Source organism: Nocardia flavorosea NBRC 108225 (assembly GCF_001613385.1).
Lineage (GTDB): Bacteria > Actinomycetota > Actinomycetes > Mycobacteriales > Mycobacteriaceae > Nocardia > Nocardia flavorosea.
The window spans coordinates 56,085-111,486 of sequence record NZ_BDCG01000013.1 but is presented as its reverse complement, the minus strand read 5'-3'; the positions used below and the strand labels follow the sequence as shown (position 1 = coordinate 111,486).

The 55,402-nt window shown below is 67.5% G+C and carries 55 protein-coding genes, 1 other RNA gene and 1 pseudogene (1 of these 57 running past the window's edge); 25 read left to right on the top strand and 32 right to left on the bottom strand.

All coding sequences use genetic code 11. The features are described 5' to 3' along the window. A protein-coding gene (locus tag NFL01S_RS16310) for a cysteine dioxygenase family protein (protein ID WP_062976160.1) crosses the window boundary here: on the top strand, window positions 1-152 show its final stretch. Its footprint begins 445 nt before the window's first position; the window shows 152 of its 597 coding nt (coding positions 446-597); its start codon lies beyond the left edge, outside the window; its stop codon occupies window positions 150-152. 85 nt (window positions 153-237) lie between these two features. Here the strand turns inward: NFL01S_RS16310 and NFL01S_RS16305 are convergent, their stop codons facing one another. The 3 genes from NFL01S_RS16305 to NFL01S_RS16295 are packed head-to-tail and all read right to left on the bottom strand — an operon-like array spanning window position 238 to window position 3,124. Then, window positions 238-1,305 (bottom strand): zinc-binding dehydrogenase, encoded by a 1,068-nt coding sequence (locus tag NFL01S_RS16305; protein WP_062976158.1) that lies wholly within the window; start codon window positions 1,303-1,305, stop codon window positions 238-240. A gap of 11 nt (window positions 1,306-1,316) precedes the next feature. Continuing rightward, window positions 1,317-2,765, bottom strand: coding sequence for an aldehyde dehydrogenase family protein (locus NFL01S_RS16300; protein ID WP_062976156.1), 1,449 nt, complete (start codon window positions 2,763-2,765; stop codon window positions 1,317-1,319). 8 nt (window positions 2,766-2,773) lie between these two features. Continuing rightward, window positions 2,774-3,124, bottom strand: coding sequence for a carboxymuconolactone decarboxylase family protein (locus tag NFL01S_RS16295; protein ID WP_062976154.1), 351 nt, complete (start codon window positions 3,122-3,124; stop codon window positions 2,774-2,776). A 100-nt stretch (window positions 3,125-3,224) separates the two neighbouring features. Here NFL01S_RS16295 and NFL01S_RS16290 point away from each other — a divergent pair, with 100 nt between their 5' ends. Next, window positions 3,225-3,803 (top strand): TetR/AcrR family transcriptional regulator, encoded by a 579-nt coding sequence (locus tag NFL01S_RS16290; protein WP_157116592.1) that lies wholly within the window; start codon window positions 3,225-3,227, stop codon window positions 3,801-3,803. Between the two features lie 5 nt (window positions 3,804-3,808). Here the strand turns inward: NFL01S_RS16290 and NFL01S_RS16285 are convergent, their stop codons facing one another. Continuing rightward, on the bottom strand, window positions 3,809-4,777 hold the full coding sequence (locus tag NFL01S_RS16285; RefSeq protein ID WP_168433902.1) for a YeiH family protein: 969 nt from the start codon (window positions 4,775-4,777) through the stop codon (window positions 3,809-3,811). A 31-nt stretch (window positions 4,778-4,808) separates the two neighbouring features. Here NFL01S_RS16285 and NFL01S_RS16280 point away from each other — a divergent pair, with 31 nt between their 5' ends. From NFL01S_RS16280 to NFL01S_RS16265, 4 genes are all read left to right on the top strand, one after another. Further along, a complete protein-coding gene (locus NFL01S_RS16280; protein WP_063915977.1) occupies window positions 4,809-5,753 on the top strand; it encodes a LysR family transcriptional regulator in 945 nt (314 codons plus the stop codon). 204 nt (window positions 5,754-5,957) lie between these two features. Beyond that, on the top strand, window positions 5,958-7,079 hold the full coding sequence (locus NFL01S_RS16275; RefSeq protein WP_062976147.1) for a Nif3-like dinuclear metal center hexameric protein: 1,122 nt from the start codon (window positions 5,958-5,960) through the stop codon (window positions 7,077-7,079). 115 nt (window positions 7,080-7,194) lie between these two features. Next, a complete protein-coding gene (locus NFL01S_RS16270; protein WP_062976145.1) occupies window positions 7,195-7,932 on the top strand; it encodes a zinc ribbon domain-containing protein in 738 nt (245 codons plus the stop codon). Window positions 7,933-7,980: 48 nt separating this feature from the next. Beyond that, window positions 7,981-9,204 carry a bifunctional RNase H/acid phosphatase gene (locus NFL01S_RS16265; protein WP_062976143.1) on the top strand — a complete coding sequence of 408 codons (1,224 nt, stop codon included), beginning with the start codon at window positions 7,981-7,983 and terminating at the stop codon, window positions 9,202-9,204. Here the strand turns inward: NFL01S_RS16265 and NFL01S_RS16260 are convergent. Next, window positions 9,195-10,004, bottom strand: coding sequence for a helix-turn-helix domain-containing protein (locus NFL01S_RS16260; RefSeq protein WP_245670723.1), 810 nt, complete (start codon window positions 10,002-10,004; stop codon window positions 9,195-9,197). The two genes, NFL01S_RS16265 and NFL01S_RS16260, sit on opposite strands and share 10 nt — an antisense overlap. Before the next feature lie 116 nt (window positions 10,005-10,120). Between NFL01S_RS16260 and NFL01S_RS16255 the strand changes: the two genes are divergently transcribed. Beyond that, window positions 10,121-10,531, top strand: a complete 411-nt coding sequence (locus NFL01S_RS16255) for a hypothetical protein (RefSeq protein ID WP_062976141.1) — start codon at window positions 10,121-10,123, stop codon at window positions 10,529-10,531. Window positions 10,532-10,552: 21 nt separating this feature from the next. Here NFL01S_RS16255 and NFL01S_RS16250 read toward each other — a convergent pair whose 3' ends face one another. Next, window positions 10,553-11,122, bottom strand: coding sequence for a YceI family protein (locus NFL01S_RS16250; RefSeq protein WP_062976139.1), 570 nt, complete (start codon window positions 11,120-11,122; stop codon window positions 10,553-10,555). A gap of 92 nt (window positions 11,123-11,214) precedes the next feature. Here NFL01S_RS16250 and NFL01S_RS16245 point away from each other — a divergent pair, with 92 nt between their 5' ends. Further along, complete coding sequence (locus tag NFL01S_RS16245) at window positions 11,215-11,676, top strand: MarR family winged helix-turn-helix transcriptional regulator (RefSeq protein WP_062976137.1); 462 nt, start codon at window positions 11,215-11,217, stop codon at window positions 11,674-11,676. 210 nt (window positions 11,677-11,886) lie between these two features. Here NFL01S_RS16245 and NFL01S_RS16240 read toward each other — a convergent pair whose 3' ends face one another. From NFL01S_RS16240 to NFL01S_RS16215, 6 genes are all read right to left on the bottom strand, one after another. Continuing rightward, window positions 11,887-12,936 (bottom strand): ABC transporter ATP-binding protein, encoded by a 1,050-nt coding sequence (locus NFL01S_RS16240; RefSeq protein WP_084492734.1) that lies wholly within the window; start codon window positions 12,934-12,936, stop codon window positions 11,887-11,889. Next, window positions 12,933-13,679 (bottom strand): molybdate ABC transporter permease subunit, encoded by a 747-nt coding sequence (gene modB, locus NFL01S_RS16235; protein ID WP_084492805.1) that lies wholly within the window; start codon window positions 13,677-13,679, stop codon window positions 12,933-12,935. Before modB ends, NFL01S_RS16240 begins: the two co-directional genes overlap by 4 nt. A 149-nt stretch (window positions 13,680-13,828) precedes the next feature. Further along, on the bottom strand, window positions 13,829-14,629 hold the full coding sequence (gene modA / locus NFL01S_RS16230; protein WP_062976133.1) for a molybdate ABC transporter substrate-binding protein: 801 nt from the start codon (window positions 14,627-14,629) through the stop codon (window positions 13,829-13,831). Further along, the gene (locus tag NFL01S_RS16225) at window positions 14,629-15,027 is read right to left on the bottom strand and encodes a TOBE domain-containing protein (RefSeq protein ID WP_062976616.1); all 399 of its coding nucleotides are present in this window, start codon (window positions 15,025-15,027) and stop codon (window positions 14,629-14,631) included. Before NFL01S_RS16225 ends, modA begins: the two co-directional genes overlap by 1 nt. A gap of 101 nt (window positions 15,028-15,128) precedes the next feature. Next, window positions 15,129-15,617, bottom strand: a complete 489-nt coding sequence (locus tag NFL01S_RS16220) for a GNAT family N-acetyltransferase (protein WP_168433903.1) — start codon at window positions 15,615-15,617, stop codon at window positions 15,129-15,131. Between the two features lie 39 nt (window positions 15,618-15,656). After that, window positions 15,657-15,854 carry a hypothetical protein gene (locus NFL01S_RS16215; protein WP_062976129.1) on the bottom strand — a complete coding sequence of 66 codons (198 nt, stop codon included), beginning with the start codon at window positions 15,852-15,854 and terminating at the stop codon, window positions 15,657-15,659. A 207-nt stretch (window positions 15,855-16,061) separates the two neighbouring features. Here NFL01S_RS16215 and NFL01S_RS16210 point away from each other — a divergent pair, with 207 nt between their 5' ends. Together NFL01S_RS16210 and NFL01S_RS16200 are read left to right on the top strand one after the other, a co-directional pair. After that, the gene (locus NFL01S_RS16210; protein ID WP_062976127.1) at window positions 16,062-18,149 is read left to right on the top strand and encodes an alpha/beta hydrolase; all 2,088 of its coding nucleotides are present in this window, start codon (window positions 16,062-16,064) and stop codon (window positions 18,147-18,149) included. Between the two features lie 525 nt (window positions 18,150-18,674). After that, window positions 18,675-19,256 carry a DUF1707 SHOCT-like domain-containing protein gene (locus NFL01S_RS16200; RefSeq protein WP_062976123.1) on the top strand — a complete coding sequence of 194 codons (582 nt, stop codon included), beginning with the start codon at window positions 18,675-18,677 and terminating at the stop codon, window positions 19,254-19,256. Between the two features lie 17 nt (window positions 19,257-19,273). On the opposite strand, the gene NFL01S_RS16195 is transcribed toward NFL01S_RS16200, so the two are convergent. Continuing rightward, on the bottom strand, window positions 19,274-19,717 hold the full coding sequence (locus tag NFL01S_RS16195) for a DUF6670 family protein (RefSeq protein WP_062976121.1): 444 nt from the start codon (window positions 19,715-19,717) through the stop codon (window positions 19,274-19,276). A 265-nt stretch (window positions 19,718-19,982) separates the two neighbouring features. On the opposite strand from NFL01S_RS16195, the gene NFL01S_RS16190 reads away from it, so the two are divergent. Further along, window positions 19,983-20,951: an MsnO8 family LLM class oxidoreductase gene (locus tag NFL01S_RS16190; RefSeq protein ID WP_062976119.1), complete on the top strand. Its 969-nt coding sequence runs from the start codon at window positions 19,983-19,985 to the stop codon at window positions 20,949-20,951. A gap of 336 nt (window positions 20,952-21,287) precedes the next feature. Here the strand turns inward: NFL01S_RS16190 and fabG are convergent, their stop codons facing one another. Then, complete coding sequence (fabG, locus tag NFL01S_RS16185; RefSeq protein WP_062976117.1) at window positions 21,288-22,040, bottom strand: 3-oxoacyl-ACP reductase FabG; 753 nt, start codon at window positions 22,038-22,040, stop codon at window positions 21,288-21,290. A gap of 168 nt (window positions 22,041-22,208) precedes the next feature. Further along, entirely contained in the window at window positions 22,209-22,826 is a 618-nt protein-coding gene (locus tag NFL01S_RS16180; RefSeq protein ID WP_062976615.1) for a TetR/AcrR family transcriptional regulator, read from the bottom strand. A gap of 116 nt (window positions 22,827-22,942) precedes the next feature. Between NFL01S_RS16180 and NFL01S_RS16175 the strand changes: the two genes are divergently transcribed. Together NFL01S_RS16175 and NFL01S_RS36530 are read left to right on the top strand one after the other, a co-directional pair. Next, the gene (locus NFL01S_RS16175) at window positions 22,943-24,430 is read left to right on the top strand and encodes an MDR family MFS transporter (protein WP_084492731.1); all 1,488 of its coding nucleotides are present in this window, start codon (window positions 22,943-22,945) and stop codon (window positions 24,428-24,430) included. Window positions 24,431-24,620: 190 nt separating this feature from the next. After that, a complete protein-coding gene (locus NFL01S_RS36530; RefSeq protein WP_210744739.1) occupies window positions 24,621-25,274 on the top strand; it encodes a DUF4870 domain-containing protein in 654 nt (217 codons plus the stop codon). A gap of 81 nt (window positions 25,275-25,355) precedes the next feature. Here the strand turns inward: NFL01S_RS36530 and NFL01S_RS16160 are convergent, their stop codons facing one another. Next, window positions 25,356-26,243 carry an alpha/beta hydrolase gene (locus tag NFL01S_RS16160; RefSeq protein ID WP_062976109.1) on the bottom strand — a complete coding sequence of 296 codons (888 nt, stop codon included), beginning with the start codon at window positions 26,241-26,243 and terminating at the stop codon, window positions 25,356-25,358. A 39-nt stretch (window positions 26,244-26,282) separates the two neighbouring features. Continuing rightward, the gene (locus tag NFL01S_RS16155; RefSeq protein ID WP_062976107.1) at window positions 26,283-27,011 is read right to left on the bottom strand and encodes a hypothetical protein; all 729 of its coding nucleotides are present in this window, start codon (window positions 27,009-27,011) and stop codon (window positions 26,283-26,285) included. 37 nt (window positions 27,012-27,048) lie between these two features. Here NFL01S_RS16155 and NFL01S_RS16150 point away from each other — a divergent pair, with 37 nt between their 5' ends. Both NFL01S_RS16150 and rnpB read left to right on the top strand, forming a co-directional pair. After that, window positions 27,049-27,678 carry a TetR/AcrR family transcriptional regulator gene (locus NFL01S_RS16150; RefSeq protein WP_062976105.1) on the top strand — a complete coding sequence of 210 codons (630 nt, stop codon included), beginning with the start codon at window positions 27,049-27,051 and terminating at the stop codon, window positions 27,676-27,678. Between the two features lie 53 nt (window positions 27,679-27,731). Further along, window positions 27,732-28,146: RNase P RNA component class A (rnpB, locus tag NFL01S_RS16145), an RNA gene on the top strand. A gap of 222 nt (window positions 28,147-28,368) precedes the next feature. On the opposite strand, the gene NFL01S_RS16140 is transcribed toward rnpB, so the two are convergent. Next, a complete protein-coding gene (locus tag NFL01S_RS16140; RefSeq protein ID WP_062976103.1) occupies window positions 28,369-28,770 on the bottom strand; it encodes a hypothetical protein in 402 nt (133 codons plus the stop codon). A 266-nt stretch (window positions 28,771-29,036) separates the two neighbouring features. Between NFL01S_RS16140 and NFL01S_RS16135 the strand changes: the two genes are divergently transcribed. Next, a complete protein-coding gene (locus tag NFL01S_RS16135; protein WP_062976102.1) occupies window positions 29,037-29,867 on the top strand; it encodes an NAD(P)H-binding protein in 831 nt (276 codons plus the stop codon). Window positions 29,868-29,959: 92 nt separating this feature from the next. Here the strand turns inward: NFL01S_RS16135 and NFL01S_RS16130 are convergent, their stop codons facing one another. After that, window positions 29,960-30,343, bottom strand: a complete 384-nt coding sequence (locus tag NFL01S_RS16130; protein ID WP_062976100.1) for a hypothetical protein — start codon at window positions 30,341-30,343, stop codon at window positions 29,960-29,962. A 493-nt stretch (window positions 30,344-30,836) separates the two neighbouring features. On the opposite strand from NFL01S_RS16130, the gene NFL01S_RS16125 reads away from it, so the two are divergent. Then, window positions 30,837-31,070, top strand: a complete 234-nt coding sequence (locus NFL01S_RS16125) for a hypothetical protein (protein WP_245670722.1) — start codon at window positions 30,837-30,839, stop codon at window positions 31,068-31,070. Between the two features lie 92 nt (window positions 31,071-31,162). On the opposite strand, the gene NFL01S_RS16120 is transcribed toward NFL01S_RS16125, so the two are convergent. The 4 genes from NFL01S_RS16120 to panB form a co-directional block, all read right to left on the bottom strand. Then, window positions 31,163-32,044: a CHAD domain-containing protein gene (locus NFL01S_RS16120; protein WP_062976098.1), complete on the bottom strand. Its 882-nt coding sequence runs from the start codon at window positions 32,042-32,044 to the stop codon at window positions 31,163-31,165. After that, window positions 32,041-33,006, bottom strand: coding sequence for a prolyl aminopeptidase (pip, locus tag NFL01S_RS16115; protein WP_062976096.1), 966 nt, complete (start codon window positions 33,004-33,006; stop codon window positions 32,041-32,043). The genes NFL01S_RS16120 and pip overlap by 4 nt, the downstream gene beginning before the upstream one ends. Beyond that, window positions 33,006-33,467, bottom strand: coding sequence for a hypothetical protein (locus NFL01S_RS36360; protein WP_062976094.1), 462 nt, complete (start codon window positions 33,465-33,467; stop codon window positions 33,006-33,008). The genes pip and NFL01S_RS36360 overlap by 1 nt, the downstream gene beginning before the upstream one ends. 90 nt (window positions 33,468-33,557) lie before the next feature. Then, on the bottom strand, window positions 33,558-34,430 hold the full coding sequence (panB, locus tag NFL01S_RS16105) for a 3-methyl-2-oxobutanoate hydroxymethyltransferase (protein WP_062976092.1): 873 nt from the start codon (window positions 34,428-34,430) through the stop codon (window positions 33,558-33,560). Window positions 34,431-34,596: 166 nt separating this feature from the next. On the opposite strand from panB, the gene NFL01S_RS16100 reads away from it, so the two are divergent. The 3 genes from NFL01S_RS16100 to NFL01S_RS16090 all read left to right on the top strand — a co-directional run bounded on the left by NFL01S_RS16100 (window position 34,597) and on the right by NFL01S_RS16090 (window position 40,634). Then, the gene (locus tag NFL01S_RS16100) at window positions 34,597-36,141 is read left to right on the top strand and encodes an alpha/beta hydrolase (protein WP_062976090.1); all 1,545 of its coding nucleotides are present in this window, start codon (window positions 34,597-34,599) and stop codon (window positions 36,139-36,141) included. 87 nt (window positions 36,142-36,228) lie between these two features. Beyond that, window positions 36,229-37,566 carry a type I glutamate--ammonia ligase gene (gene glnA, locus NFL01S_RS16095; protein WP_062976088.1) on the top strand — a complete coding sequence of 446 codons (1,338 nt, stop codon included), beginning with the start codon at window positions 36,229-36,231 and terminating at the stop codon, window positions 37,564-37,566. A 56-nt stretch (window positions 37,567-37,622) separates the two neighbouring features. Continuing rightward, window positions 37,623-40,634, top strand: a complete 3,012-nt coding sequence (locus NFL01S_RS16090) for a bifunctional [glutamine synthetase] adenylyltransferase/[glutamine synthetase]-adenylyl-L-tyrosine phosphorylase (protein ID WP_062976087.1) — start codon at window positions 37,623-37,625, stop codon at window positions 40,632-40,634. A 35-nt stretch (window positions 40,635-40,669) separates the two neighbouring features. Here NFL01S_RS16090 and NFL01S_RS16085 read toward each other — a convergent pair whose 3' ends face one another. Further along, entirely contained in the window at window positions 40,670-41,086 is a 417-nt protein-coding gene (locus NFL01S_RS16085) for a PIN domain-containing protein (protein ID WP_062976085.1), read from the bottom strand. Next, window positions 41,083-41,373, bottom strand: coding sequence for a hypothetical protein (locus tag NFL01S_RS16080; protein ID WP_062976083.1), 291 nt, complete (start codon window positions 41,371-41,373; stop codon window positions 41,083-41,085). Before NFL01S_RS16080 ends, NFL01S_RS16085 begins: the two co-directional genes overlap by 4 nt. Before the next feature lie 108 nt (window positions 41,374-41,481). Here NFL01S_RS16080 and NFL01S_RS16075 point away from each other — a divergent pair, with 108 nt between their 5' ends. Beyond that, on the top strand, window positions 41,482-43,008 hold the full coding sequence (locus NFL01S_RS16075) for an MFS transporter (protein ID WP_062976081.1): 1,527 nt from the start codon (window positions 41,482-41,484) through the stop codon (window positions 43,006-43,008). Next, the gene (locus tag NFL01S_RS16070) at window positions 42,995-43,558 is read left to right on the top strand and encodes a TetR/AcrR family transcriptional regulator (RefSeq protein ID WP_062976079.1); all 564 of its coding nucleotides are present in this window, start codon (window positions 42,995-42,997) and stop codon (window positions 43,556-43,558) included. Before NFL01S_RS16075 ends, NFL01S_RS16070 begins: the two co-directional genes overlap by 14 nt. 110 nt (window positions 43,559-43,668) lie before the next feature. Here NFL01S_RS16070 and NFL01S_RS16065 read toward each other — a convergent pair whose 3' ends face one another. The 4 genes from NFL01S_RS16065 to NFL01S_RS16055 all read right to left on the bottom strand — a co-directional run bounded on the left by NFL01S_RS16065 (window position 43,669) and on the right by NFL01S_RS16055 (window position 48,687). Then, window positions 43,669-44,553, bottom strand: a complete 885-nt coding sequence (locus NFL01S_RS16065) for an alpha/beta hydrolase (protein WP_245670721.1) — start codon at window positions 44,551-44,553, stop codon at window positions 43,669-43,671. Window positions 44,554-44,795: 242 nt separating this feature from the next. Continuing rightward, on the bottom strand, window positions 44,796-44,924 hold the full coding sequence (locus tag NFL01S_RS36525) for a putative transporter small subunit (RefSeq protein ID WP_033244978.1): 129 nt from the start codon (window positions 44,922-44,924) through the stop codon (window positions 44,796-44,798). Then, on the bottom strand, window positions 44,921-46,606 hold the full coding sequence (locus NFL01S_RS16060; protein ID WP_062976077.1) for a sodium:solute symporter family protein: 1,686 nt from the start codon (window positions 46,604-46,606) through the stop codon (window positions 44,921-44,923). Before NFL01S_RS16060 ends, NFL01S_RS36525 begins: the two co-directional genes overlap by 4 nt. A gap of 662 nt (window positions 46,607-47,268) precedes the next feature. Then, complete coding sequence (locus NFL01S_RS16055; RefSeq protein WP_062976075.1) at window positions 47,269-48,687, bottom strand: M20/M25/M40 family metallo-hydrolase; 1,419 nt, start codon at window positions 48,685-48,687, stop codon at window positions 47,269-47,271. A gap of 270 nt (window positions 48,688-48,957) precedes the next feature. Between NFL01S_RS16055 and NFL01S_RS16050 the strand changes: the two genes are divergently transcribed. Beyond that, window positions 48,958-49,692 carry a DUF4191 domain-containing protein gene (locus NFL01S_RS16050; protein WP_062976611.1) on the top strand — a complete coding sequence of 245 codons (735 nt, stop codon included), beginning with the start codon at window positions 48,958-48,960 and terminating at the stop codon, window positions 49,690-49,692. Between the two features lie 307 nt (window positions 49,693-49,999). Here NFL01S_RS16050 and NFL01S_RS16045 read toward each other — a convergent pair whose 3' ends face one another. Beyond that, window positions 50,000-50,530: an RDD family protein gene (locus NFL01S_RS16045; protein ID WP_062976073.1), complete on the bottom strand. Its 531-nt coding sequence runs from the start codon at window positions 50,528-50,530 to the stop codon at window positions 50,000-50,002. Between the two features lie 258 nt (window positions 50,531-50,788). On the opposite strand from NFL01S_RS16045, the gene glnA (NFL01S_RS16040) reads away from it, so the two are divergent. After that, the gene (gene glnA / locus NFL01S_RS16040) at window positions 50,789-52,225 is read left to right on the top strand and encodes a type I glutamate--ammonia ligase (RefSeq protein ID WP_062976071.1); all 1,437 of its coding nucleotides are present in this window, start codon (window positions 50,789-50,791) and stop codon (window positions 52,223-52,225) included. A 315-nt stretch (window positions 52,226-52,540) separates the two neighbouring features. Continuing rightward, window positions 52,541-52,681: pseudogene (locus tag NFL01S_RS34520) on the top strand (DUF899 family protein); the annotation flags it as partial. 284 nt (window positions 52,682-52,965) lie between these two features. Here the strand turns inward: NFL01S_RS34520 and NFL01S_RS16030 are convergent. Next, window positions 52,966-53,757, bottom strand: coding sequence for an amino acid ABC transporter ATP-binding protein (locus NFL01S_RS16030; protein ID WP_062976067.1), 792 nt, complete (start codon window positions 53,755-53,757; stop codon window positions 52,966-52,968). Beyond that, the gene (locus tag NFL01S_RS34515) at window positions 53,754-55,232 is read right to left on the bottom strand and encodes an ABC transporter substrate-binding protein/permease (RefSeq protein WP_084492729.1); all 1,479 of its coding nucleotides are present in this window, start codon (window positions 55,230-55,232) and stop codon (window positions 53,754-53,756) included. The genes NFL01S_RS16030 and NFL01S_RS34515 overlap by 4 nt, the downstream gene beginning before the upstream one ends. Window positions 55,233-55,402: the final 170 nt, after the last annotated feature.

Below are 55,402 nucleotides of genomic sequence, written 5' to 3'. Positions count from 1 at the left end.
AGGATGTGCACGCGGTGGCCGCGGCGTCGGATGTACCGTGTGTCGGTATCCACGTCTACGGCGCGGATATCGGTACCTTGCCGCGCCGCAGTTACAACACGGCCGACGGTTCGGTCAAGACCTTCGTCTCGGCCTGGGCGGTGCCGCGGTAGCCGCACTCCTACGGGCTCGGGTCACGAAGAGGCCGGGTACCCCCTCATCCGGGGTACCCGGCCTTTTCGGTCGGCGTACGGTGGGCTACATCGTCACGAGCGCGCGGCCGAGGATCTTCCCGGCACGCAACGCCTCGACCGCCTTCGGCAGATCGTCGAAGCCGTAACGGTCGGTGACCAGACGGCCCAGGTCCAGCCGCCCGTCCAGACTCCACCGGCACAGTTCGTTCAACTGTTCGTGCGTACAACTGCCACCGAGCGTGCCCAGCAGCGACTTCTCCTGTGTCAGAAGCTGAATCGCGTCGATTGGGACATCACCTTTCGGCACCCCGACGACGACGACAACTCCGCCGCGATGCAATGACACCCGGCCCGCGTGCACTGCTGCGATCGACTGATTGATGGTCGCGGTACTGCCGACACAATCGATCACCTTGTCGAACCCGGGCAATCCGGTCCGGCTGACCACGCTGGTGTGCGCGATCTGGGCCAGATCGGTGGTCGTGGAATCGACAGTATGCGAGGCACCGAAGTGGCGTGCGAACTCCAGCTTGTCGCCGGCGATATCGACCGCGTAGACGACCGCGGCATCGCGGGCCGCGGCGGCGACAACCGCCGACAGGCCCACACCGCCGAGCCCGATCACGGCCACCGCGTCCCCGGCCCGCACATCGGCGGCATTGATCACCGCACCGGCTCCGGTGGGCACCGCGCAGCCGACCAGCCCGATGGCAGGATCGGTGATCTCCGCGGGTAACCGGATCAGGTATTCCTCGTCGACCACCGTGTGCTCGGCCCAGGTGTTGACATTGCTCCAGAAAGCCGTAGATCCGTCGGCGAGAACGGCTTCGGTGCGTTCCGGCGCGCGTGTGGCGCTACGCTCGCCGGGCAGCCAGGTGACCAGCACCGAGTCCCCGGCCGCGACGCGGGTGACCGCCGAACCGACCTCCTCGACGATCCCGTGCCCCTCGTGCCCGAACAACAGCGGTTCGGGACGGGGTTGGCTCATCCAGTAGATCTGGCTCTGGCATACGCCTGTCGCGGTGATACGTACCCGCACCGAATGCGGTTTCGGATCGCCGAGCGTTACGGTATCCAGCTCGAGAGCACCGTTCGGTTCCCGCTGGAAATAGGCCCGTGTTGTCGTGGGCATCGGCTATCTCCTCACACCCCGGGCCACGGGCTGGGCAAGGGTCCGGCCCCGGTTCGCACAGTGACGCGTTTAACCTGGGTACAGGCTTCGATGGCCTCGTTCCCGAACGCGTTGCTCACGCCGCTGTTCTTGAAACCCCCGAAGGGAAGCTGCACATCCATCACCAGATAGGTGTTGCCGTGGACGACTCCCGACTCGATACGTTCGGCCATCCGGTGCAAGCGGGCACCGTCTGTTGTCCAGACATAGGAGGACAGACCGAATTCGCTGTCGTTGGCCAGCTCTATCGCCTCCTCTTCGGTGGCGAAGGTCGATACGCCCAGTACCGGGCCGAAGACTTCCTCACGACTGACACGCATATCCGGACGCACATTCGTGATGATGGTGGGCGCGATGAACAGCCCGCGGTCTTCGCTCAGGTGCAGAGGCCGTCCGCCGCCCACCGCGATGGTCGCGCCTTCCGCCTCGGCCGAGGCGATGAAGTCCATGACCTTGTCGTATTGGCGCCGGCACACCACCGGACCGACCTGGGTCCGCGGATCGAGCGGATCACCGACCTCGACTCGCTGTGCGCGTTCCAGCAGTTTGGCGGTGAACTCCTCGGCGACGCTCTCGTGCACCAGCAGGCGGCTGTTGGCTGCGCAGATCTGCCCGGCGTTCATGAGAATGCCGATCAGCACCCCGAGGGCCGCCTCGTCGAGATCGGCGTCGGGGAAGACGATCACCGGGCTCTTCCCGCCGAGTTCGAGTGTGGTGCGCTTGAACGTCGCGGCGGCAGCGATATTGACCTTGCGGCCGGTCTCCACCGAACCCGTGAACGAAATTCCGTCGACGCCCGGGTGGGCCGCCAAGTGTGCTCCGATATCACCGGCACCGACGACCACCTGGTACAGGTGCTCGGGCATCCCGGCTTCCCGGGCCAGTTCGGCATTGCGCAAGGCCGACAGCGGTGAGAACTCCGAGGGCTTCACGATGACCGCGTTACCGCACCCCAACGGCGGGAGGGTACGGGAAACGGAGCCGAGGCAGGGTGCGTTCCACGGAATGATCACGCCGAACACACCGAGTGGTTCACGCAGCGTGTACGAGAGCCGGCCCGGTACATCGTTGAGCTGGTCACCGAAGAGCTTGTCCGTCTGCCCGGCCCAGTAGCGGGCATACCGGGCCGCGGTACGCACCTCGGACAGACCGTCACGGATGACCTTGCCCGTACAGCGGGCATCCAGCGTGGCGAGTTCCTCGGCGTGTTCGTCGAGCAGTTCCGACCAGCGCCACAGCACCTTGCTCCGGGCGTCGGACGTCATACCCCACCATTCGCGCTGTGCGCCGCGGGCGCGGGCGATTGCGGCATCCACCTCGGCGGTCGTGGCCGACGGCAGCGTGGCGACGGTATCCCCGGAAGTCGGGCTGACGACGATGATATCGGCGGGCGTGGCAGCCGGTTCGAGAGTCCTGGTCATAAGTCCTCCTACGCCCGTTCACCGGCCGTGGCCGCGGCTTCGTGGGCGGTTTTCATGACCTGGAACCCGTGCGTGACGGCACCACCCGCGCGCAGGGCCGCAGCGACCATCACGGCCTCCGCCAGCTCTTCCGCGGTGGCGCCGGCCTCGGCCGCGGCCTTGGTATGCGAGTCGATGCAGAACGGGCACTGCGTGGTTGTGGCGACGCCGATCGCGATGAGCTCCCGGTATTTCTGCGGAATCTGCCCGTCGCCCTTGAACACCGCCTCCCCGAGGCCGGCATACGCCTTCATCATCTCGGGCGCACCGCGGCGCAGATGGGCGGCGTACTTGCGATCTGACGGGTCGTGAAAGCACATATGAGTTTCCTGATCGTCCAGTGGTAGCGGTCACATATCGACCTCGTTAACTAGACCACTCGATCTAGTTAAAGTCAATCATTCGCCGTACACTCCTTCCGTGACCAGGACTCCACAACGCCGCAGACGTCCCGGACTGGAACGCCTGATGGATACGGCCGACAGACTTCTCTACACCGAAGGCATCACCCGTACCGGAGTGCAGCGGATTCTGGACGAAGCCGATGTCGCGCGCGGCACCCTCTACGGAAACTTCGAGGGTAAGGACGATCTGGTCGAGGCATACCTGGCCAAACGTCATCGCGACACCATGTCCGCGATCACCGATCAGATCGGGCAGCAGACGTCCACTACCGCGGTGTTCGACGCCTTCCTCGCTGTCGCCGAACGCCGGTCGCAGGCGCCCGGCTTCCGTGGTTGTGCTTTCGCGCTCGCCGTCGCCGAGATGCCGGAACAGGACAGCGCGGCACGCCGGTGGGCGGCCCGGCACAAGGCCGCCCTCAAAGACCGGCTGTTGGAAACAATGACAGGCCAGGAAAATGCCGACGAACTCGCCGAGCAGTTGATGGTCATCTACGACGGAGCGCTACTTTCGACCGCCCTGCGGCCCGGGGCCGCTTCGTTCGTCGCGGCACGTCTGGCGAGCCAGGCCGTCCTCGCGGTCCGGGAGGTCTCGTGACGTACTCAGCCGACCAGGAACACCACCAGGAACAAGGGGACACCCGCGGCAACAGCGGTGGACGCGGCAGCCAGACCCAACGCCGCCGGCGGAACCGGCCACAGCTCTTTGAACCGGATGGCCAGACCCAGTCCGAACATCCCGGCCGCGAGCAGCACGGTGGTCAGGCCCTCGGCTGCGCCGATCGCCGCGGCCGGAAGTACGCCGGTCGACCGGAGCGCCACGGCGAGGACGAATCCGACGACGAACCACGGAACAGCCCGCGCCGCACTGGGCCGGCCCCGGCCGCGCGAGGCCGCGAGGAACACCGGGGCCAGCAGTACCACGCGGCCGAGTTTGATCGTCATGGCCAGCGCCAGCACACCACCACCGGCCAGCGACGCGGCCGCGGCGACCTGAGCGACCTCATGGATACTCGCTCCCGACCACACCGCGGTCTGTGCCGTCGTGAGCCCCAGCACGCTCGCGGCGCCCGGAACCGCCACCATCATGACAGTGCCGAAAACCGTGACGAGCGCCACCGCGACCGCCACATTCCGTTCTCGCCCCCGCACCGTATCGTTCACGGCGGCGATTGCGGCCGCACCGCAGATCGAGAAGCCGGCCGCGACCAGAGTGACCAGATCACGATCGAGTCCGAGCCGGCGCCCGAGCCATTCCGTGGCCGTGTACGTGCACAGCACCGTCAGGACGACAACGGCGATCCCGGCCGCACCGACCGCGAGGATATCGGCCCCGGAAATACGCAGCCCCAGAACGACGACCCCGGCACGCAGCAGTGTCCGGCCGGCCGCATGGGCGGCCCGCATGGTTTCGCCGCCGCTCAGCGGTGTATTGGCGACGACGATTCCGGCCACCAGCGACAGCATCAGCGGGCCGGGCAACGGCATCTGCGTACTGACTGCCAGCGCCGCAGCGGCAACGGACAATGCCGCCATATACGCGGTGATCGTTGTCGACTTCGTTTGTGTCACAGTCACCCATCCACACTCCAGCGGGGCGGATATGCGCGGTAGAGAGCAAAACGACGGCGGGGTATCACCGAGGCCGATAGGCCCGGATCTGGATCTGCTGACCATGCGGCTACTCGTCGCCGTCGAAGAGACCGGAAGCGTAAAGGCCGGCGGAGCGGTGCTGGGGCTCGGCCAACCGGCCGCCAGCGCTCGGATCAGGGAGTTCGAGGCACGCTGGAAACTGACCCTGCTCACCCGCTCCCCCCGGGGATCCTCCTTCACCGACGACGGGAGGGCAGTTGTGCTGTGGGCGCGCTCCACCTTGTGCTCGGTGGACGTCATGCGCTCCGCCGTCGCGGCGCTCAGTTCGCAACGCCGGTCCGAACTCTGCATCGCGGCGAGCTTGACGGTCGCCGACTACCTGCTGCCGTCGTGGCTCGGGAATCTTCACACGCAGATGCCCCATATCCAGCCGACCCTGCAGGTCGTCAACAGCACCGCCGTTCTCGACCTCGTCCGATCACAGCGCGTCGACATCGGTTTCATCGAATCCGGAGAGACACCCGACTCGCTCGCCATCCGCACAGTGGGAACGGACCGGGTGATCGTCGCCGTCCGCCCGGATCACCGATGGGCCCGGCAGGCAGGACCCGTGAGTGCCGAACAACTGGCGGCCGAGCACTGGGTACTCCGCGAGGCGGGCAGCGGGACCCGGCGCACCTTCGAACTGGCACTCGGCCGCAGTGTGACCACCTCGCTGGAAGTGAGTTCCACGGCTGCGCTGGTCGGTGCAGCACTCGCGGGCATGGGACCGGCGGTGGTCTCCGAGCGCGCCGTCGGCAGGGAGTTGCGGCTGGGGAAACTGGTCGAGATCCCCACCACGCTCCTACTCACACGAAAGCTGACCGCGGCGTGGCACCCCGAACGCCGCCTCACCGATGCCGCCGCGTGCCTGATCTCGCTGTCGGCGCGAGCCCCTGCTGTTCACGCGCTCTGACTCGTCATCGCCTGTACCGGGGTCGGGTCTGCATATCCACCGGACCCGATTACGGTTGCCGGATATAGGCGATGCCCCTTCCTGACGGGAGGCCGAGGCCGCGCTCAGTCGTCGGAAGGTGTGCTTGCCGCGCGGGCGGCGTGAGAATCGAATACGCCCGGACGGCCCCGCCCACCGGGCGGAAACAGACGAAAGGTGTGGTGTGTGGCGACGCTCGCAGAGCTGATCGAGACGCTGGAGACGGCCTATCCGCCCCGGCTGGCCGAATCGTGGGATTCGGTCGGGCTGGTGTGCGGAGACCCGGGGGAGGAGGTGCGGCGGGTACTGTTCGCCGTCGATGTCACCGAGGCCGTGGTCGAGGAGGCCGTCACCTGGGGAGCCCAGGCGCTGGTCGCCCACCACCCGCTATTGCTGCGGGGAGTGGACAGCGTGGCGGCCGACCGGCCGAAAGGTGCGCTGATCCACCGGCTCGTCCGTGCGGGCTGTGCCTTGTTCACCGCGCACACCAACGCTGATTCCGCCGACCCCGGAGTCTCCGACGCGCTGGCAGCGGCACTCGGCCTGACCGTCACCGGACCGCTCGACCCCAAGCCGGTTCCTGCCGTGGACAAGTGGAGCATCCAGGTACCGGCCGACCACGCCGAGGTGGTGCTGACGGCGTTGTTCACCGCCGGGGCGGGCGGCTCCGGAGAGTACCGGGAGGCGGCGTGGCGGGTCACCGGGACCGGTCAGTTCCGGCCGCTGGACGGCGCGAACCCGGCCGTCGGCACGGTGGGCGAGCTGACCAGGGTGGGTGAGGACCGGATCGAAGTCGTCGCCCCACCCCGCGACCGCGGCGCGATCCTGGCGGCCCTGCGCGCCGCGCATCCCTACGAACAACCCGCCTACCACGTGACCGAACGTGCCCAGCTACCCGGCAACCTCGGCCTGGGCCGCGTCGGAACACTGGCCGAACCACTGACTCTGCGGGAATTCACCGCCCGCGCGGCCGCCGCCCTACCGGAAACCACCTGGGGTGTGCGCTCCGCCGGCGACCCCGACCGCGTCCTGCGCCGGGTCGCGGTCTGCGGCGGAGCGGGAGATTCGCTGCTCGACGCAGTCACCGGGCTCGGTGTCGACGCCTACCTCACCGCCGACCTGCGGCACCATCCCGTCGACGAACATCTGCGCCGTTCGGGGCCGGCACTGATCGATGCCGCGCACTGGGCCACCGAGTTCCCGTGGTGCGCGCAGGCCGCGGGGGTGGTCCGGGCCGGTCTGCCGGAGCTGGAAACGCGGGTGTCGCGGGTGCGGACCGACCCGTGGACCGTCGGCTGCGGCGGCTGAGCCGCCGGGGCCGGATCGGGTCGCCGGGATCGGGACCGGCGGCCGGTCGGCCCGTCCGGCGACCGAGTACGGTGGACGTTCTATCCGTCCACAGCGTGCAGGGAGTTCGTTCGCGTTGAATGTCGAACCATCGATTCAGGCCAAACTGCTGCGTCTCGCCGAGGTCGACACCGAGCTGACCCGGATCGCGCACCGGCGCAAAGTTCTGCCCGAACAGCAAGAGGTCGACCGGTTCGAGGCCGAACGCAATGCGCAGAAGGACGCGGCCGTGGCCGTGGAGATCGTGCTCGACGATCTGGACCGCGATATCCGCAAACTCGAGGGCGAGGTCGATGCGGTCCGCAAACGTGAGGAACGCGACCGGGCAGCGCTCGAAGCAGGTTCGGTCGGCGCCAAACAGCTGTCGGAACTGCAGCACGAACTCGGCAGCCTGGAACGCCGCCGCTCGGTACTCGAAGACGAACTGCTCGAGGTGATGGAGCGGCGGGAGGCCTCCGCCTCCGATCACGAACATGCGGGCGCCCGGCTGGACAAGGCCGAATCCGATCTCGTCGCCGCCCGCGAACGCCGCGATGCGGCCGTGGCCGACCTCGACGTCGCCCAGCAGCGGTGTGACACCGACCGCGCGAACCTCGTCGGCATCTTCCCGGAAGAACTGCTGAAGATCTACGACCGGCAGCGCACCGAACGCGGGACCGGCGCGGCCCTGCTGCAGGCCCGCCGATGCGGGGCATGCCGGATCGAAATCGATCGCGGGGAGATCGCGCGGATCGCCAAAACGGCGCCCGATGTGGTGGTGCGCTGCCCCGAATGCGGCGCGGTGCTGGTGCGGACCAAAGAATCCGGATTGTGAGTTCGGGCCCCGGCGGGGTCGTGAGGTGGGCGCGGAGCGGGAGGCCGAATGAGTGCGCGTGAGGTGATCGTCGAGGCCGATGGGGGGTCGCGGGGCAACCCGGGTCCTGCCGGTTACGGAGCCGTGGTGTTCGACGCGGACCGGGTAGCGGTTCTCGCCGAACGTAAGGAAGCCCTCGGTGTCGCCACCAACAATGTCGCCGAATACCGGGGCCTGATCGCCGGGCTGGAGGCCGCGGCGGAACTCGGTGCGCGGGTGGTCGCGGTGCGGATGGATTCCAAACTCGTGGTCGAGCAGATGTCGGGGCGCTGGAAGGTCAAACACGCGGCGATGATCCCGCTCGCCGATCGCGCCCGCCGCCTGGCCGCGGGATTCGATCAGGTGAGTTACCGCTGGATCCCGCGCGCCGAGAATTCGCACGCCGACCGGCTCGCGAACGAGGCCATGGACGATGGTGGGCTGATCGAGGAAGTCCACGAGGCCGTCGCCGCGACTTCCGCAGGAAGTAGTCAGGCTTCCGCGCCCGCAGGATCGGTTGCGCCCGCATCCACCGGCACCGCTCCGGGAGCGGCCGCCGGGTTTGCAGGCGCCGACCCGGTCACCGATTCCCGTAGTGCGTCCGCGCGTCTTTCGGCGTCGCCGGGCTGGACCGGCGCGACCGGCCGCCCCACCCGGTTCCTGCTGCTGCGGCACGGGCAGACCGAACTCTCGGTGCAACGGCGCTATTCGGGCCGGGGCAACCCTCCACTCACCGCGGTAGGTCGCGAGCAAGCGGCGCGGTCGGCGAAAATGCTTGCTGCCAAAGGCGATATCGGCGCGGTGGTCTCCTCGCCGCTCGGCCGTGCCCGGGAAACCGCCGACGCCGCGGCTGCCGCGCTCGGCCTCGAAGTCCGGGTGATCGACGGGCTCACCGAAACCGATTTCGGCGACTGGGAGGGCCTGACCTTTCGTGAGGCCGCCGAACGCGACCCGGACCTGCACGCCCGCTGGCTGGGCGACCCCTCCCTGCCCGCCCCGGGCGGGGAGAGTTTCGACGCCGTCCGCGAGCGCGTGGAGGGAGCGCGCCGCGACCTGGTGGCGCGGTATCCGGGCGCGAACATCGTGGTGGTCAGCCACGTCACCCCGATCAAAACCCTGCTGCAGCTCGCACTGGGCGTCGGCCCGGCACTGCTGTACCGGCTGCATCTGGACTTGGCGTCGCTGTCGCTGGCGGAGTTCTACCCGGATGGCGGTTCGTCGGTCCGGCTGGTCAACGATACGAGCTATCTCTGATATCGCGACCGCAGGTAGCGGGCGGTGAAATCGTCGAGCGGATAGAAGAGTTCGATCGCCAGTTCCGACAGCGTCACATCGGCGGGCGCGCCGAAAGTGGCCATGGTGGCGAACAGGGACAGCTCGCCCTCGGATGTGTGTATGCGTAACGGCACCTGGAATGGGCCGGGGGCGGTGGCACCGGCGGTTTCGACGCCCGTGGGCGGGATGGGGTAACCGGCGACCTCGTCGTAGAGGTCCCGCAACCGCGGATCTCCGGTGGTATCGACCTGTTGCGCCAGGCGTTCGAGGAGTTGTTCGCGGACCTGCCGCGGGTTGGCCAGCCGGGCGATGAGCCCTTCGGGGTGCAGGACCGAGCGGTAGACATTGGGCTGTCCGGCCGGGAGATCGGGGCCCGCTCCATCGGTCAGTACAGCCAGCGCCGCATTACCGGCGATCACATCCCACCAGCGGTCCACCGCGACAGCGGGGTAGGGCTCATGGGCGACCAGCATGTGGTCCAGCGCGGCGCGGGCCGAGGCCAGATGGGCGTCGTCGAGGCTGCTCTCCTGGTACGCCGGAGCGTAACCGGCGGCGACCAGCAACGTATTACGTTCGCGCAGCGGCACATCCAGCGCCCGGCACAATCGCAGGACCATATCCCGGCTCGGGGCCGCCCGGCCGGTTTCCACGCAGGACAGGTGCCGCGCCGACGAGCCGGCCGCCAGCGCCAGGTCCAGCTGGCTCAGCCGCCGCCGTTGCCGCCATTCCCGGAGAAGTCTGCCGATCCGGGACGGGCCGGTGCCCGCGCGAGGTGCCACCGCGTGAGCGTATCCGGCGGCTGGGCGCGGAGACCATGACCTCCGAGGTCATTGAGCCGCTGACCCGTAGCGGGAACAGTCGGAGGCGAGCAGAACCTCCGATCGGAAGGCAGACCATGACCACCGCGACAGCCCCCGCCTCCGCCGCCCACGACGATCTGTTGCGCCGTGTTCTGCGCCTCGACGGCTGGGGCACCGGGGCTTTCGGCATCCTCATGCTGGCCGCCGCGGCCCCGCTGCGGGATCCGCTGGGCCTACCGACTTCGTGGTCGATACCGTTCGGTGTGGCCATGCTCGGCGGTGCGCTGGTCCTGCTGCTCATCGCCGGCTACCCGGTGATTTCGCGGCCGCACGCGACGACGGTGGTCGCGGTCAACGCTGTTTCCGTGCTGGGCATGCTTGCCCTGGCCGGATCCGGACTGCTTCCGCTCACCGCCGCGGGGGTCGCGTTTCTGCTGGCCGGTGCCGCCGTGGTCGCGGTGTTCGCGATCGCCGAGTACATGGGGTTGCGCCGGATGCCCGGCTGAACCGGCGCCCGCCCCGGATGGTCAGCTCTGGGCCTGATCGTCCTGTTTGATCGCCGAGACCTCGAATTCCAGGACGACCTTGTCGGAGATCAGGACGCCGCCGGTTTCCAGCGTCGCGTTGTAGACGATTCCCCAGTCCTTGCGGTTGATGGTCGTGGACCCCTCGAAACCGACCCGGACATTGCCGAACGGATCGTTGGCCTGTCCTTCGAAGGTGAACGGGACCGTGACCGGCCGGGTGACGCCCTTGATGGTGAGGTCGCCCGTGACGTCGAAGGTATCGGCGCCGGTGGGGGAGATCGCCGTCGTGCGGAAGGTGATCTCGGGGTATTCGTCGAGGCTCAGGAAGTCCAGTCCGCGCAGGTGGTTGTCGCGATCGGCGTTACGGGTATCGATGCTGGCAACCTGGATGGTGACCTCGCCGGACGAGTTCGCCGGGTTCTCGCTGTCGAAATAGGCGCTGCCGGTGAACTCGTTGAACGAGCCGCGCACCTTGGTCACCATCGCGTGCCGGGTGACGAAACCGACCCGGGTGTGGGTGGGGTCGAGTGCGTAGGTGCCGCTGAGTTCTTTCAGGTTCGCTGCGTTCATCGAGATCCTCCGGTTCGAACAAGTAGTTGATGTGTCATACATATAGTGCGACCATCTTGGTGATATGTCAACTAATGGGTTACGCTGGGCATATGACCGAGACGCGATGGCTCGACGAACGGGAGAGCCGAGCCTGGCGGGGTTACCTGACGATGCACACCCAGCTGGTCGCCCGGCTCCACCGGCAGCTGCAACACGACTCCGGGCTGTCGCTCTCCGATTTCGAGGTATTGGTCCGCCTCACCGACCGACCGGAACCCCGGATACGGGTAGGTGAACTGGGACAGATCATGCAGTGGGAGAAGAGCCGCCTGTCACATCATCTCGGCCGGATGCAGAAGCGCGGACTGGTGCGTCGCGAGGACTGCCCCGACGATGCCCGCGGTGCCTTTATCGTGCTCACCGAACAGGGGCGCACCGCGATCGAACAGGCCGCGCCCGGCCATGTGGAAACCGTGCGCGAGCTGCTGTTCGACGCGCTCACCGACGAACAGGTGGAAGCATTCGGCGCCATCGTCGGCCGTATCCTCGAACGACTCGACAGCGCGCAGTAGGCGACCTGTCCGATTGGCGAGCATGTTGTAGACGGCCGCGCGTCGGGCGATCCTCACCACGCGGTCGGCGTCGCCGGTATCTGCGGCCCGGGGGTGCTCCGCGCGGGACCGCCGGACTCGAATCACCGCGAGCTATCGGTTCTGCGAACTGCGAACCTGTTCACGGCCGTACTCGCTTCTGTGGGCGAGCGTGCCCACACTACCTCCTCGTCAGGCCGGATACGTGTGAATCTCGGTGGCCTTCAGCGCCGCCCACAGCTTCGACCCGGGCCTGATCCGGAGTTCGGCGACTGTGGCGGGGGTGATATCGGCCAGCGCCGGCACCGCGCCGTCGAGGCGAACCCGGACGGTATGGGCATGTTGTTCGAGACCTGCCACGGTCACCGGCCAGGTATTGCGCGGGCTTCCACCAGGGCGCTCCGGATGCAGGCCGACGGCCGACGGCGCGAAGGTCAGATACACGGGGCCGGTGGCCGGTTCGGCGACCGTGAGTTCACCACCGCCGTCGAGTCGCACCCGAGTGCCGGTCGCGGATCCGCGGAACAAATTGAGGCCCACGAGATCTGCCACATAGTCCGAGCGGGGGCGCCGCGCGACCTCGGCCGGCGGTCCCTGCTGTACCACGGCACCGTGCTCGACGATCACCAGCCGATCGGCGAGCACCATCGCGTCCAGCGGATCATGGGTGACCAGCAGCGTATGTCCGGGATAGTTGCCCAGATGGTGGGCCAGTTCGGCCCGCACCCGTACCCGGGTGGCGGCGTCCAGCGCGGCCAGCGGTTCGTCCAGTAACAACAGCGCCGGGTCGACGGCCAGGGCCCGCGCAAGTGCGACCCGCTGCGCCTGACCACCCGAAAGTTCTCGCGGCCGGGTCCGGGCGTAGTCGGTCAGTCCCACCCGGTGCAGCCAGTGCGCGGCGTGTTCGCGGGCCGCTGCCCGCCGCATACCGCGAGCGCGGGGCCCGAAGGCGACGTTGTCGAGGGCGTCGAGGTGGGCGAAGAGCAGATAATCCTGAAACACCACGCCGGCCGACCGGCGTTCGGCGGGAACGAATTCGGTGGGTGGCGCATCCCAGACCTGTTCGTTCAGGCGAATCGACCCCTCGGTCAGCGGGGTCAGCCCCGCCAGTGCCCGTAGCGCGGTGCTCTTCCCGGCGCCGTTGGGGCCGAGCAAGGCGACGACCTCCCCGGCGGCGACGGTGAGATCCAGGTCGAGAGTGAAATCGCCGCGGGCGACCCGCACTTGCGCCGCGAGCGTCACAGTGCCCCCCGGATCCAGCGTTCCCGCAGCGCCGCCAGCACCACCACCGATACCAGCAGCAACACCAGGCTCAGCACGATGGCGGCGGCGGGATCGGTTTCCAGCGCCAGATACACCGCCAACGGCATCGTCGTGGTGCGGCCGGGGAAATTACCGGCGAAGGTGATGGTGGCACCGAATTCGCCGAGCGCACGGGCCCAGCACAGCACGGTCCCGGCGACTACTCCGGGCAGGATCGAGGGCAGGGTGACGCGCCGGAAGGTGAGCCAGCGGGAGGCGCCGAGGGTTGCGGCTGCCTCCTCGTACCGGGGGTCGGCGCCACGGAACGCACCCTCCACAGAGATCACCAGGAACGGCATGGCGACGAACGCCTCGGCCACCACCACACCGGCAGTGCTGAACGGCAGCGCGATCCCGAACCAGTCGTAGAGGTACTGGCCGACCACCCCGCGCCTGCCCAGGACAAGCAGTAGCGCCACACCGCCGACCACGGGCGGCAGTACCAGCGGTACGGTGACCAGCGCGCGGATCAGCCCGCGCCCGGGCAGGTCACCGCGAGCCAGCAGCCAGGCGAGCGGGATCCCCAGCAGCAGGCACAGCACCGTGGCCAGGCTCGCGCATACCAGCGAGAGCCGCAGCGCCTGCCCGACTTCCGCGCTGAACAATCGCTCCGGCAGGCCCCGCCACGGCGCGCGGATCAGCAACCCCGCCAGGGGGACCATCAGGAACAACAGGCCCAGCATCGCGGGCACCAGCAGGACCAGCGGGCGCCGTCCGCGCACAGCACGGCGGCGGCGCAGTGTGGCCGTGCGGGAGGGACGCGTTACCCGCAGTGGCTTCGACGGGCGGTCCGACTGCGGTGTCACTGTAGGACGCCGCGACGTCCTGCCACTCACGGAGCGTCGAAACCGGCCGTCGCGAAGACCGATCGAGCCTGCGGAGTCAACGTGAAATCGACGAACGCCGCCGCCGCGGCCGGGTTCGGTGCCGCCGCCACCTGTGCCATCTGATAGTCGTTGATCGCCTTGCCCGATTCCGGGAATTCGATTCCGGTCACCTTGTCGCCCCCGGCCCGGATATCCGTGCGATACACCAGCGCGGCATCCACCTCACCGAGTGTGACCTTCGTCAGCACTGCTTTCACATCCGGTTCCCGGGTATCGGGTTGCGGGGTGACACCGGCCGCGGCAAAGGCCTTGTCGGCTGCCGCCCCGCACGGCACCTGTTCGGCGCACAGAGCGATCCGCGGTTCGGGACGGCCGAAATCGGCGAGACCACTGATACTTGCCGGATTGCCGGTCGGTACTGCGATTTCGAGACGGTTGCGGGCGAAGGTGACCGGCCCGCCGGTGATATCGCCGGAGACGACCACCTGTTCCATATTGTGCGGAGACGCCGAGGCGAACACATCGGCCGGTGCGCCCTGCCGGATCTGTTCGGCCAGTGCGGAGCTACCCGCGAAACCGAACACCACATCCACATCCGGGTGAGCATCCTCGAACTGCTCACCGAGTGTGGTGAACGCCTCGGTGAGCGAGGCCGCCGCGAACACCGTGAGGGTGCCGCCGAGCCCGTCTCCCGGCCCGCCGCTCGATTCACCTCCGGAGCCCTCCGACGCACAGCCGGCCAGCACAACGATCAGCGCGACCGCCGGAGTCAGGCGACGCACAACGCGACCTATCACCGTTTTCATCAGCTCTCCGGTATCTCGACGACCACATGCGTCGATTTCACCGACGCCACCGCCACACTGCCCACTTCGAGCCCGAGTTCTTCCACCGATTCCCGGCTCAGTAGCGATACCAGCCGGAACGGCCCGGCCTGCATCTCCACCTGCGCCATCACGGTATCGGTGAGCACCCTGGTCACAATGCCACGCATGCGGTTGCGAGCCGAGGCTGCCACGGTTACGCCGGGTTCGGGCGCGTCGGCGATCTCCCGCGCGAACTCGGCCAGATCTTGCCCGCGCACACCTTTGCGCCCGTTTTCCAATCGGACCGACGGCAGCCGTCCTTGATCTATCCAGCGGCGAACAGTGTCATCACTGACGCCCAGCAGCCCGGCTGCCTCTCTGATCCGCAGATACGACACGAACAAGACTATATATCCGCAAATGCGGAATCAATGGGCAGTTTCGGCGCCGATTGATCTCGCGGGTACTTGTGGGATGGATCGAGCCGCTTCGACCTTCACTACCGGTGGCCCGGTGACAGCGGTAACGCCATTTCGTGTTCGGGCCGCGGGTCGACGGTGCTGCACGGCTGGACGGCGCCGGTGCGGGTGAACCCGTTGCGAAGGTACAACTGCTCGGCGGCCCGGTTGCCCTCGACCACCCACAACCGCAGTTCCCGGTGCGCGGCTCCGCGCGCCCATTCGGCCACGGCCTGCACCAGGCGATCGGAGACGCCGGTCCGCCGGGCCGGTGGAGCGGTCCACATCGACACCAGCTCGGGTCCGCCGGTGGTGACGATGACGCCCGCCGAACCCACCGGCCCGGACTCCGTCACGGCGACGAAGAACGGATACCGGCGGGCCGTCCATTCCCGCCACTGCTGGGTACTCCATTGCGCGGCTTCGGCGTGGCTGGTGGAGAAGGTGCCCGGCGGCGACCCGGCGAGCGCGTCCAGCCGCACCGTCCGCGCTGTCGGCCATTCGTCCGGCCCGATAGGTCGTATCCCCATGCTCATATGTTCCGACGAAAAGCGCTGTGCAGCAATCAATTACTCGCTTAAGCTGTCCTGCCGCACCAATTCCGACACCGGGCTGATCCTGGTGCCGAACGCCGACCACAGGGTCCCGTCGGTCATCCGGCGCAGCGTGAACCGGTACTTGCCGTAGCACGCCCGCGACACCGGCGACAACCGTGCCCGGCCGACCACACGGTAAGGGTTCCCGTCGATCCGTATGCTCTGCTCCATGCCTGCTCGCCCCTCTCACCGTTGCTGATGATGTCGAGCGCCACAGTGGCAGGGGAGGGCTGAAAGGCACCTGAAACCAGCTGAAAGCTCTTTCAGACTCGCCGGCGCCCGGTGTCGCGACCGACAGCGACGGAAATACGGCCCGCGCCCCCTGTTGTGACCGCTGGTGGCGGTCCCGGGCTTCCCACGTCGCCTAGGCTGCGGACCGTGGGAAACGAGGTGGAGCACAACGAGACCGGTCGCCGGTCGGCCGGACCCGGCGCGCGCGCGAAGCAACGGCGGGCGATGTGGCTGGGTGCCGCCGCGGGCGTGGTGATCGTCAGCGCGGTACTGGTGGGCTGGAGTGTCGCCGATCAGATACTCCCCGGGATGGCCGGTGTGGTCGCGTTGTCGGCAGCGCTGGATATCGCCATCGCCTTCGGGGCTGCGGCTGTGCTGACTCTTGTGGTCTGGGCGGTTCTGCGACGCCGGGTCCGGTGGTTTTCCCTGTATCTGTGGGTGGTGTCGGCCGGGTTGATCCTGTTGTCGACACGCGGAGCGGGGACCAGCGCTACCGCCTGGTACCTCACCGTGGCGTCCGCCGTCGTGGGCGCCTCGCTGGTCGGTGCGGGGGCCGGGATGCTGTTGTGCCGGGATACCTCGCGTATGCCCCGGCGGCCGATCGCCGTGTCGGCCGTGGGAATCCTGGTGTTCTGCCTGCCCGGCAGCTGGCTTGTGGCCGGGGGCCAACCCGCCCCGTCCGCCGATGCGGTGGTGGCCGGTGTCGATGGCGGGGCGCCTGGGCCGCTCGCGGTCGAGACCGCTGTCTACGGCAGCGGGACCGATCGGCGAGCGCCCTACGACTCGGCGGGTGTGGACCTGCGCACCGAACCGGTCGATGCCTCCGCCATCGTCAGTGGCTGGGACGACCGCCGGGTGCGGCACTGGGGCTTCGACGCGGACCGGTTCCCCCTCAACGCGCAGGTCTGGTATCCGGTGTCGGACCTCCCGGCTCCGCTGGTGCTCATCGTGCACGGCAACTCCAGCGCCGCGACCGCTTCCGAGGCCGGTTTCGGCTATCTCGGGCGCTATCTGGCAAGTCATGGGTTCGTGGTGGCCGCACTCGACGAGAATTTTCTCAATACGGGACCACTGGACAGGTCCGGGGGACTCGGCGGCGTCGACCATGCCAGAGGATGGCTGATACTCGAGCATCTGAAGGTGTGGCAGGACTGGGCCGGTGAACCGGGACATCGCCTCGGTAGCCGAGTCGATATGAGCCGCATCGGTTTGGCCGGTCACTCTCGTGGTGGTGAGGCGATCACTACCGCGGACGAGTTGAATGCCGGGGCCGAGGCACCCGGTTTCGCCATCCGGTCGCTGTTCGCCCTGGCGCCTACCGAGGGACTGTACGAGCCGCAGGCGGTGCGTTCGGCCGATACCGATTACGTGGTGTTGCAAGGCGCGCAGGACGCCGACGTCATCGGGTTCGGCGGACTCGATCAGTGGGCGCGGGTCGCTGTCGGCGACGGCGTCGCGGGGCTCAAAGGCGCCGTGATCGTGGAGGGCCTGAACCATGCACAGTTCAACAGCCGATGGGGCAGCTACGACATCGGCAACGGGCTGCCCAAACACTTCATCGATACCGGACGCCTGGTTTCGGCGAAGCAGCAACAGCACATCGCGGCCGCCTGGGCGCTGGCCACATTCCGGGCCACCCTCGGCGACGACCCCGCGGCCCGCGCCGCACTCATCACCGCCCTGACAGCCCCTCGCGATGCGGACCGGCCTCGGTCCGCGCGCCGGGCGATCACCTCGGGAACCACACCGGCTGCGGAGGTGACGTCCGCGGGAGATGGCGAATTCCAGGAGGTCCCGCTGCCGTTGCGCGGCGCCCCAGGCGCCGAAATTGTGCATTCGGTCCGCTGGGAGGCGGGTGACGCGGCGCCGACGGTGACGGCACGGTTCCCCGGCGGTGTCGATCTCGGCGTCGCGCGTCTGGTGTTCGACGCGGGGTCGCGGTTGCAGCCGGTGGACGTCCGGATCAGGGTGACCGATACCGCCGGAAGAACTGCGACCTTGCCGGCCGCGGTCCGCGTCGGCGGCCCCCTCGACACCGAGTACCTACGGTGGGAATGGATGCAACCGGTAGCCGCGACTCAGCCGCTCCCGCAGACATACGCAGTCGAGGTGAGTCCGGAAGTCATGCACGCGGCAGGGGTGAACCCCACCGCCGTGAGCTCGGTGGACTTGGTCTTCCCGGCGGATACGGCCGGTTCGGTCCTGCTCGGCCCGATCGGCCTACGCCCGGAGTGAATCCGTGGAGGCGCCGCATACGCGCTGTTCGGAGCTGAACGATCAGTGAAGACGCCACTCCCGCAATGCACCTCAGCACATACCAGAACCGCTCGGCCCCGGTCATGGTGGTCGAACCGAAGTCGACCAACGCTTTCTCGGCCGGAATCTTGGTGAAATAGGCGGCGCCCCAAAGGGATGCACATCAACACGTACCACATGCGTTCCCAAGTGGTGAGCGTTGCTTTCTGCGCCGTGGGTACAGCGTGGTCCATGGCTCAGTCCCTTCTTGTGATTCGCGCGCACGGGCGATATTTATCCGGGCAAGCTACACGTCGACAGGACCGAGATGGGTAACCTGCGACGACGCGCCACCGATAGTCACGCAGCTGTCCGTCGCTTACCGGCCGGGTCGTCGAGCCGTTCGAGCACCATCAAGTAGGTGATGTGCTCGATTACCTCCGGCGCGAACGGTGAGGCGATGTCGTCGACGTTGCGGTGATGACCGGCCCGTGCCGCCGTGCCGACTCGGTTACCGTGAGACTCATGACGATCGAGCCGACGCCCGAGCACCTTCCCGTATTGCGGGCCGGCGATGCCGATCGCGAGCGTGCCGCCTCGATCGTTCAGGGGGCGTTCGCCGAGGGGCGGCTGGATCTGGTCGAGTTCGACGAGCGTATCGCTGCTGTCTACGCCGGTCGCACCGTGCCGGAGCTGGAAGCGCTCACTGTCGATCTGGTGCCGGCCGCGCATGGAAGTAAGACCGACCGGCTCGTACTGCGGTCCGCCGGCAGTTCGGTGAAGCGGGAAGGACAGTGGCGGGTACCGCCGCGGATTGTGGTGGAAACCGAACACGGCGGCGTCCGTTTGGACTTCACCGAGGCTGTGCTGCGCTCACCCGAGGTGTGGGTGGAGATGAAATCCGCGCATGCGTCGGTTCTGTTGATCATTCCGCCGGGCTGGAGTGTCGATATCGACGAGGTGATCAGCGAGTGGGGGAGTGTGACCAACAAAGCGGGGGCTCCGGTATCCGGTCTGCCACTGCTGCGGGTCACCGGGGTGGTCCAGCATGCGAGTGTCACCGTCCGGCATCCCCGCCGCCGCCGGTGGTGGTGGCCGTTCGGCTGACGCGGCTGACGCCCGCGTCAGCCGTTGCGGCCGTCGATGTGTTCGACGTAACCGCGACCGGCGATCTGTGCACCACACCATGAGGCCGTGTGGGCGAAACCGCTCACGAATCCCGACCCGAGGCCGTAGGTGAACGGGGTGTCCATTTCCGTCTGCAGGCGTGGCGGTACTGCAGACGACCGATGCGGTGCGGCGCGGGGCAGCAGGCAGAGCGTGGTCGGTATCGAACACGAGCGAGCCGGTGGCGCCGATGAGCGCATCAGACTCAGATAGCGGTGCGGTTCGGGCAGATCGGGGATCATGACCCCGTAGTGGGTCCAGCCGAATCGGCGTGAATCGAGATTGCGCCGGAGGATACGGGGTTCGGTGAATGGCCGCCCGGTGGCTGCATCGCCTTTGTCGATGACGCGTAGCATCGCGTCGAGCCCGACACGGATACCGTTTGCTGCCGGTCGATGCATAGCGGCCGATCTTGTCATACGGGGGTAAAGCGTCGCGGGAACCGGACGATCGCGACTTCGCGCCCCGGCCCGCGGTATGCCGCCCGGCCAGCCCGCCGACAGTGAATATCCGACCGAGACCGATTCGGCCGGTGCTGTTCCCTGGCGGTGACGGTCGCTTTGCGTTACCCGGCGGGAGGTGTGGTTGCTCGTGGCCGATATAGCCCGACTGGATGAGATCGCACGGCTGATGCGTTGCGCCACACGAGAGGGTTGAGGAGGACTGATGCGTATCTCCCTGCTGGACCGCGCACGGACACGCAGCGGTGAATCCGATGCCGCCGCCGTGGCCACCACGGTGGAGCGAGCGGTGCGGGCCGATGAGCTCGGCTTCGGGCGATTCTGGACTGCGGAACATCACGCGGTACCGGGTATCGCCGGCGCGGCACCCACGCTGTTGCTCGCGGCGATCGGGGCACGCACCCGCAACATCCGGCTCGGCACGGGCGGAATCATGGTTCCCAACCACAGTCCGCTGGTGGTCGCGGAGCAGGCGCTGCTGCTCGAGGCGCTCTATCCGGGCCGGGTCGATATCGGGCTCGGTGGTTCGCTCGGGTTCACGGCTCCGGTCCGCCGGGCACTGGGGCGAACGACCCTGCGTGCGGGCGAGTACGAGGCAGATATCGAGGAGATTCGCTCCTATCTGAGTGGAGACGCCGATATCACCGTCCGGCCCCGGATCGAGCCGCCGCCGGTGTTCCTGCTCGCCATCAAGGACGGGCTGTCCCTGGCTGCCCAGTTGGGCCTGCCCGCGGTGATCGGAGGACCGCTGCTCCGGGATGCGAAGGCGATCGACGCCTACTTCCGGGACTTCCGCCCCGGCGCCCGCACCCCGGATCCGTACCTGATGGTGAGTGTCGATATCTCCGTCGCGGAGACGGCCGAGCGCGCCCGGGACCTTCTGCTGCCGGAGGCCTGGGCCTTCGCCGACTCCCGGGACGTCGGGGAGTTCCGTGCACTGCAACCTGTCGAGGACGTGCGGCGGATGCTCGGTAGCGCGCGTACGAAGAAGGCCGATGCTGTGAACGGTTGGATGGACGCGGCCGTTTCGGGCACCCCTGACCTGGTGGCCGAGACGCTCACGGATCTTCTCGAGCACACCGGCGCCTCCGAAATCCTTGCCAGCGTAAGCGCCTACGATCGCGACGACGTCAGCAGAACCGACGAGTTCCTCGCCTCGCTCCACGATCGATAGCAGACTCGGCGATGCGGGCCAGGGTGCCGGCACCCCCGATCGGCGGACGCTGCGGCCTGGTGCCGGCATCACCCGTTCGACCGCCGTGATCGACGCGGTCGCGAAGTGAATCGGGCGCCGTTGACGGCGCGATCCCCACCGGGCCAGTAGCGCGGGGACAGCCCTGGCAAAAGCGAGTACTGCTAGGGTTCGCCCGTCGCCCGTCGCCCGTCGCCCGTCGCCCGTCGCCCGTCGCCCGTCGCCCGTCGCCCGTCGCCCGGTGCCGGCACACCGGAGTTAGAGCCCGGCACGGCGGGATGGTGCGGTTGTACCGGACACCACCCCGCCGGGAAGGCATCAGTCCTGCGGCCCGCCCGCCACATAGATGACCTGCCCGGACACGAATCCCGCACCCTCACTGACGAGGAATGACGCGGTGTTCGCGATATCCTCCGGCCGGCCGACCCGCTGCACGGGGATCTGCGCGGCGGCGGCCTTCTGGAAGTCCTCGAAATCGACGCCGACTCGGGCGGCGGTGGCCGCGGTCATATCGGTGACGATGAAACCGGGTGCGATCGCATTGGCCGTGACACCGTATTTGCCCAGTTCGAAGGCGAGGGTTTTGGTAAAGCCCTGCATACCGGCCTTGGCTGCGGAGTAGTTGACCTGGCCGCGGTTGCCCTGCGCCGAAGTGCTGGACATATTGACGATACGACCCCACTTCTGCTCGACCATGTACTTCTGGGCGGCCCGCGTGAGCAGGAAGGCGCCGCGCAGATGGACACCCATTACGGTGTCCCAGTCGTCGACGCTCATCTTGAACAGCAGGTTGTCGCGCAGGACGCCGGCATTGTTGACCACCACGGTGGGTTCGCCGAGGTCGGCGGCCAGCCGCTCGACCGCGGCGTTCACCGAATCCTCTTTGCTCACATCGGCGCCGAGCGCGAGCGCCTGCCCGCCGGCGGCGGTGATCGCCGAAACGGTGTCGGCGCAGGAGGCTTCGTCGAGGTCGAGGACCCCGACTTTCATTCCGTCGGCGGCCAGCCGTTGGGCGATGGCGGCCCCGATACCCCGGGCGGCGCCGGATACCACTGCGATCCTGTCGACCATACGTTCGAATCCTCTCCTGTGGCGGTAGTTCTTACGCCATCTAACAACGTGCGCGCGCCAGGAGCGAGGGGGTGCCGGGACAAGATCTCTGCGGTGATGCTGTGCCGGTCGGACAGTGCCGGTCGGACCAGCCGTGCGCATACCGGTATGTGCGCACGGAGCCGGTGGTCAGAGTGTGCGGATACGGGCGCAGACGGTGCGGTAGATCGCTGCCAGGTCGGAATCGCCGCCGTCCGGTGCGCAGGCCTCGACCCATTCCTCGAACGCGAGCTGCACCGAGAGTTGCGCGACCCGGACGATCGCCCGCACCCGGGGCCGGTCGGCGGCCGGGCATCGTCCTTCGATGAGTGCCATCGAGCGTTCGGCGTTATCGGCGTAGTGGGCGAGGGCAGCCCGGCTGAGGGCGGCGTCGGCCGAGACCAGCGTCTGGATCCGCAGGGCGGTCGCGGCGACTTCGCTCTGTTCGTCGTTGCGGATGTCCTCCATCACCGCGCCGATCGCGGCCTCCATATCGGTGAGCGACAGCGATTGCATATCCGCGGTTTCGAGGCAACCGTGCATGGCTTCGTCGAATCCGAAGGAGTCGAACAGGACGCATTCTTCTTTGGTCGCGAAGTAGCGGAAGAACGTCCGCTGGGAAATACCTGCCGCGCGGGCGATCTCCTCGCTGGTGGTGTGGTCGACGCCCTGCTGTTCGAACAGGGCCAGGGCAGCCTCCCGGATCTCGATGCGGGTGGCGTTCCGGCGTCGCGCACGCAAGTCGAGGGGCGGCGTAGCAGAGAGCACGGGCACAGGGTACTTCCTCGCGGTCGCGGTGCGGCAATCAATGCCAATATGTCAGCGACTGTCATTTTTGTTAGGGTGGCTCGGTAACAGCGGCACTATCGAGCGGATAAACCCAGGTGATAGACAACTCGGTGGCGACCGACGACACGGAACACGACGGCGGGCGTGCCCCGGGGGCGTTCCTACTGATCGGGCTCCTGCTCGTCGCGGCATTCGTCGTGATCCTCAACGAGACGATCCTCAGCGTGGCCCTGACGACCCTGATGGTGGATCTCGATATCAGCGCGGCCACCGCGCAGTGGCTGACCAGCGGCTTCCTGCTGACCATGGCGATCGTGATCCCCACGACCGGTTTCATCCTGCAGCGGTTCGCGTTGCGCGCGATCTATATCGCCGCGATGTCGATGTTCAGTGGCGGGACAGTGATCGCGGCGCTGGCGCCCGGATTCGAAATCTTGCTCACGGGTCGGATCGTGCAGGCCGTGGGCACGGCGCTGATGATCCCGTTGCTGATGACGACCATTCTCAACCTGGTGCCCGAGCGGTCCCGCGGTAAGACGATGGGACTCGTATCGATCGTGATCTCGGTAGCTCCGGCCGTCGGGTCCACCATATCCGGGCTCATCCTGCAGTCGCTGAGCTGGCGGGCGATGTTCTGGATCGTGCTGCCGTTCGCCGTTCTCGCCCTGGTGCTGGGCGCAGTGTTCATCCGCAACGTCACCGAGCCGCGCAAGGCGCACCTCGACTACGTCTCAGTACCGCTGGCGGCACTGGGATTCGGCGGGCTCGTTTTCGGGTTGAGCAGTATCGGCGAATCGGCGTCCGGACATGCGCCGATCCCGCCGTGGGTATCGCTCACGGCCGGTGCCGCCGCCCTTGCGCTCTTCGTCGTGCGCCAGCTGAAACTGGTGGACCGGGGGCGGGCACTGCTGGATCTGCGGACGTTCGCGGTAGGCCCCTTCCGGCTCGCCGTGATCCTGATGGCCTGCTTGATGCTGAGCCTGTTCGGCGCGCTCATCATCCTGCCGATGTACCTGCAGAACGTACTCGGCAAGGATGTCCTCACCACGGGGCTGGTGCTGCTGCCGGGCGGTCTGGTCATGGGACTGCTGGCCCCGTTCGTCGGTGCCCTGTTCGACCGGTGGGGCGCGCGGCCGCTGGTACTGCCCGGCACCATCGCGCTCAGCATCGGCTGCTGGATTCTGGCCACCCTCGACGAGAACTCCTCGATCGCGCTGGTGATCACCGCACACGTGATCGTCAGCGCGGGCATCAGCTGCGGTTTGACGCCGTTGATGACCTCGGCGCTGGGTTCGCTGCCGCCCGAGCTGTACTCCCACGGCAGTGCGACCGTGAGCACCGTGCAACAGGTCGCCGGTGCGGCCGGTACCGCGCTGTTCATCACGATGATGACTCGCGGCACCGAATCGGCGCTCGGCGAGGGTGCTCACCCGGTCACGGCTGCCGCCGACGGTGTGCATACCGCCTTCCTGGTCGCGGCTGTGTTGTCGCTGGTGTTGATTGTCGCGGCAGCGATGGTGCGCTCACCGAAACAGACGATCCCGGCCGAAGAGGGTGACCCACTGACGAAGGTGTCGCACTGAGGACGGTGACGCACTGAGGACGTGACGCAGCGAGGTCGGTGACGTAACGGACCACGCAGTACCCGGAATCCCCTGTTGCCGGAGTTCCGGGTATCGCGCAACTCACCTAGGTGTGGGAAACCCGCACTCCCGTAGGCCCGTTCGCGCCCTTATGCTCGGGAAGTCCTGTCGCCTGCAAGTTTGGAATGTGATGACCGATCCTCAGCCGCCCTTCGACCTGTCCAAAGGGCAGCAGTACCCGCCGGGACAGCAGTATCCGTCCGGCCAGCAGTACCCACCTGGGCAGCAGTTCGCGGCGGGAGAGCAGTATCCCTCCGGCCAGCAGTACGCGCCGGGGCAGCAGTACCCACCTGGGCAGCAGTACGCGCCGGGGCAGCAGTTCCCGCCCGGACAGCCGTACCCGCAAGGGCAGCCGTATCCGCCGCAGCCGGATTTCGGTGGGCAGCCGCAATACGGTGTACCGCAGCAAGGGCCTGCTTATCCGGGGCAGCAGCCTTACGGTGTCCCGGCGGGGGCTCCGGTATCGCCCGCCGATGCGAAGTTGTGGGGCATGCTGGCCCATGTAGGCGGCATTCTGCTCGGCTGGATCGCGCCGCTGATCGTCTGGCTGATGTACAAGGACCGTGACGAGTTCGTCCGCCGGCATGCGGTACACGCGTTGAACTTCCAGATCCTGCTGTTCATCAGCATGATGGTGTCGGCATTGCTGTCGATCATCCTGATCGGGCTCATCCTGCTGCCGATCGTCTGGATCCTGGGACTGGTCTTCTCGATCATGGCCGGTATCGCGGCCAACAAGGGCGAGGAGTACAAGTACCCGATGAATGTCTCGTTCGTGAAATGAGTGGTTGCGGGCCGGTGATCACCGGCCCGCAACCCGGCCGCGGTGCCGGAACGGCGCAGTTGCCCGGGACCGCGGCGTTTTTCACGGCCGTAGTACCGCGGTCAGGAATGCGGTCTGGTCATGAACGGTCTGTTCGAACAGGTCGTCGAAATAGATATCGAAATGCCCGGCGGGATAGCGTTTCACCTGGGCATGCTTGGTCTTCCCGGCGGTGCGTAGTGCGGGTTTCACCGGGGTGATCGAATCCTGGTCGCACAGGGCATACAGCACCGGCATCTTCAGTTCCTTGGCGTGCCGGCCCGGCCGGTCGAACAGCAGCGGAAAGGCCGCGCGCGCCGGAATCTTCGGCCGGTACGCCGGACTCTCCTCGGCCAGCCGGCCGAACCCGGCCGGTACCTGCGTGCCGGTCGCCATCGCCGCGGCGCGTTTACGCCCGGCGAGCCGGATCTGGACCGGCTTACGGAAGATTGTGCCGAACAGTGCGTCCGTGACGGCCAGCGTCCCCACTTTCACCAGACTGATCGGCCCCTTCGCCAGTGCCGAGGAGAATCCGCTGACGAACGGAGTCTGAGCCACGACCGCCGCGATATAGGCATCGTCGGGTGCCACGGACAGCGCGTGACCGCCGCCCAGCGAAGTCCCCCACAGCGCGATCCGCGTGGCGTCGAAACCCCGCAGGGTCCGCGCGTAGGCGATGGCGGAGGTCCAATCCTCGCGTTGCCGCGCGATATTGACCGTTTGCCGCGGTTCGCCGTCACTGCTACCGAAATGCCGGTAGTCGAATACCAGAACCCCCATTCCCGCGGCGGCGAACCGCCGCGCGTACCGATCCAGACCCATTTCCCGGTTCGCGCCCAGTCCGTGCCCCATCACGACGATGGGGCGGGGTTTGGGCGGACCGGCCGGTTGGTAAAGCCAGCCGGCACATTTCTGACCTCCCGACGGGAAGCCGACCTCCACACGCTCCATGATCAGTGACGGTACCGAGGTGTTGTTTCGCCGAAGTTGTCAGTCCGGCTGGGCATCGGCGCCGCGACCGGCCGGGGTTGTGGCCCCGGGGCCGTGGTGGGCGCGCCCGGCGGAGCGGATCAGGGTGGCTCCGTAACCGGTGAGCCACACCGCCCACAGCAGCCAGCCGGCCAATCCGAGCAGGGAGAAATTGCCGTGACCGGTGACGATCAGCGGCGTGAGAGTCGCGGATGCGAATTGCAGGCAGGCCGCGACGGTTCCGAGTACCAGCAGCCATCGGGCGAGCAGGCCTGCGGTGAATCCGGCAGTGCCGAGTCCGATCATGGCCAGAGCGAGAAACGTGCCGTTGAACCCGAATACCGCTTCGTGCAGTGCCCAGAGTGTGCCGATACTCGCCGAGTCGTCGATCGTGGTCATGGCCAGGCGGATCGCGACCACGAGGGTGAAGGTGGCGTTCTGTAGCAGTACACCGGCGAAACCGGCGTAGGCCCAGGCGCTCCGGCCGCTCCCGGGCAGGGTCGCCGCCAGTGCGCCTGCCGCGAACAGAGTCGCCAGGGTCCATACGGCAGGAAGTAGTGCCGAGACCGCGATGGTGGGCTGATCGGTGGACAGGAAGAATTCGATCGCCTCCTCGGCGGAGGCACCGGGCGAAGGCATTCCGGCGGGTATGAGGACGAGATTGGCGGCGACGATGAGCAGTGCGAAGCCGATTCCCGCCGCGCCGGCGGCGCGCTGGGCGAGCGCTCTATCGACGTATTTGCTGGGCATATATTGAATATAAGCTACGTAAACCGAAAGGGGAATCATGGACGGCGAGCCGGACCGGCGCCGATACGATTCGCTGCGCAGAACCGCACAGGCGCAGGAAACCACCGCGCAGATCGCCCGCTGCGCGCGCGAACTCTTCGTCACGCGCGGGTGGGCGGCCACGACGGTGCGCGAGGTCGCCAAGGCCGCCGGCGTCTCGGTGCCCACCGTGTACGCGGCGTACGGCAACAAAACCGGTCTCACCCGGGCTCTTGCCGACGCCGCGGACCTCTCCGGCGACCTTCCGCGCATGATCACCGAGCTGGAAACCGCACCCGGCCCCGCCGCGCAGCTGGCGGCGATGGCCGGTTACGACCGCCGGCTGTTCGAGCGGGCCGGCGATGTCATCGTGTTGCTACGAGAGGCAGGTCGCGCGGAACCCGAACTCGCGCGCGAGTATCGCGAAGGCCGCCATCGTGCCGACGACACCCGCGTCCAGGTGTTCTCCGGATGGCGGGATGGTGTGCTGCGTCCCGGGCTCACGGTGGACGAGGCCGTCGATATCTACGCCGCGCTCTGCAATATCGACGTCTTCACCGTGCTGACCGGCGAGCGTGGGTGGACGCCGGACCGGGTCGAGCGCTGGTGGGGCACGGCCCTGACCCGGGAACTGCTGACGCCTCCGTGAAGGACTGGGCGGGGCGGGAGCCGGGGCCGGCAGCGAGTATCGTGTGCGGCGGATGAGCCGGCCGGGCGGTCGCGGCGCCGGGAACGGACACTCACGCGGTGTCACGCCGGGCGCCGAGGAAAGTCCGGACTCCACAGAGCAGGGCGGTTGCTAACGGCAACCCGGGGCGACCCGCGGGACAGTGCCACAGAAAACAGACCGCCCGTGGCCCGTCAGGGCCGCGCGGTAAGGGTGAAACGGTGCGGTAAGAGCGCACCAGCGCCCCGGGTGACCGGGGCGGCTCGGTAAACCCCGCCCGGAGCAAGGTCGAAGGCCGCACCCACGGTGCGGTTGCGCAGGTGTTCGAGGGCTGCTCGCCCGAGCCTGCGGGTGGACCGCTCGAGGTACCCGGCGACGGTGTGCCCAGATGGATGGCCGCCACCCGGTGCGAACCGGGAACAGGATCCGGCTTACAGGCCGGCTCATCCGCGCCCGGAACACCCCGTGATCACAGTGGGTTGCCCGCCTGTCGGGATTAGTATTTCCGGGCCGGATTTCCGCCGGGGCCGCCGCCCGGCGACTCGAGTGTCAGCACACCGTGGGGCCCGGGGCGAAGACCGGCGGGACCGATACGGGACAGAGAGCGGTACAACAGGTCCCGATCCCTGAATAGGCCGGCAGCCCGAAACCGCACGTTTCTGCGATCCCGTGTCACCGCACCCGGCTGGCCCGGGAAGCATGGGTGACCGGTGCGGAGGTGGCCCGGGCGGAAGGGAGCTTGCGTATCGCGGTGGTACTGCCCTCCGGGTCGGTCGTGGTGGCGGCCCGGTTACGCAGCCGGCGTACGGGTGCGATCCCGGCTCTGCCGTGGGCCGTTTCCCAGCCCGCGACGAACGCCGCCCGCACCGCGTCCACTTCGGCAGCGCCGATGCGGTGGGTTGTGCGGTATTCCTCCCAGGAGGCTTCCCGGGCTTCCCTGGCCCGGCTGTGGATGCCGGCCCGCAACACCTCCGTTGCCAGCTCGGTGACGGTGCGGCCCTTCACGGCTGCTCGGTCCATGAGGATCCGATGGTCCGCGCTCTGCAGACGGACCAGGATGTCGATATAGCTCATCGGAACTTCCTCGGGGCTGAGCCTTCGCCGGAGCTGCTTCCGCTTCGGTTCGGGCGGGGCGGTTTTCGGCGGCGGACGCCCGGGCGTCGAAGGCCGAGGTGTCTGCCGGGTAACCTGTCGATGCGCTGCAACGACGCGGTTGTCTGTGTAGTCGCGGCGACCGGTTCGAGGGTTACGACCCCAGGTGTCCCAAAAAATAGGGGTTGGACAGCAGGACCTGCGCGCATTACAGTCGCCGTCGGCAAATTGTGGGGGCGGAGGGGCGAATGACGATTCTGGTCACCGGTGCCACCGGCAATATCGGCCGGAAGGTCGTCGATGAACTGCTTGCCCGCGGTATCACGGATATCCGAGCACTGACCGTGGATCCCGCGCGGGCCGCATTGCCGGCCGGGGTAGCGGTCGTTCGTGGGTATGTCCGCAAGCCGGACACTCTGCGTGCCGCATTCGACGGCGTCGAACGGATGTACCTGGCCCCGGCACCGGACACCGTGGACGAAGTGGTCGCGCTGGCCCGGGCCGCGGGGGTGCGTCATATCGTCGATCTGTCCGGCGAACCCGACAGCTGGTGGGGCACGGTTTCGAACGCGGTCGAGGCGAGCGGCCTGGTATGGACGCATCTGTGGCCCGGGGATTTCATGGAGAACACCCGAATCTGGGCGCACCAGATCCGGGAGACGGGCACGGTCCGCGAACCCGACCCCGATGCCGGTAGTACTCCGATCGCGATGGACGATATCGCGGCCGTGGCCGCCGCGGCGCTGACCGGCGACGACCATATCGGCCGCGCCTACTCATTGACCGGGCCGGAGAAACTCACCCGGGCGCAACTGCTGGCGCAGCTCGCGTCCGCACTGGGCCGGGAGATCGAATTCGTGCGGGCGACCCGCGAGGAAACGATCCGGGCACTCACCACGGCCATGGGCGATACCGCCGCCTGGTATGTCGACAATGTGCTCACCGGTCTGGACGGAATCACGCTGCCGGTGAACCGGGTCGCCGAAGAAATTCTCGGCCGCCCGGCGATGACGTTCGCGGAATGGGCGGCACGCTACGCATCCGGAATTTTCGGGCCGGACTCCGGACAGCGGGATTGAGCGACAAGGGATTTTCGCCCTCTCCGGGTAATTCGGACCGTTCATCCAGCAGATTCCCGATATCGACCGGAAAAGCCGGGTCCGGGCTGTGGTTACTGCTGCCCGCACATTGCCGCAACCATCTGGTAGACGGCCTCGGTTTCCTGCGGTGCCGGTGCAGTCCCGCCGGCGTCGAGGCGTCCGGTGAGCGCGGCGGTGGCCTCGTCCTCGGGTGTACCCGATCGGATATCGGCACAGGTGTCGGTGAAGATCGTGGTGATCGCGGCGTCGTCGCGGCCCTCGGCCAGCCCGGGAAAGGCACCGCGGAAGCCGATGACGAAGGAACCGGCCTTCACCTGGTCGATTTTCGCGGTATCGGGGTTCGCGACCGACGAGGTCGCGGCGGTGTCCGGCTCCGCGCCGTCGCTCTGGCAGGCGGTCGCGGCGACCGCGAATGCTACGAGGACTGCGGGCAGGAGAGCTGAGGGTCTTTTCACGGCCCGGATGGTAACTCCGCGAGGTGGACACCGTCCCCCGCCGGGCGGGGGACGATGTTCACCCAGCGGCCGTTCAGGCAGTGGGTCCGACGACGAACATCTGCGCCAGTGCGGTGGCCTGCTGCGGGCCGACGAGAGGAAGCAGATAGTCATAGATGAGAGTGGACATACGTGAGGAAACTCCAACTCGGATTCGTTGAACGCTTACGGTCCGCCACAGTAGCAGTTGCGGGGGAGGGGCGAACTTTTCGCGAGAGATTCGTGCAGAGGTGGCATAAAGGGTGATCGGCGTCATAAGGTATGCCCGTCGGCAGGCTCGCCGGCGCCCTCGAATGTGTCGTCGAGCCGATTCATACCTATCGAAGACAGGTCACATCACATATGCGGGTAGCACGTACCTTGGCAGCCGGAGCCTTCATCGCCGGGGCCGCATCCGTTTTCGCCACCGTGGGCGCCGGTTCGGCCGGGGCGGTCGCCGTGACACCGATGCCCGATGCCCGATGTCGGTGGGGTGCGGGTCGACCTCAGCCCCGCGGACACCCGGTGGGTGCACAACAGCAATTTCGGGCATATGCTCGCGGCTATCCCGCATCCGTCGGCTCCCTCGTTCGGGATGGCGCTGGACGCGGCCGCGGCGGTGTCGTCGGCGCAGCCGAACGGCCGGGTGGTATTCACCGTGTTCGGTCCGTTGCACGAACTGAACGGGTCGATGCTGGCAGTGCAATAGCGCGGCAACGCTTTTCGCGGCTCGGGCCGGTACCGGAACTCGGTACCGGCCCGAGCCGTCTGTATTCCTCGGACAGTCGCGGTGGGGCCGGCTCAGGACTTGTCGATGGCCGCCGCGGCCGCCGGGTACTGAGCCAGGCAGCGGCCGGCTGCGGTGTCCTCGGCATCGGCCAGGGTTTCGTACAGCCGAGTGTCCTCACCGGCGGCGTGCGCGGCGGCGGCGTGGGCGCGCAGGGCGTCATACGATTCGACCGCGTCGCGATGGTCGCCGAGTACGGTCTGCAGATGTTTGGCCCGCCCGCCCAGACCCGCCGCGAACTCGTTCAGTACTGCTTCCGCCGCCTCGCAGGAGTAGCGTAACCGCTTGGCGCTCGTGCGGATATCGTGGAGCAGTTCGACCCGGTCGGCGGGTGCCGCGGTCGGTTCGGCGCGCACCAGACGGCGCACTCGTTTACGGTCGGCCCGCAGTACGGCATCGAAAACCTCGGCCGCGGGCGAACCGCTCACCGAGGTACGCAGCGGTGGATGTTTGCGCCACTTCTTCAGCTCGCCGCGGACTGCCCGATACCGGGCGCTGTCCAGGGCGGTGAGTACCGCACCGTGCGCGGCGAGGTAACGATCGCGCTCTGCCCGGACCAGCCGTTTGCGCGTGGGCTTCGATGCGGCGCAGTCTTTTTCGGCATACCGGTCGAGCAGGTCGGCGAATCGGGCACCGCGGACCTCCGCATCCCGGGCGACCCCCAGAATCCCGGCGAGCCAGGCAAGTTCGGTGCGCATCCGGTTGGCCGCGTCGGGGTCGAGCAGTCGTTTGTAGGAACGCAGCACGCTGCGCAGCCGCCGGGTCGCGACCCGCATCTGGTGTACCGAATCGTCGGCGTCGGCACGGACTTCGGGTTCGGCTGCGAGTAACCGTTCGATATCGGCGCGTAATGCGGCGGTGAGTGCGGCCCCGGCGGTGCCGGGTTCCGGGCTCATCCGGTAACCGCCGCGAAAGTATCGGTGGCCTCGACGAGATGATGCACAATTCCGGGTTCGGTGGCCGAATGCCCGGCATCGTCGACGATCCGCAGCTGCGAATGCGGCCAGGCCCGGTGCAGATCCCATGCGCTGACCGCCGGGCAGACGATATCGTGGCGGCCCTGCACGATAACGCCCGGGATCTCGGTTAGCGCACCGATATCGCGCAGCAGTTGTCCCTCGTCGAGGAAACCGCCGTGCCGGAAATAATGGTTCTCGATCCGGGCGAAGGCCAGCGCGAAACGAGGATCCCCGGCATCGGCCGTCCGGGCGGGGTCGGGGCGCAGCGAACTGGTCGCGGCTTCCCAGGTGGACCAGGCGACGGCGGCCGCGGTCGCGATATCCGGGTCGGCGGAGTGCAGTAACCGGTGGTAGGCCTCCACCAGGTCGCCGTCGCGTTCGGCGGCGGGGACGGGGGCCAGGAATTTCTCCCATTCGTCCGGGTACACGTATCCCGCGCTGCCGTTGTAGTACCAGTCGATTTCCTTGCGGCGCAGCAGGAATATCCCGCGCAACACCAGTTCGGTCACGTGGTGCGGATACTTCTGCGCGTAGGCCAGCGACAGGGTCGAACCCCAGGAACCGCCGAAGACCAGCCATCGATCGATTCCGAGTTCGGCACGCACCGCCTCGATATCGGCGATCAGGTGCGCCGTGGTGTTCACCGACAGATCGGCGCCGTCGGCGATATGCGGCGTGGAATTCCCGCAGCCGCGCTGATCCAGCAGCACGATCCGATAGCGTTCCGGGTCGAAGTAGCGGCGGTGGAGCGCGGAGGTGCCGCCGCCCGGGCCGCCGTGCAGGAATACCGCGGGTTTACCGGCCGGGTTACCGCTGGTCTCCCAATAGATCGCCTGACCGTCGCCGACCTCGAGCATGCCCCGGTCGTACGGTTCGACCGGGGGATACAGCGTGCGCATCACAGCGTCAGCACGCCGGCTGCCAGTTCGGGCAGCTCGAGCGCTTCGAGGGCCTGGGTCCGCACATCCGGGCAGGCGGCGGAGGTACTCCGGTCGACAACCGCCGTATCACCCAGCAGTTGCTGATTCCCCACACCGTTGGTGAGCGCCCATTCGTGTGCCATGAGGTTCAAACCGATCCGGCCGATCGTCGGCCCCTGAACCCGCCAGTTCGACAGCTCCGGTTCCATCATGTCGCACAGGTTCTGCGCCGCCTTGTCCGAAACTTCGAGAGGGGTGGCGGGGGCGGCGCCGGTCGGTGCGGCGGTCGCGCTCGTGGTGGCGGAAGAGCCGGGGGTGCTCGCGGTCGGTGAACCGGTCTGCACACCGCCGCATGCGGTGAGCAGTGCCGCCCCGCACACTCCCGCCACCATCAGGGCGCCCCGTGCCGTCCGAACGGTTGTCCAAGCGCGTTGCCGCATCAGTACCTCTGTACTCGAGTCGAAAACTTCTCGACACCGAGTTTGCCATCTCCGGCAGAGGTGGGAAGCCGCTCCGGCCCGGACGCGGGCTCAGAAGCTGTGCTCGGGCCCCGGGAATGTACCGCTGCGCACCTCGTCGGCGTATGCGGCGGCGGCCGTGCGCAGCTCGTCACCCACGGCGGCGAACCGCTTCACGAACTTCGCGGTCTTGCCGCTGGTGTACCCGGCCATGTCCTGCCAGACCAGTACCTGGGCGTCGCAGTCGGCACCCGCGCCGATACCGATGGTCGGGATGGTCAGCTTCCGGGTGACCTGGCCGGCGACCTCGGCGGGCACCATTTCCATCACCACCGAGAACGCGCCCGCGGCCTGCACCGCGATCGCGTCGGTCAGCAGGCCTTCGGCGCCTGCGCCGCGGCCCTGGACCCGGAAACCACCGAGGGTGTTGACGCTCTGCGGAGTGAATCCGATATGCGCCATCACCGGGATACCGGCGGCGGTGAGCAGGGCGATCTGATCGGCGACGCGTTCGCCGCCCTCCAGTTTCACCGCATGTGCGCCGCCCTCCTTCATGAACCGGGTGGCGGTCGCGAGCGCCTGTTCGGGGGAGCTCTCGTAGCTGCCGAACGGGAGGTCGGCGACCACCAGGGCGTGCGGGGCACCCCGTACCACGCCCCGAACCAGCGGGATCAGCTCGTCGGTGGTGACGGGCACGGTGGTGTCGTACCCATACACCACATTGGCGGCCGAATCGCCGATCAACAGGACCGGGATCCCGGCCTCTTCGAAGAGGCGGGCGGTGGAGTAGTCGTAGGCGGTGAGCATGGCCCAGCGTTCGCCCGTCGCCTTCATCTGCTGTAGATGCTGGACGCGGGTCGGCCGGCGGGCCGGTTTCGCGGAGTCCGCGGCACCGGGAGATTTCGCGGCGCCGTAGGCGGGCGTCTCCGCGGTGGAATCGGGCATGGCTGATGATTCGGGCATCATCGTCCCTTTCGTCTCCTCGAGGCCCTGACCGGGTCCCCGGGTGGGTGTGACGCCTACCAGTGTGCACCCGCGACGGAGCCGGAACTAACCCCGCGACCTGGTGCGGTTGGTCACATCCACGGTGGTGGGCACTGGTGGCGCTAGCATGGCGCCGGTGCGGAGTGGGCGGTGTGGAGTGCCGGCGGGTGTGCTGGCGGCGGTGGCGATCCTCGTCGCGGGATGCGCGGACGAGCAAGAGGTAGCGACGGCGCCCCCGGCGCCCGTTCCGGCGGAGCTGAGCCGTTTCTACGAACAGGTACCGCAATGGGAATCCTGTGCCGGATACGTCGCGCCGGGGGAGAGTCTGCCCCCGGCCACGCAGTGCGCGCGCATCGAGGTGCCGATCGACTATGCCGACCCCGACGGCCCGACCGCGCAACTGGCCCTGTCGCGGCTGCGCGCGACCGGCTCGAAGATCGGGTCGCTGTTGCTGAACCCGGGTGGACCGGGGATGTCGGGGCTGTCCACCGCCACGATCGGCGGCGGCACACCGGTGGCCGAACGATTCGACCGGGTGGGTTTCGATCCGCGCGGAGTCGGCGCGTCCACCCCCGCGGTGACCTGCCTGACGCCGCAGGAGGCCGACGCCGAGCGTGCCGAAACACCTGAACCGAATACGCCCGAGGGGATCGCCGCCGACGAGGCCGAGAACCGCGAATACGCCGATCTCTGTATGGCGCGCACCGGGGCCGATCTGCTCGCCCATATCGGCACCCGTGAGGTCGTGCAGGATATGGACATCATCCGCGCGGTATTGGGCGATCCGAAGCTCAACTACCTGGGTTACTCCTACGGCACCCGGCTCGGTACGGCGTATGCGGAGAAGTTCCCGGGCAATGTGCGGGCGCTGGTCCTCGACGGCGCCATCGACCCCACACAGGATCCGGTTGCGGAATCGCTGCGCCAGGCGGCCGGGTTCCAGCAGGCCTTCGACACCTATGCCGCGGACTGTGTGAAATCGGCGGACTGCCCGCTGGGCACCGATCCCGGGCAGGTGATCCCCCGTTTCCGGGAACTGGTGGACCCCCTGCGGGATACCCCCGCGGCCACGACCGACCCTCGCGGTCTCAGCTACGACGATGCGATCACCGGCGTCCAGCAGACCCTCTACAGCGCCGATTTCTGGCCGGTGCTCACCGTCGCGCTCACCGAACTGAGTCAGGGGCGCGGCGACACCCTGCTGCAGCTCGCCGATATGTACAACGGCCGCCGCGACGACGGCAGCTACAGCAACCTGACCGATGCCTTCAACGCGATCCGTTGCGTCGACGATCCGCGAGTCACCGATCGGGCCGTGGCCGGGCGCCAGGACACCGAATACCGTGCGGCTGCCCCTTTCCTGGACGACGGCCGCGGTACCGGCGCGGCGCCGCTGGAGCTGTGCGCGGGCTGGCCGGTCCCGAACACCAGCCAACCGCACGAGATCTCCGTGGAAGGCCTGCCGCAGACGGTGGTGGTTTCCACCACAGGCGATCCGGCGACGCCCTACCAGGCGGGCGTGGATCTGGCCGGGCAGCTCGGGGCCGCCTTGATCACCCATGAGGGCGATAGTCACACTGTTGTCTTCAACGGCGGCGCGACCTGCGTCGACGATGCGGTGATCAGCTATCTGGTCGACCTGAAATCGCCGCCCGAGGGATTGCGCTGCTGAGCGGTACCCGGCCGCGCCGAGGAGCCGACACACAGCGCAGCACGCCATGTAACACGGATTTAACGCCAGGTGCTTACGCTCGCGGACATGGATCGCCAGAAGGAATTCGTGCTGCGGACGCTCGAAGAGCGGGATATCCGATTCGTACGTCTCTGGTTCACCGATGTGCTGGGCTATCTGAAGTCCGTCGCCATCGCGCCCGCCGAGCTCGAAGGGGCCTTCGAAGAGGGCATCGGATTCGACGGATCGGCCATCGAAGGGTTCGCCCGGATCTCCGAGGCCGATATGGTGGCCCGGCCCGATCCCTCCACCTTCCAGGTGCTGCCGTGGGCCTCCAGCAAAGGGCATCAGCATTCCGCCCGGATGTTCTGCGATATCACCATGCCCGACGGTTCGCCGTCGTGGGCCGATCCGCGCCACGTTCTGCGGCGGCAGCTGAACAAGGCCGGTGATGTCGGGTTCAGCTGCTACGTGCATCCGGAGATCGAATTCTTCCTGCTGAAGAACCAGGCCGACGGACAGCCGCCCGTTCCCGCCGATACCGGCGGGTTCTTCGATCAGGCCGTGCACGATTCGGCCCCGAACTTCCGGCGCCACGCCATCGACGCCCTCGAATCCATGGGTATCTCGGTGGAGTTCAGCCACCACGAAGGCGCGCCCGGCCAGCAGGAGATCGATCTGCGCTACGCCGACGCGCTGTCGATGGCCGACAACGTGATGACCTTCCGCTATCTGATCAAGGAAGTCGCGATCGACGAGGGCGTGCGCGCGACATTCATGCCCAAACCGTTCTCCCAGCACCCCGGGTCGGCCATGCATACGCATATGAGCCTGTTCGAAGGCGAGGCGAACGCGTTCGCCGACCCCGACGATCCGGATAACCTCTCGGGCACCGCGCGGGCCTTCATCGCGGGCATTCTCGAACACGCGCACGAGATCAGCGCTGTCACCAACCAATGGGTGAACTCCTACAAGCGCCTCATCCACGGCGGTGAAGCGCCGACGGCGGCCTCGTGGGGCCGCTCCAACCGGTCCGCGCTGGTCCGGGTGCCGATGTACACGCCGAACAAGGCCTCGTCGCGGCGGGTCGAGATCCGCAGCCCCGATTCGGCCTGCAACCCTTATCTCACTTTCGCCGTGCTTCTGGCCGCCGGCCTGCGGGGGGTCGAGAAGGGCTACGAACTGCCCTCGGAAGCCGAGGACGACGTCTGGTCGCTCACCGCCGCGGAACGGCGTGCCATGGGCTTCAAGGAACTGCCCGGCACGCTGGACGAGGCGCTCAAGGCGATGGAGCGGTCGGAACTGGTCGCCGAAACGCTGGGGGAGCACGTCTTCGATTTCTTCCTGCGCAACAAGCGCCGGGAATGGGCGGACTACCGGACCCAGGTGACCCCGTTCGAACTGCAGGAGTACCTCGGCCTGTAACGACGCGGCGGTGGGGTCCGGCACACTTGCCGGCGCGGACCGGTTAACTTTGGCTCATGGTCCGCCCACCGTCCGCCCGGTCCGCCGTCCCCCGCGCCGGCCGGCTCGGATTACTCGAGCCGACGGCCGCCGAATCGCTGACAACCCTCGGCTGGGACAATGTCGAGAGCATCGCGGTGCTGTGGGCGCTGTCGCGCGCACCCGATGCCGATCTCGCCCTCGCCACCCTGATCCGGATCCGGGAATCCCTCGGAAGCGATTGGGACAGCTTGGATTCCGCGATCCGTGCCGAGCCGACCCTGCGGGCAAGGTTGTTCGCGCTCATCGGTTCCTCCACCGCGTTCGGTGATCACCTGGTGGCCGATCCGCGGTCCTGGACGATGCTGCGCCGCGAAGAACTACCCGACCGCGACGTTGTGATCGCCGATCTGCTCGCGGTGGTCGGCGCCGAGCCGGAAACCGGGCCCAACGCTTCGCCGATGTTGTTCCGCGCCACCGAATCCGGGCCCGAAGTGGTGGCCGCGCTGCGAAAACGCTACCGCGATCAGCTGATGCTGCTGGCCGCCGTCGATCTGGCCGCGACCGTGGAAGACGAGCCGGTCATCCCGTACGAGGTGGTGGGGCGCCAACTCACGGCGCTGGCCGATGCGGCGCTCACCACCGCGCTCGCGGTGGCGGTGGCGCGGGTGTGCCGTGACGAACCGTGCCCGGTGCGGCTGGCCGTTATCGCCATGGGCAAGAGCGGGGCCTGCGAACTCAACTACGTCAGCGATGTCGATATCGTGTTCGTCGCCGAACCCGCCGACGCCACCGCCACCCGCCTGGCCGCGGAGATGATGACCGTCGGCAGTTCCGCGTTCTTCGAGGTGGACGCGGCGTTGCGGCCCGAGGGCAAGGCCGGCGCCCTCGTCCGCACCCTCGACTCCCATCTGGCCTACTACCAGCGCTGGGCGCGGACCTGGGAGTTCCAGGCGCTGCTCAAGGCGCGGCCGATGACCGGCGATCTGGAACTGGGGGAGCAGTACCGTGCGGCCACCGGCGCGATGGTGTGGACCGCCTCCGAACGTCCGGATTTCGTTCCCGATGTGCAGGCCATGCGGCGCCGCGTGGAGGATCTGGTGCCCGAGGACCTGCGGGACCGGGAGCTGAAACTGGGCAGCGGCAGCCTGCGCGATGTGGAGTTCGCGGTGCAGCTCCTGCAGCTCGTTCACGGCCGGGTCGATCCGAAACTGCATGTACAGGGCACCGTGGAAGCGCTGGCCGCGCTGGCCGCGCGCGGCTATGTGGGTCGCGAGGATGCCGCCAACCTCACCGCCTCCTACGAATTCCTGCGGTTGCTGGAGCACCGGCTGCAACTGCAGCGGCTCAAACGCACCCACACCCTGCCCGCCGCCGACGACGAGGAAGGTATGCGCTGGCTGGCCCGGGCCGCGCATATCCGGCCCGACGGTAAACGCGATGCCGCCGGTGTCCTGCAGGTGGAGTTGCGCCGCAACACCAGCCGGATCCGGCGTCTGCACACCAAACTCTTCTATCGCCCGCTGCTGGAATCGGTGGCCAGTATCGAATCGGCCGCGTTACGGCTCGGTCCCGACGCCGCCGTCCGCCAGCTCGCCGCGCTCGGCTACGCCGACCCGGAACATGCCCTGGGCCATCTGCGGGCCCTCACCAGCGGTATCTCCCGGAAGGGCCGGATCCAGGCGCTACTGCTGCCGACCCTGCTGGCCTGGCTCGGCGATACTCCCGACCCCGACGCCGGCCTGCTCGCCTACCGGCGGGTGTCGGAAGGCCTGAACGACCAGGACTGGTATCTGCGGGTGCTGCGCGACGAAGGCGCGGTGGGGCAGCGGCTGATGATGGTGCTGGGTTCCTCGGCATACCTGCCCGATCTGCTGATCAACGCGCCCGAAACCATCCGGATGTTCGCCGACGGCCCCGAGGGCCCGCTGCTGCTGCGCCCCCAGCCCGCGGATGTGGCAGGCAGTATCCTCACCGCCGCCGACCGCTACGACGACCCGAAACGTGCCGTGGCGACCGCCCGTTCGCTGCGCCGGCACGAACTGGCCCGGGTGGCCTCGGCGGATCTGCTGGGGCTGCTCGATGTCCCGCAGGTCTGCGCCGCGTTGTCCTCGGTCTGGGTGGCGGTGCTCGAGGCCTCGCTGCGGGCGGTGATCCGTGCCAGTGCCGCCGAACGCGGATCCCCCGCGCCCGCGGATTTCGCGGTGATCGGAATGGGCCGGCTCGGCGGAATGGAACTGGGCTACGGATCGGACGCCGATGTGCTGTTCGTCTGCGACCCGCGGCCGGGCGAGGACGAACACGTCGCGGTGAAATGGGCCAACGGTATCGCCGAACAGGTGCAGAAACTACTCGGCGCACCCAGTACCGACCCGCCGCTACAGGTCGACGCCGGCCTACGTCCCGAGGGTCGTAGCGGGCCGCTGGTGCGCACGCTCACGGCCTACGACGCCTACTACCGCCAATGGGCGCAGCCCTGGGAAGTGCAGGCGCTGCTGCGGGCCCATCAGGTGTGCGGCGATCAAGACCTCGGGCTGCGATTCCTGCACACGATCGATCCGGTGCGCTACCCGGCCGGTGGTGTCTCGGCCGACGCGGTACGCGAGATCCGGCGGATCAAGGCCCGGGTGGATTCCGAACGGCTACCCCGCGGCGCCGACCCCGCCACCCACACCAAACTGGGTCGCGGCGGCCTCGCCGATATCGAATGGACGGTGCAGCTGCTGCAGTTGCGGTATGCGCACGAGATCCCGGAACTGCACAACACCTCCACCCTGGAAGCGCTGGACGTCATCGCGAGCCACGAACTGCTCGGCACCGAGGACACCGATCTACTCCGGCAGTCCTGGCTGACCGCCACCGCGGCCCGCAACGCCCTGGTTCTGGTACGCGGCAAACCCAGTGACCAGCTGCCCGCACCGGGCCGCACCCTGTCCGCGGTGGCGCGGGTGGCCGGCTGGCCCAGTGACGACGGCGGGGAATTCCTGGACAACTATCTGCGGATCACCCGGCGGGCGCGCCGGGTGGTGGAACGAGTCTTCGGCGTCTGACCCTCGTATGGTCCGTGGCACGTACCTGGACCGACTCATACCCCGAGTGCGCGTACCCGCTTACCGCAGAGCTGCACCATATCGTCGACATCCGAGGTGAGGATGGCAACGGGTTTCACTGCGCGGAGGGCAGTGGCGGCGACTACCGCGTCGATGGCATATTTGTGACCGTGTAAGCCTGCAGTACGCAGCAGTTCCATGGCGTGGAACGAGATCTCGTCGGTCACCGGCTCGATCCGCAGGCGGGATAGGTGCCAGCGCAGTCGGTTGCTGTTCGATCGCACGTCGAACGCTTCGATGGGAGTGAGGGCGCTGACGATGACGCGCAGATCGTTGTCTTGCGCCTCACGGACGTAGGCCGTTACTCGTGGGTCGGCGCTTACCCATTTGGACAGCCCTTCGCAATCAAGTACCAGCGTTCCGGCGCTCAGGCGGCTCGACCGGCGTGTCACGTGCTCTCCTGACGCAGGTCCGGGTCTGCCTTGATCTCACGAAAAAAGGCGGCGGCCTCATCGCGGAAGTCTGCTGTCGCGGATCCCGCCTGTTCTTCGTTGGCCAGCAGCGCCTCTTCGAGGAGGTCCCGTTCGATCTGACGTTCGACCGCGGCATCGACGTATGCAGAAAATCCGCGTGCGCCGACCCGTTCTCGAATCGCTCGAACATTCCCGGCGCGTAGTGACACGCTGATTTTCGAGGCCGGACCGTCGCCGGGGGAGTACTCCGCATGCGCTGCCGTCATACCCCTACTTTACTACTCATAGTAGGAATCTTGGTGTCGGCGGAGTCTGGAGTGTTAAAGCTCACTTGAGCTCTACAACCACTCGTTCGAGTTGTTAAAATCAGCTCTGTGACTACCGACCACTTGGATACCCCGCTCCGCGCCGGCTGCCGGGAATGGGCGGCACTGGGTGTGCTGGTTCTGGTTGTCACGCTGCTCGCCGTCGACGCCACAGTGCTCTACCTGGCGGTGCCGGCGTTGACCGCCGATATCTCACCCACCGCCACACAGCTGTTGTGGATAGGGGATATCTACTCGTTCGTGCTGGCGGGCCTGCTGATCACCATGGGCAACCTGGCCGATCGCATCGGCCGGAAACGCCTGTTGCTCATGGGTTCCGCGGCATTCGGTGTCGCATCGCTGATCTCCGCGTTCGCGCCGAATCCCGAAACCCTCATCGCCGCGCGAGTGCTCCTGGGCGTGGCCGGGGCGACGCTGATGCCGTCGACACTGTCGATCGTCCGGGCGATGTTCGCCGACCCGAAACAACGCACCACCGCGATCGCGTTCTGGTCGATGGGTGCGACGGCCGGCGCGGCTCTGGGGCCTCTGGTCGGTGGTGTGCTGCTCGAAAACTTCTGGTGGGGCTCGGTTTTCTTGATCAACCTGCCCATCATGGCGGTGGTCCTGATCGCGGGACCGGTGCTGATCCCCGAATCCCGTGGACGTGCCACAACTCCCATCGACCTGCTGTCCTCCCTGCTGTCGATCGTGGCGATCGTCCCGCTCGTGTATTCCGTCAAGCATTGGGTCGGTAGTGGATGGGACTGGACGATCCCGGTCTGCGCGCTGCTCGGGCTGGTCGCGGGATGGCTCTTCCTGCGCCGCCAACAGCAGCTCACCGATCCACTGCTCGATATCTCCCTGTTCCGGCTGCCCGCGTTCTCGGGTGCGGTGGCGGCCAACGGTTTGGCGATCTTCGCGTTCGTGGGCCTGCTGTTCTTCTTCTCCCAGTATCTGCAACTGGTGCGTCAGTACGGACCGTTACAGGCCGGGCTGGCCGAACTACCGACAACTCTGGCGTCGATGGCGGTCATCGCTTTCGTCGCTGTACTGACGGCGCGGCTGGGTGCCGGACGGGCAATCGGGCTGGGCTTGGCTGTGGCAGCGATAGGTCTGGCCGGGATCGGTCTGACCACCTCCCAGACCACCTACTGGGGACTCGGTATCGCCCTGGTCGTGATCGGGCTCGGTATAGGTGTGGCGATGACACTGTCGACGGATGCGGTGGTCTCGGCAGTACCGAAAGAACGCGCCGGCGCCGCCTCCGCCATCGCGGAAACCGCCTACGAACTCGGAGTGGCCCTGGGGATCGCGGTCCTCGGGTCGGTCCACCTGGCGATCTACCGCTCGCACCTCGACCTGCCCGCCGGCACAGGCGCCGCAGACGCGGCGGCGGCCGAACAGTCTCTCGCCGTAACAGTCGACACCGTCACCGATGCGGCGGTCGTCGAGCACGCCCGGTCCGCGTTCGCCGACGCGGTGCAGACCACATCGTTGCTCGCCGCGGGACTCCTCGTCGTCTCGGCGTTGGTGGCCTGGCGGGTGATCCCCTCGCCACGGGATGTCAAAGTGAATGCTTATGACCCGCACTGAACCGGTTGCCACGCGAGATAAAGAACGCACCCGCCGGGCGATCCTCGAAGCGGCCGAGCAGATGTTCTCGGAGCACGGATCCAAGGCCAGTCTCGCCGCAATCGCGAAGGCGGCGAGCGTAACCCAAAGCGGTCTCCGGCATCATTTCCCGAGCCGCGCGGACCTGCTGTCCGGGGTGGTCGAACACACCATCGAGCGCTGCTGGGCCGAGATCCACGCCTGTATCGACCTGTCCGAGAACAGGCCGGGGAAGTTCACCCGGGGCTATATCCGCGCGATGACCGGCGACGGTGACCTCTACGGGACCATTCTCGACCCGATCGCGTTGAGCGCCGCGCTCGGCAACCTCTCCGAGGTCGAATCGCTGTGTTCACGGGACGCCGAAAAGCTGAACGCCGCCTTCGACGCCGACGGTCTGCCCCGAACGCGTGTCTTGATCATCCGATCCGCCGCGGACGGGCTCGCGGTCGCCCGGTCCAGCCCCTACTTGACCGGTCCGGATCTGGCCGCGGCGCGAACGGAGCTACTGGCCATGACCGAGAAGCCCTGACACCTGCCCGATCGGACAACACGTAGAGGTGTAGTCCGACCGGCGCGGCCTGCACGAATCCGGCACCGTCTCGTCCGGCGGGAGTACGACCTGGTCGGCGGGCTTGTGGATCACACTCCGCCGTCGTCCGGTTGACCGGGCTCGGGTAGCCGGTCGGTCAACCAGGTGACGACATCGGCGAGGACCTGATCGCGTTCCGGTTCGTTGAAGATCTCGTGGTACAGGCCGTCGTAGCGGCGGACCGTGAGATCGGTGGTGCCCGCGTGCTGTTCGATTCGGTCGGTACTCGCCGGTGCCGCGATGGCGTCGGCGGTTCCGTGCATCGCCAGGGTCGGTACGCGTAACTGCGGCAACCGGTCGAGCACCTGCCCGGCGGCGGTCAGGATTTCGGTGGCCGTGCGTGCGGGCAGCCTGCCGCGGAATACCAGCGGATCGTTGTCGTAGGCGGTGACCACATCCGGGTCGCGGCTGATCTGCGACGAATCCAATGCCAGCACACCCAGATTCGGGGTGAGGCGGGTGAGTACCGGCGCCAGTAGACGCTGCACGGGGTTCCCGGCATCGATGATCAGCGGCGGCGCCGAAACCACCACACCCGCAACATCGAGCGGCTCCCGGGTGGCCAGGTGAAGCGTGATCAGCGCACCCATCGAATGCCCGATCACGAACGCGGGCACCCCGGGGTGCTCGTCTCGGACCAGTGCGAGCAGGGCCGCGACCTTGTCCGCGGCATCCTCGATGGAACCGAGGTTGGCCGGCGCGCCGATCCGTGCGGATTCACCGTGGCCCACATGATCGAGGGCATGGACCGCGTATCCGGCCGCGGCCAGCGTCCGGCCGACATGGTCGTATCGCCCCGAATGCTCGGCCACCCCGTGCACGAGCACGACCACCCCGCGGACCGGTGCCTCGGGCAGCCAGGAGCGGCGGACGAGCAGGTGGCCCGCATGCTCGAATTTCCCGCGCTCGGTGCGGATGTTCTGGTCGCCGGTCACTGGTCCTCCCTCACCGCCGGTCCGTATGGCCCGCGGAGCCGAGGTGCCGGCGGGTATTCCCCGCCCTCCCGGTTCGCGACCCTCCGCCCGTCAGCGCCCCTGCCCCGGGGCGGCGAGCGCGATGAACAGGCGTCGGTTGAATTCGATCAGCCGAGCTTAGTTCACCCGGGACAGGGGCTCGCGGTTTCCGCGGATCCGTGCCGGCGGGCGGCTCGTCGCGACCTGCCGGTTCACCGGCCGGACTAGATGATGTCGCGGCCTTCTGCCTTGGCGTCACGCCACTCCCGGACGAAGGCGCGCACGATGACGAACAGCACGCCCGCGACGATCAGTGGCCAGATCAGCACATAAAGGGTGAGCAGGGCGGTCATACGGTTTCCTTTCCGGCCGGGTCCAGAGTTTCCGGCTGCGTCGTTTCCCCCGGCCCGGCGTCGAAATCTCCTGTGCGCTGCTTGATCAGCGCGAAATCGAACTCACGCTTCGCCAGTAAGGTCAGCACCACGCATGTCACCGTGCTCACGGAATAGGCCACCAGCGACCCGGACAGCACGGGGTAGGTGTGCAGGAATCCGATGGTGAACGGCGCGGCGGCAAGGGTCGAGATCGTGCCCGCGACGAGGGCCACCCGCGTGCCGAAGAACCCGAACGCCATCAGCCCGAGCACGACGCCGATACCGATCGTGGCCCACACATCGGAGACGAGGCCCAGACCACCCGACAGGTCGACCCAGGAAAAACGGACCGGGATGAACGCGGCCAGGCCCAGAACCACCGCCGCGCTGAAGGCGAGGTTGGTGACCCGATTCCAGTAGAAGCTCGCGATCACCGGGAATACCAGCGCTCCCCACATCGCACCCACGAATACGAGCAGATCGAGGATGTTCAGCTGCGAGCCGGCGAAATAGAGCGCCGCCGCGATCGCGACGATCATCGTGATCCGGCCGATGAGGATCATCGTGCGCGGATCGGCGTGTTTCTTGCCCGCCACGTTGTGGCCGTAGATATCGGCCATCGTGATGGATGCGAGCGCGGTGAGGTCGGCATCGGCGGTCGAGGAGAGCGAACCGATGATCATCACGAAGAACAGGCACAGCAGCAGCGGGCTCAGATACGTCGCCGCCATCTGCGGAATGAGGTTGTTGACATCGCCGTCGATCGGATCGATCCCCGCGTACAGTGCGATGACACCGAGCATGCCGATCCCGATGATGGTGGCCCCGTACCCGACGGTCGCGGTGACGAACGTCTTCTTGATCAAATCCTCGCGTACCGCGAAAAGCCGCTGTGCGATCGTCTGGTTGCCGATCGCGTAGGCGAGTACCGCCGCGATATAGGGGGCGCCCTGGTTGAAGAACGCATCGGAGGAGAAGAAGCTGCCCTGCTGCGGGGTCAGGTTGGCTGCTCCGGCCTCGAACAGGCCGGGACCGCCCGCGGCGAAGAACACCACCGGAATGATGATCACGACGGCACCGAGCATGGCGAGCACCTGCACGAAGTCGGTCAGCACCGAGGCACGGAACCCCGACCAGAGCGTGTACAGCAGAATCCCGGCCGCGATCGCCACGATGCCCTGGCTGAAGGTGAACGGTGTGAGCATGCCGATGAGCGCACCGCCCGCGATCAGGTTCGAGGTCAGGCTGATCAAACTGCCGATCACATTCGATCCCGCGAGCATGAGCTGGCTGGATCGGCCGTGGCGTGCGTACATGACTTCCGCGATGGTGTGCGCCCGAGGCGCGACCTGGCGGATCCGGCGCCCGAACGGATAGATCAGCAGGATCATCAGCGCGCCCCACAACCCGTAGTGAATGGGTCCGGAGAGGCCGTAGGTGTAGCCGGACGTGGCCGATGCGTACATCGATGACGCCCAGATCCACGTGGCTGTCATGGAGGCGGCGGAGATCCCGAAACCGATACGGCCCCCGCCGGTCATATACCCGTCGGCGTTCTCCTTCTTCCTGCTGATCCGGATGGAGATGTACAAGCTGCCACCGAAGAACAGCAGGATGAGCAGGACCACGACAGGTCCCGATAGGCGTTGTAACTCGCCCACAGCGTTCTCACTTTCTCGTCATGGACTCGGCCCACCGCAACGGGGGACGAGCGGACAGTCGGATCCGAACGCCGGTCAATCGGGCGGAACGTTGCGACCGGAGTGGCCGGTCGTGCGCTGTGCAAAATCCACAGTTCTCCTTTCCCGCGGTGTCGCTACCGCACGATGCGCGCCGCTCGGCGGCGCGCATCGCCGGCCGGTGGAATCCGTCGGATATCGGAGGCAGAGCTGCCTGCTATCCGGTGGCAGGCGCAGCTGAGTCAGGCCCCGCCGGGGATTTCCGGACGCGCGTCATCCGGGTATCCCGAGGGCGGCAGGCAGTGGCTGCCGCGAGGGGGCCGGCACAGTGGCGCATTCGCCAGGTGGTGTGAAGTCCACAGAATTCTGTGCGCGGCTGCGCCGCTGCGCTGAGTGGAATCAGTCAGGCAGCCGCGGACTCTCCGGGATCGGCTCCGGAGGGGAATCCATCGGATTTGGAGGCCGTGGACGGTAGCGCTGTCCGGCTACCGCGTACCGAGACGCCGGTGGCCGGCGGAATGGATGCGCCGGTGGCGCTTTCGCTGCCAGGGTGCCTCGAACCACAGGATTTCGACTCGAAAACACCCACACTCATGCAGGGGAGCTTATCCGATGGTCTGGTCGGCCGATCAGGATCATCGACGTCAGCGCTTCCGGTCCGGTTCGGCGAGCGCCGTGAACAGGCGCCGGTTGAACTCGATCAGCCGGGCATAATTCACCCGCGACAGCCGCTCGTCGTTTCCGTGGATCCGCTCCAGATCGGCGGCCGTGAGCCGGATCGGCGCGAAATTGCAGCGGGTCGCGGCCAGATCGTCGTAGTGGCGGGAATCGGTCGCCCCCGGCACCAATCCGGTGGTCACGGCCGCCTCCGGCGCCACTTGCCGGGTGAGTTCGGCGATCAGATCGAACTGCGGCCCCGGGGCCGGGGCGGGGGAGGGTTCGGCCGACATCCCCACCAGTTCGATCGACACCTGTCCATCGCGCACCGTCCGGCGGCAGTGCGCCAGCACCGATTCGACCGTATCGCCGGGCAGGATCCGGAAATTGATCAGCGCCTCCGCCTGCTGCGGCAGCACATTCGCCTTCACCCCGCCCCGGATCACCGTCGGAGCGGTGGTGGTGCGCACGAGCGATTCGGTCTGCGGGGTCGCGGCCAGGATCCGGGCGACCACCGGCGCCGCCGCCCCGGCGAATCCCAGCAGACGGCGTTTGGCCGCGGGCAGATGCGGTCGCAGGCGGGCGAGCATATCGGTGACCACGGGCGTTATCCGCAGCGGCATCGGATGATCCTGCACCCGGCTCACCGCCCGGGCCAGCCGCCCGATCGCCGTCTGCCGTCCCGGCATGGACGAATGCCCGCCGGTATCGGTGACCGACAGCCGGACCGTGGCGTAGCCCTTCTCACCGACCATGATCGTGGCCACCGGTATCCGGACCTCCCGGACGATCCCGTCGGTGATCACACCGCCCTCGTCCAGCAGCAGATCCGCCCGCACACCGCGTTCCCGCAACCGGCCCGCCATCTGCACCGCACCCGTATCGCCGAATACCTCTTCGTCGTGGCCGAAGGCGAGGTAGACGGTATGCCGTGGCCGCAGCCCGGCGGCAAGCGCGGCTTCGGCGGCCTCCAGGATCGCCAGCACCCGGCTCTTGTCGTCGATCGCGCCGCGACCCCAGATGAACTCCTCGTCCACCACACCCGCGAACGGCGGATGGGTCCAGCGGCCGGGTTCGTCGGCCGGCACCACATCCTGGTGCGCCAGCAGCAGGGCAGCGGTCCGGGTGTCGTCGACCCCGCGCCAGGTGTAGAGCCGGCTGTGGCCGAACTTCTCCAGTTCGAGTTCGGCATGCACTCGCGGGAAGGACTCTTCCAGGTGGGCGCCGAGCCGGCGGAACTCCGTATCGAGCGAAGCCTGCGCCGCGGCCGGGTCCGGCTTCGCACCGGATCCGGCGCCCTCCTCACGGGACACGGTGACACAGCGCAGCGCCACCGCGAGCCGTTCCGCGGTGGCGTCGTCGACCGGGTCGCCGGAAGACGGACGGGCCTCGAGGTTGGTGGACATCCCTGTATTGTCCTCGCCCGGTTGCCCGGCGTCCCGGCACTGCCGGGAGGTGCCGGAATCGGCTCGCTGAGCGGGGACCCGGCGACGCCCGCGCAGGGTCGCGGGGCAGTGTCGCGAGTCATCCGGTGTGGTCCGTGACGTGCTGCCGGTCGTGCGGGGCCCGAACGCCGCCGCCGATCCGGTGGCGAGGTGGGCGGATGCCGCGACCGGCCCGAATGCCTTGCCCGTCCCGTGACCGGCGGTCCGGGTGCGGGCATTATTGTGGGGGTCATGGCAGCAGGCAAGCCCGACAAAGAGGCGAAGGCCGCGGCGAAAGCGGCGCGCAAACAGCAGTCGAAGGAACGTCGTCAGCAGATCTGGCAGGCGTTCCAGATGCAGCGCAAAGAGGACAAGCTGCTGCTGCCGCTGATGATCGGCGCCGTGGTGATCACCACCCTGGTGCTGTTCGGGATCGGTTTCCTTTTCGACGTCCAGTGGTTCCTGCTGCCCCTGGGCCTGCTGCTGGGTGTGCTGTTCGCCTTCATCATCTTCGGCCGGCGCGTCCAGAAAACCGTCTACGGCAAAGCCGAGGGCCAGGCCGGGGCCGCGGCCTGGGTGCTGGACAACCTGCAGGGCAAATGGCGGGTCAGCAACGGTGTCGCCGCCACCACCCAGCTCGATGCCGTGCACCGGGTGATCGGGCTGCCCGGCGTGATCTTCGTGGCCGAGGGCTCCCCCCAGCGGCTGCGGACGCTGCTCGCACAAGAGAAGAAGCGCACCGCCCGGCTCGTCGGCGACACCCCGATCTACGACGTGATGGTCGGCAACGAAGAAGGCCAGGTTCCGCTCAAGGAACTACAGCGCTACCTCACCAAGCTGCCCCGCAATATCGACACCAAGCGGATGGATCAGATCGAAGGCCGGCTCAGCGCCCTGAGCGCCCGCGGCGGTCCGGCGATGCCGAAGGGGCCGATGCCGACCAACGCCAAGATGCGCGGTATGCAGCGCACCATCCGCCGCCGCTGAGCTGTGTCTATGGCGCCGCCTCCGGCGGCGCGGGTTCGGGGCCCTGATGGGTCTCGAATCTTCCGCTCCTCCGCCGCTTCGCCCCCGCTCCGTCAGTCCAGACCCGAGACGGGCCCCGAACCACACGCGGACCATTCGGGCTGGGACCGGGTGCCTGTCAGGGCTGGGGCGAAGGGTCTACCCGGAGCTGGGACGCGGAGTGCCTGCTGGGAGCTGGGTAACACCACCACGAGCAATCAGCGGCCCGGGCTGGGAGTGAAGGCGAGACCCATAGGGCCCCGAAACCCCGCGCCGTCGTAGACAGGGTTCAGCGCGTACGCACTACCGCGGTGCCGGTGGCCCGGTCGTGCATTCCGCGCCCGTCGCCATCGGTGAACAGTGCCGGCACCACGAAGGTCAGCAGAATCTGCCGGGCCAGCGCACGTACGAAACCGACCCGCACGGGTGCGTCGATCCGGATCACCCGCAACCGCAGGAAGTACTGCCCGGGTGTGAACCCGAAGAGCGCCACCGCGACCAGTCCGATCACCATCCACACCATCCAGGTCGGGGTGCTCAGCGCCCCCGATACGGCTTCGAAAGCTGTGGGTTCGGCGACGCCCGGCGGTAGCTCGGTCTCGGCGATGATCCGGTCCGGGTTCGGTCGCACGATCAGCGCGGCGATACCCATGGCGATCACCCAGTCGACGGCCATCGCCGTGATCCGCCGGGCCATCCCGACCAGCGATCCCGGGCCGGTACGCGGAAGCCCGATATGTTCGCCCGCGTATTCGCTCGGTTCCGGATCGCCCGGTGTCTCGGTGGGTCCGGTGAGCCAGGATCCGGTAACACGTGCCATGAACCCCAGGATAGGCCTCGCCGTTTCCGGCATATCGGGCGGTTGCTGTGCACAATGTCCTGCATACCGGTCCAGCGAGACTGTGCGGACAGTATGGAGCGCGGTAATGTCCGTGGCGTGGCCGAAGACACGTGCCGTGCGGCACGTGTAACACTGGCGAAACAAACCCTTGACGGCCGGGAAACACCCTGTCCATACCGTCGGATCGCGACGCCCCGCACTCGATACTGGCTGGGATCTATCCGTAAGGAGAGCTAAGTGACGTTCAGCACGGCCGACGAGGTCATCAAGTACATGGCGGATCAGGATGTCGAATACGTCGATATCCGATTCAGCGATCTGCCCGGTGTACAGCAGCACTTCTCCATCCCGGCGAAGGCGTTCACCGCCGACCTCGCCGAGGAGGGCCTCGCGTTCGACGGCTCCTCGGTGCGTGGATTCCAGTCCATCGACGAGTCCGACATGCTGCTGCTGCCCGACTACAGCACCGCGCAGATCGACCCGTTCCGGGCGGCGAAGACGCTCAATATGAACTTCTTCGTGCACGACCCGTTCACCCGCGAGGCCTACTCCCGCGACCCGCGCAATATCGCGCGCAAGGCCGAGGAGTACCTGCGGTCCACCGGTATCGCCGATACCGCGTTCTTCGGCGCCGAGGCCGAGTTCTACATCTTCGACTCGGTGCGCTACGACTCGCAGATGAACGGCGCCTTCTACGAGGTCGAGTCCATCTCCGGTTCCTGGAACACCGGCGCGAAGGTCAACCCGGACGGCAGCCCGAACCGCGGCTACAAGGTCCGTAACAAGGGCGGCTACTTCCCGGTGGCCCCCTACGACCACTATGTCGACCTGCGCGACAAGATCTCCACCAACCTGCAGAACGCCGGGTTCGAGCTGGAGCGCGGCCACCACGAGGTCGGCACCGCCGGTCAGGCCGAGATCAACTACAAGTTCAACACCATGCTGGCCGCGGCCGACGATCTGCAGCTGTTCAAGTACATCGTCAAGAACACCGCGTGGGCCGAGGGCAAAACCGTCACCTTCATGCCGAAGCCGCTCTTCGGTGACAACGGCTCGGGTATGCACGCCCACCAGTCGCTGTGGAAGGACGGCAAGCCGCTGTTCCACGACGAGGCCGGTTACGCCGGACTGTCGGATCTGGCCCGCCACTACATCGGCGGCATCCTGCACCACGCCCCGTCGCTGCTGGCGTTCACCAACCCCACCGTGAACTCCTACCACCGCCTGGTCCCCGGCTACGAGGCCCCGATCAACCTGGTGTACTCGCAGCGCAACCGCTCCGCCGCGGTCCGCATCCCGGTCACCGGTAACAACCCGAAGGCCAAGCGCATCGAGTTCCGCGCGCCGGACTCCTCGGGTAACCCCTACCTGGCCTTCGCCGCCATGCTGATGGCGGGCCTGGACGGCATCAAGAAGAAGATCGAGCCGCTGGCCCCGGTCGACAAGGACCTCTACGAGCTCCCGCCGGAGGAGGCCAAGAACATCCCGCAGGCCCCCACCAGCCTGTCATCGGTGATCGACCGCCTCGAGGCCGACCACGAGTACCTCACCGAAGGCAACGTCTTCACCGAGGACCTGATCGAAACCTGGATCACCATCAAGCGTGAGCAGGAAATCGCCCCCGTGAACCTGCGCCCGCACCCGTACGAGTTCGAGCTGTACTTCGACGTGTGATCCCGACCTGCGGTTGCGCCCCTGCGGCCGGCGTCCGGTACGCAAGTGGGTAAGCAGTAGAAGGTTTCGAGTCCACCCGCTCGGTGATCGCGAGATCACTCGGCGGGTGGACTCGTCTGTATCCGCCCACAGAAGCACATAGGTGTCGCGAGCACGGTTGGCCGAGGCCATCGGTATGCGCTGCGAGGGATCGCCCGGCCCGCCGATATCGATGTCTCCTTCCGCGCCCGCGAGAGCGATGATTTCTGTGCGCGGCTCCGGTCATCACTTCCAGAGCAGATATATCCGGACTTCGGGAGAAAACAGACCGAGCACATTGTCGGCGCTTTGCCGCCGATCGTCGACCGGCAGACATGGCAGACCGCGCTCGACGACCTGCGGAAGCGGGAGAAGGCCGCCACTCGTGAACTGGATGCGATCGCGGCGCAGCGCCGCAGGCTGCCGATGGTCGAGGTCGAGCCGGCCCAACAGGATGGACTGGTATTCGTCGTCGGAGAGTTCGTTCGGCGCCGATGCCCGCAAGCGCCCCCGGCATATCGGTATCAGCGGGGAGTCGGCGGCATTTGGTGCCGATGGTGAGTTCTTTCCTCGACGATGCGCCACCGGCGACACCTGAACTCTTCTAGTGGATTACGCGTGGACGGTCTCCTTACAAGGGAACGGGAGCGAGCAGACCCATGCCCGGGGCCGGCTTATAGAACCGTGTAGCTGCGCCGAGCGATCGCCGTGGTGCGGCCGGTCTAACCTGGGTCGAGGACGCGTTTCAGGAAGCGGCGTGTCCGCTCTTCGCGGGGGTCGCCGATCACCTGGCCGGCGGGGCCGTGCTCGACGATGGCGCCCTCGTCGAGGAACAGGACCTGATCCGCTACCTGCTGCGCGAATCGGATCTCGTGGGTCACGATCACCATCGTCCAGTCCTGTGCGGCGAGGTCTTTGATGACCGCGAGTACCTCGCCGACCAGTTCGGGGTCCAGCGACGAGGTCGGTTCGTCGAACAGCACCACTCGGGGTTTCAGGGCCAGGGCGCGGGCGATTCCGACGCGTTGCTGCTGGCCTCCCGAAAGCTTGAAGGGGTAGGCGTCCGCGCGGTCACCGAGCCCCACCTGCTTCAGGAGAGCCTCGGCTGCGGCGACGGCCTCGTCCCGGGGCCGCTGCTGGGCGACGACGGGGCCTTCGATGATGTTCTCCAGCACCGTGCGGTGCGGGAAGAGGTTGTGGGACTGGAAGACCATTCCGCTCTGGGCGCGGAGGCGGCTCGCTTCCCGGCGCCCCGCCCGGCCGCGGGGAAGCCGGGCGAAGTCGATCTCGACATCGTCGATGCCGACCACCCCGCGTTCCGGGATATCCAGTGCATTGAGGGACCTCAGCACTGTGGTCTTGCCCGACCCCGAGGGGCCCAGCAGGACGGTCGAGGTGCCGCGCCGGGATTCGAAGTCGAGGCCGCGCAGCACCTGCCGCTCGCCGAAGGACTTCTCGAGGCCGCTGACCCGGATCCGGGCGGGCTCGGTGTTGTGCTCAGTGCTGTCGGTCATGTGGCAACAAACCTGTCGAGTCGGGTCTCCAGTCGTTTCTGGGCGGCGGAGAGGGCCGCACAGATCAACCAGTAGTACAGCGCGGCGAACGTGTACAGGGCGAGGAAGTCGTTGCTCTCGGCCGCCGCGAGCTGGGCCTCGCGGAACAACTCGGTCAGTAGCACCACCGAACCCAGCGATGTGTCCTTCAGCAGTGAGAGCAGCGTGTTGGACAGCGGTGGCACTGCTGTCCTGGTCGCCTGCGGGAGAATGATGCGGCGCAGGGTCTGCGCATACCCGAGACCGACCGTCGCCGCGGCCTCGAACTGTCCCTTCGGCACCGCCAGAATCGCCGATCTGATCACTTCGGCCGCATAGCCGGCCACGTTGAGACTGAACGCGATCACCGCCGCGAGGAACGGGTCGAACTTCAGCCCGATCTGTGGCAGCCCGTAGAAGACGATGAACAACTGCACCAGCAGTGGTGTGCCGCGGATGATGGAGATGAATGCGCGGGCCGGCGCGGCAAGGAGCCGATAGGACGATATCCGTGCCAGCGCGACCAGTAGCGCCAGCGCGAGGCCGATGGCGAAGCTCAGCGCGGTCAGCGGGATCGTCACCTTCACCAAGCCGGCGAACATCGGCCACGCCGCCCCGCGCAGCACCTCCCACGTGCTGCGGGAGCCGCGACCTTCCGACAGGTCGGCGGTGCCGCCGTCCGGTACCGAGACATCGGCACGGAAATACTTCTGTGAGATGGCGGCGAGTGTTCCGTCGGCCGCCAGTGCGGCGAGTGCCCGGTTCGCCTGGTCGAGCAGCGCCGCGTCGTCCTTACGAAAGGCGAGGACCTGTTCGCTGGTCTCCGCGCCGGCATCGCCGGCGATCTCGATATCGGTGGACCCGGTACTGGCCAGGTAATCGAGCACGGCGATGTTGTCGTTGACGATCGCGTCGACACGGCCCTGGGTGAGCAACGCCGCCGCCTGCGCGAAGCCTTCGACCGCTTCGACGTTTGCGCCGGCGTCGCGGGCGACCCGCGCCCAGTTGCTGGTACTCGACTGCGCGGTGGTGCGCCCGGCCAGATCGTCCAGCGTCCGGATCTGCTCGTCGCCCGTGCGCCGGACGATCACGCCGCGCGAGTATGTGTAGGTATCGGACAGCCCGTATTTCGCCCGGCGCTCGTCGTTGGTCGACACCTGGTTGGCGATGATATCGATCCGCCCGGAATCCAGGGCGGGAAAGATCGCGTCCCATTGTGTTTCGACGAATTCGAGTTCCCAGCCGGCCCGGGCGGCGATTGCCCGGACCACCTCGATGTCGTAGCCGGTGAGCTGCCGGTCGCCCGGATCGTGGAACGAGAACGGTGGATAGGTGCCCTCGGTACCGACTTTCACCACCGGTCGGCCGGGGTCCTGCGCCGTTGCCACGCCTGCCTGCGTAACTCCGGCGAGTACCAGGAGCAGAGACAGCACCACGCCTCTGAGCACATGTCGCATCGGCGACCCCCTCGCGTCGGCCGGAACCGGAATCCGGCACTGGAGAACGAGAGTAGTGCGAAACGGAAAGCAGAGCGGAATCACCGCGTCTCGTGCAATGTCGCGGGCCGGTCGGCACCGCCGTCGATGTTCTCGCACCCGATGCCGTTGCGGGAACACAGTGGACCCAC

Excerpts from the sequence above, each read along its gene's own strand:
- fabG (WP_062976117.1), bottom strand. The coding sequence starts at position 22,040 with ATGGTCGACAGGATCGCAGTGGTATCCGGCGCCGCCCGGGGTATCGGG.
- NFL01S_RS16100 (WP_062976090.1), top strand. The coding sequence starts at position 34,597 with ATGGCGCCGGTGCGGAGTGGGCGGTGTGGAGTGCCGGCGGGTGTGCTG.
- pip (WP_062976096.1), bottom strand. The coding sequence starts at position 33,006 with ATGCGCACGCTGTATCCCCCGGTCGAACCGTACGACCGGGGCATGCTC.
- NFL01S_RS36525 (WP_033244978.1), bottom strand. The coding sequence starts at position 44,924 with ATGACCGCCCTGCTCACCCTTTATGTGCTGATCTGGCCACTGATCGTC.
- NFL01S_RS16195 (WP_062976121.1), bottom strand. The coding sequence starts at position 19,717 with ATGCATCGACCGGCAGCAAACGGTATCCGTGTCGGGCTCGACGCGATG.
- NFL01S_RS16265 (WP_062976143.1), top strand. The coding sequence starts at position 7,981 with ATGAGTGCGCGTGAGGTGATCGTCGAGGCCGATGGGGGGTCGCGGGGC.
- NFL01S_RS16120 (WP_062976098.1), bottom strand. The coding sequence starts at position 32,044 with ATGAGCCCGGAACCCGGCACCGCCGGGGCCGCACTCACCGCCGCATTA.
- NFL01S_RS16055 (WP_062976075.1), bottom strand. The coding sequence starts at position 48,687 with ATGTCCACCAACCTCGAGGCCCGTCCGTCTTCCGGCGACCCGGTCGAC.
- NFL01S_RS16070 (WP_062976079.1), top strand. The coding sequence starts at position 42,995 with ATGACCCGCACTGAACCGGTTGCCACGCGAGATAAAGAACGCACCCGC.
- glnA (WP_062976088.1), top strand. The coding sequence starts at position 36,229 with ATGGATCGCCAGAAGGAATTCGTGCTGCGGACGCTCGAAGAGCGGGAT.
- NFL01S_RS36530 (WP_210744739.1), top strand. The coding sequence starts at position 24,621 with ATGACCGATCCTCAGCCGCCCTTCGACCTGTCCAAAGGGCAGCAGTAC.
- NFL01S_RS16305 (WP_062976158.1), bottom strand. The coding sequence starts at position 1,305 with ATGCCCACGACAACACGGGCCTATTTCCAGCGGGAACCGAACGGTGCT.
- NFL01S_RS16220 (WP_168433903.1), bottom strand. The coding sequence starts at position 15,617 with ATGGGGATACGACCTATCGGGCCGGACGAATGGCCGACAGCGCGGACG.
- NFL01S_RS16140 (WP_062976103.1), bottom strand. The coding sequence starts at position 28,770 with ATGAGCTATATCGACATCCTGGTCCGTCTGCAGAGCGCGGACCATCGG.
- NFL01S_RS16245 (WP_062976137.1), top strand. The coding sequence starts at position 11,215 with ATGACCGAGACGCGATGGCTCGACGAACGGGAGAGCCGAGCCTGGCGG.
- NFL01S_RS16135 (WP_062976102.1), top strand. The coding sequence starts at position 29,037 with ATGACGATTCTGGTCACCGGTGCCACCGGCAATATCGGCCGGAAGGTC.
- NFL01S_RS16090 (WP_062976087.1), top strand. The coding sequence starts at position 37,623 with ATGGTCCGCCCACCGTCCGCCCGGTCCGCCGTCCCCCGCGCCGGCCGG.
- NFL01S_RS36360 (WP_062976094.1), bottom strand. The coding sequence starts at position 33,467 with ATGCGGCAACGCGCTTGGACAACCGTTCGGACGGCACGGGGCGCCCTG.
- modA (WP_062976133.1), bottom strand. The coding sequence starts at position 14,629 with ATGAAAACGGTGATAGGTCGCGTTGTGCGTCGCCTGACTCCGGCGGTC.
- NFL01S_RS16190 (WP_062976119.1), top strand. The coding sequence starts at position 19,983 with ATGCGTATCTCCCTGCTGGACCGCGCACGGACACGCAGCGGTGAATCC.
- NFL01S_RS16045 (WP_062976073.1), bottom strand. The coding sequence starts at position 50,530 with ATGGCACGTGTTACCGGATCCTGGCTCACCGGACCCACCGAGACACCG.
- NFL01S_RS16255 (WP_062976141.1), top strand. The coding sequence starts at position 10,121 with ATGACCACCGCGACAGCCCCCGCCTCCGCCGCCCACGACGATCTGTTG.
- NFL01S_RS16295 (WP_062976154.1), bottom strand. The coding sequence starts at position 3,124 with ATGTGCTTTCACGACCCGTCAGATCGCAAGTACGCCGCCCATCTGCGC.
- NFL01S_RS16050 (WP_062976611.1), top strand. The coding sequence starts at position 48,958 with ATGGCAGCAGGCAAGCCCGACAAAGAGGCGAAGGCCGCGGCGAAAGCG.
- panB (WP_062976092.1), bottom strand. The coding sequence starts at position 34,430 with ATGCCCGATTCCACCGCGGAGACGCCCGCCTACGGCGCCGCGAAATCT.
- NFL01S_RS16160 (WP_062976109.1), bottom strand. The coding sequence starts at position 26,243 with ATGGAGCGTGTGGAGGTCGGCTTCCCGTCGGGAGGTCAGAAATGTGCC.
- NFL01S_RS16030 (WP_062976067.1), bottom strand. The coding sequence starts at position 53,757 with ATGACCGACAGCACTGAGCACAACACCGAGCCCGCCCGGATCCGGGTC.
- NFL01S_RS34515 (WP_084492729.1), bottom strand. The coding sequence starts at position 55,232 with ATGCGACATGTGCTCAGAGGCGTGGTGCTGTCTCTGCTCCTGGTACTC.
- NFL01S_RS16150 (WP_062976105.1), top strand. The coding sequence starts at position 27,049 with ATGGACGGCGAGCCGGACCGGCGCCGATACGATTCGCTGCGCAGAACC.
- NFL01S_RS16200 (WP_062976123.1), top strand. The coding sequence starts at position 18,675 with ATGACGATCGAGCCGACGCCCGAGCACCTTCCCGTATTGCGGGCCGGC.
- NFL01S_RS16155 (WP_062976107.1), bottom strand. The coding sequence starts at position 27,011 with ATGCCCAGCAAATACGTCGATAGAGCGCTCGCCCAGCGCGCCGCCGGC.
- NFL01S_RS16215 (WP_062976129.1), bottom strand. The coding sequence starts at position 15,854 with ATGGAGCAGAGCATACGGATCGACGGGAACCCTTACCGTGTGGTCGGC.
- NFL01S_RS16125 (WP_245670722.1), top strand. The coding sequence starts at position 30,837 with ATGCCCGATGTCGGTGGGGTGCGGGTCGACCTCAGCCCCGCGGACACC.
- NFL01S_RS16280 (WP_063915977.1), top strand. The coding sequence starts at position 4,809 with ATGCGCGGTAGAGAGCAAAACGACGGCGGGGTATCACCGAGGCCGATA.
- NFL01S_RS16080 (WP_062976083.1), bottom strand. The coding sequence starts at position 41,373 with ATGACGGCAGCGCATGCGGAGTACTCCCCCGGCGACGGTCCGGCCTCG.
- NFL01S_RS16300 (WP_062976156.1), bottom strand. The coding sequence starts at position 2,765 with ATGACCAGGACTCTCGAACCGGCTGCCACGCCCGCCGATATCATCGTC.
- NFL01S_RS16250 (WP_062976139.1), bottom strand. The coding sequence starts at position 11,122 with ATGAACGCAGCGAACCTGAAAGAACTCAGCGGCACCTACGCACTCGAC.
- modB (WP_084492805.1), bottom strand. The coding sequence starts at position 13,679 with ATGCTGGGCCTGTTGTTCCTGATGGTCCCCCTGGCGGGGTTGCTGATC.